The sequence below is a fragment of the Tumebacillus lipolyticus genome, assembly GCF_042682745.1.
Taxonomy (GTDB): domain Bacteria; phylum Bacillota; class Bacilli; order Tumebacillales; family Tumebacillaceae; genus Tumebacillus_A; species Tumebacillus_A lipolyticus.
Window position 1 is genome coordinate 889104 of sequence record NZ_JBHUIO010000005.1, and the last position, 56605, is coordinate 945708.

At 57.8% G+C, this 56605-nt stretch carries 57 protein-coding genes, 1 pseudogene and 1 riboswitch (1 of these 59 running past the window's edge); of the genes and pseudogenes, 10 read left to right on the plus strand and 48 right to left on the minus strand.

The genetic code is table 11. The annotated features are described in order from the left end of the window. Positions 1 to 4 precede the first annotated feature (4 nt). The 3 genes from ACFSOY_RS09355 to rpiB form a co-directional block, all read right to left on the minus strand. Positions 5 to 1255, minus strand: a complete 1251-nt coding sequence (locus ACFSOY_RS09355; protein WP_386045945.1) for a serine hydroxymethyltransferase — start codon at positions 1253 to 1255, stop codon at positions 5 to 7. Between the two features lie 82 nt (positions 1256 to 1337). Continuing rightward, positions 1338 to 1910 carry a TIGR01440 family protein gene (locus ACFSOY_RS09360; protein WP_386045947.1) on the minus strand — a complete coding sequence of 191 codons (573 nt, stop codon included), beginning with the start codon at positions 1908 to 1910 and terminating at the stop codon, positions 1338 to 1340. Next, positions 1904 to 2374, minus strand: a complete 471-nt coding sequence (gene rpiB, locus ACFSOY_RS09365) for a ribose 5-phosphate isomerase B (RefSeq protein WP_386045948.1) — start codon at positions 2372 to 2374, stop codon at positions 1904 to 1906. Before rpiB ends, ACFSOY_RS09360 begins: the two co-directional genes overlap by 7 nt. 151 nt (positions 2375 to 2525) lie before the next feature. On the opposite strand from rpiB, the gene ACFSOY_RS09370 reads away from it, so the two are divergent. Continuing rightward, the gene (locus tag ACFSOY_RS09370) at positions 2526 to 4325 is read left to right on the plus strand and encodes an ABC transporter ATP-binding protein (protein ID WP_386046796.1); all 1800 of its coding nucleotides are present in this window, start codon (positions 2526 to 2528) and stop codon (positions 4323 to 4325) included. A gap of 88 nt (positions 4326 to 4413) precedes the next feature. Here ACFSOY_RS09370 and ACFSOY_RS09375 read toward each other — a convergent pair whose 3' ends face one another. The 15 genes from ACFSOY_RS09375 to prfA form a co-directional block, all read right to left on the minus strand. Further along, positions 4414 to 5610, minus strand: coding sequence for an ornithine--oxo-acid transaminase (locus ACFSOY_RS09375; protein WP_386045949.1), 1197 nt, complete (start codon positions 5608 to 5610; stop codon positions 4414 to 4416). Positions 5611 to 5736: 126 nt separating this feature from the next. Further along, a complete protein-coding gene (locus tag ACFSOY_RS09380; protein ID WP_386045951.1) occupies positions 5737 to 6432 on the minus strand; it encodes a low molecular weight protein arginine phosphatase in 696 nt (231 codons plus the stop codon). A gap of 139 nt (positions 6433 to 6571) precedes the next feature. Then, positions 6572 to 7315: a ZIP family metal transporter gene (locus tag ACFSOY_RS09385; RefSeq protein WP_386045952.1), complete on the minus strand. Its 744-nt coding sequence runs from the start codon at positions 7313 to 7315 to the stop codon at positions 6572 to 6574. 12 nt (positions 7316 to 7327) lie between these two features. Next, positions 7328 to 7894, minus strand: a complete 567-nt coding sequence (locus ACFSOY_RS09390) for a manganese efflux pump MntP (RefSeq protein WP_386046797.1) — start codon at positions 7892 to 7894, stop codon at positions 7328 to 7330. A gap of 138 nt (positions 7895 to 8032) precedes the next feature. Further along, positions 8033 to 8428 (minus strand): hypothetical protein, encoded by a 396-nt coding sequence (locus tag ACFSOY_RS09395; RefSeq protein ID WP_386045954.1) that lies wholly within the window; start codon positions 8426 to 8428, stop codon positions 8033 to 8035. A 122-nt stretch (positions 8429 to 8550) separates the two neighbouring features. Next, on the minus strand, positions 8551 to 9834 hold the full coding sequence (locus tag ACFSOY_RS09400) for a helix-turn-helix domain-containing protein (protein WP_386045956.1): 1284 nt from the start codon (positions 9832 to 9834) through the stop codon (positions 8551 to 8553). 167 nt (positions 9835 to 10001) lie between these two features. Further along, the gene (locus ACFSOY_RS09405) at positions 10002 to 10130 is read right to left on the minus strand and encodes a hypothetical protein (protein WP_386045958.1); all 129 of its coding nucleotides are present in this window, start codon (positions 10128 to 10130) and stop codon (positions 10002 to 10004) included. Further along, entirely contained in the window at positions 10130 to 11317 is a 1188-nt protein-coding gene (locus ACFSOY_RS09410; protein WP_386045960.1) for a helix-turn-helix domain-containing protein, read from the minus strand. The genes ACFSOY_RS09405 and ACFSOY_RS09410 overlap by 1 nt, the downstream gene beginning before the upstream one ends. A gap of 339 nt (positions 11318 to 11656) precedes the next feature. Continuing rightward, positions 11657 to 12079, minus strand: coding sequence for an NAD-binding protein (locus ACFSOY_RS09415; protein ID WP_386045962.1), 423 nt, complete (start codon positions 12077 to 12079; stop codon positions 11657 to 11659). Positions 12080 to 12087: 8 nt separating this feature from the next. Then, a riboswitch (cyclic di-AMP (ydaO/yuaA leader) is annotated at positions 12088 to 12234 on the minus strand. A gap of 91 nt (positions 12235 to 12325) precedes the next feature. Next, positions 12326 to 13348, minus strand: coding sequence for an L-threonylcarbamoyladenylate synthase (locus tag ACFSOY_RS09420; protein WP_386045963.1), 1023 nt, complete (start codon positions 13346 to 13348; stop codon positions 12326 to 12328). Positions 13349 to 13446: 98 nt separating this feature from the next. Further along, positions 13447 to 13935, minus strand: a complete 489-nt coding sequence (locus tag ACFSOY_RS09425) for a GNAT family N-acetyltransferase (protein ID WP_386045965.1) — start codon at positions 13933 to 13935, stop codon at positions 13447 to 13449. A gap of 193 nt (positions 13936 to 14128) precedes the next feature. After that, positions 14129 to 14854 carry a stage II sporulation protein R gene (spoIIR, locus tag ACFSOY_RS09430; protein WP_386045967.1) on the minus strand — a complete coding sequence of 242 codons (726 nt, stop codon included), beginning with the start codon at positions 14852 to 14854 and terminating at the stop codon, positions 14129 to 14131. Between the two features lie 95 nt (positions 14855 to 14949). After that, a complete protein-coding gene (locus tag ACFSOY_RS09435; RefSeq protein ID WP_386045969.1) occupies positions 14950 to 15126 on the minus strand; it encodes a hypothetical protein in 177 nt (58 codons plus the stop codon). A gap of 6 nt (positions 15127 to 15132) precedes the next feature. After that, positions 15133 to 16014, minus strand: coding sequence for a peptide chain release factor N(5)-glutamine methyltransferase (gene prmC, locus ACFSOY_RS09440; protein WP_386045971.1), 882 nt, complete (start codon positions 16012 to 16014; stop codon positions 15133 to 15135). 1 nt (position 16015) lies between these two features. Next, positions 16016 to 17092, minus strand: coding sequence for a peptide chain release factor 1 (gene prfA / locus ACFSOY_RS09445; protein ID WP_386045973.1), 1077 nt, complete (start codon positions 17090 to 17092; stop codon positions 16016 to 16018). A gap of 254 nt (positions 17093 to 17346) precedes the next feature. On the opposite strand from prfA, the gene ACFSOY_RS09450 reads away from it, so the two are divergent. The 3 genes from ACFSOY_RS09450 to ACFSOY_RS09460 are packed head-to-tail and all read left to right on the plus strand — an operon-like array spanning position 17347 to position 21214. Further along, entirely contained in the window at positions 17347 to 18948 is a 1602-nt protein-coding gene (locus tag ACFSOY_RS09450) for a spore germination protein (RefSeq protein WP_386045975.1), read from the plus strand. After that, a complete protein-coding gene (locus ACFSOY_RS09455; protein ID WP_386045976.1) occupies positions 18945 to 20093 on the plus strand; it encodes a GerAB/ArcD/ProY family transporter in 1149 nt (382 codons plus the stop codon). Before ACFSOY_RS09450 ends, ACFSOY_RS09455 begins: the two co-directional genes overlap by 4 nt. Further along, on the plus strand, positions 20090 to 21214 hold the full coding sequence (locus tag ACFSOY_RS09460) for a Ger(x)C family spore germination protein (protein WP_386045978.1): 1125 nt from the start codon (positions 20090 to 20092) through the stop codon (positions 21212 to 21214). Before ACFSOY_RS09455 ends, ACFSOY_RS09460 begins: the two co-directional genes overlap by 4 nt. 44 nt (positions 21215 to 21258) lie before the next feature. Here ACFSOY_RS09460 and ACFSOY_RS09465 read toward each other — a convergent pair whose 3' ends face one another. The 4 genes from ACFSOY_RS09465 to ACFSOY_RS09480 all read right to left on the minus strand — a co-directional run bounded on the left by ACFSOY_RS09465 (position 21259) and on the right by ACFSOY_RS09480 (position 23432). Next, entirely contained in the window at positions 21259 to 21918 is a 660-nt protein-coding gene (locus ACFSOY_RS09465; RefSeq protein ID WP_386045980.1) for a YhcN/YlaJ family sporulation lipoprotein, read from the minus strand. Positions 21919 to 22029: 111 nt separating this feature from the next. Beyond that, positions 22030 to 22593, minus strand: a complete 564-nt coding sequence (locus ACFSOY_RS09470; protein WP_386046799.1) for a thymidine kinase — start codon at positions 22591 to 22593, stop codon at positions 22030 to 22032. A 223-nt stretch (positions 22594 to 22816) separates the two neighbouring features. After that, positions 22817 to 23014, minus strand: a complete 198-nt coding sequence (rpmE, locus tag ACFSOY_RS09475; RefSeq protein ID WP_386045982.1) for a 50S ribosomal protein L31 — start codon at positions 23012 to 23014, stop codon at positions 22817 to 22819. 229 nt (positions 23015 to 23243) lie between these two features. Next, positions 23244 to 23432, minus strand: a complete 189-nt coding sequence (locus ACFSOY_RS09480) for a hypothetical protein (protein WP_386045984.1) — start codon at positions 23430 to 23432, stop codon at positions 23244 to 23246. 355 nt (positions 23433 to 23787) lie between these two features. Here ACFSOY_RS09480 and ACFSOY_RS09485 point away from each other — a divergent pair, with 355 nt between their 5' ends. Then, positions 23788 to 25077 (plus strand): tetratricopeptide repeat protein, encoded by a 1290-nt coding sequence (locus ACFSOY_RS09485; protein ID WP_386045986.1) that lies wholly within the window; start codon positions 23788 to 23790, stop codon positions 25075 to 25077. 280 nt (positions 25078 to 25357) lie between these two features. Next, complete coding sequence (locus tag ACFSOY_RS09490; RefSeq protein ID WP_386045988.1) at positions 25358 to 25651, plus strand: hypothetical protein; 294 nt, start codon at positions 25358 to 25360, stop codon at positions 25649 to 25651. A 43-nt stretch (positions 25652 to 25694) separates the two neighbouring features. On the opposite strand, the gene ACFSOY_RS09495 is transcribed toward ACFSOY_RS09490, so the two are convergent. From ACFSOY_RS09495 to glpX, 3 genes are all read right to left on the minus strand, one after another. Then, positions 25695 to 26966 carry a radical SAM family protein gene (locus ACFSOY_RS09495; protein WP_386045990.1) on the minus strand — a complete coding sequence of 424 codons (1272 nt, stop codon included), beginning with the start codon at positions 26964 to 26966 and terminating at the stop codon, positions 25695 to 25697. Positions 26967 to 27023: 57 nt separating this feature from the next. Then, complete coding sequence (gene rho / locus ACFSOY_RS09500; protein WP_386045992.1) at positions 27024 to 28316, minus strand: transcription termination factor Rho; 1293 nt, start codon at positions 28314 to 28316, stop codon at positions 27024 to 27026. Between the two features lie 126 nt (positions 28317 to 28442). After that, complete coding sequence (glpX, locus tag ACFSOY_RS09505) at positions 28443 to 29411, minus strand: class II fructose-bisphosphatase (RefSeq protein ID WP_386045994.1); 969 nt, start codon at positions 29409 to 29411, stop codon at positions 28443 to 28445. A gap of 226 nt (positions 29412 to 29637) precedes the next feature. On the opposite strand from glpX, the gene ACFSOY_RS09510 reads away from it, so the two are divergent. Both ACFSOY_RS09510 and ACFSOY_RS09515 read left to right on the plus strand, forming a co-directional pair. Beyond that, positions 29638 to 31140, plus strand: a complete 1503-nt coding sequence (locus ACFSOY_RS09510; protein ID WP_386045996.1) for a M1 family aminopeptidase — start codon at positions 29638 to 29640, stop codon at positions 31138 to 31140. Positions 31141 to 31222: 82 nt separating this feature from the next. Continuing rightward, positions 31223 to 31870, plus strand: a complete 648-nt coding sequence (locus tag ACFSOY_RS09515) for an ankyrin repeat domain-containing protein (protein WP_386045997.1) — start codon at positions 31223 to 31225, stop codon at positions 31868 to 31870. Positions 31871 to 32093: 223 nt separating this feature from the next. On the opposite strand, the gene ACFSOY_RS09520 is transcribed toward ACFSOY_RS09515, so the two are convergent. The 22 genes from ACFSOY_RS09520 to spoIIE form a co-directional block, all read right to left on the minus strand. Continuing rightward, positions 32094 to 33218: an N-acetyldiaminopimelate deacetylase gene (locus ACFSOY_RS09520; protein WP_386045999.1), complete on the minus strand. Its 1125-nt coding sequence runs from the start codon at positions 33216 to 33218 to the stop codon at positions 32094 to 32096. Continuing rightward, the gene (gene dapD, locus ACFSOY_RS09525) at positions 33218 to 33928 is read right to left on the minus strand and encodes a 2,3,4,5-tetrahydropyridine-2,6-dicarboxylate N-acetyltransferase (RefSeq protein WP_386046001.1); all 711 of its coding nucleotides are present in this window, start codon (positions 33926 to 33928) and stop codon (positions 33218 to 33220) included. The genes ACFSOY_RS09520 and dapD overlap by 1 nt, the downstream gene beginning before the upstream one ends. A 75-nt stretch (positions 33929 to 34003) precedes the next feature. Beyond that, positions 34004 to 34648 (minus strand): fructose-6-phosphate aldolase, encoded by a 645-nt coding sequence (gene fsa, locus ACFSOY_RS09530; protein ID WP_386046003.1) that lies wholly within the window; start codon positions 34646 to 34648, stop codon positions 34004 to 34006. Positions 34649 to 34673: 25 nt separating this feature from the next. Beyond that, positions 34674 to 35531 carry a class II fructose-1,6-bisphosphate aldolase gene (fba, locus tag ACFSOY_RS09535; protein ID WP_386046005.1) on the minus strand — a complete coding sequence of 286 codons (858 nt, stop codon included), beginning with the start codon at positions 35529 to 35531 and terminating at the stop codon, positions 34674 to 34676. A 63-nt stretch (positions 35532 to 35594) separates the two neighbouring features. Next, complete coding sequence (kce, locus tag ACFSOY_RS09540; protein WP_386046007.1) at positions 35595 to 36410, minus strand: 3-keto-5-aminohexanoate cleavage enzyme; 816 nt, start codon at positions 36408 to 36410, stop codon at positions 35595 to 35597. Positions 36411 to 36429: 19 nt separating this feature from the next. After that, a complete protein-coding gene (kal, locus tag ACFSOY_RS09545; protein WP_386046009.1) occupies positions 36430 to 36834 on the minus strand; it encodes a 3-aminobutyryl-CoA ammonia lyase in 405 nt (134 codons plus the stop codon). Between the two features lie 5 nt (positions 36835 to 36839). Then, positions 36840 to 37220 carry a response regulator gene (locus ACFSOY_RS09550; RefSeq protein ID WP_386046011.1) on the minus strand — a complete coding sequence of 127 codons (381 nt, stop codon included), beginning with the start codon at positions 37218 to 37220 and terminating at the stop codon, positions 36840 to 36842. 311 nt (positions 37221 to 37531) lie between these two features. Continuing rightward, positions 37532 to 38017, minus strand: a complete 486-nt coding sequence (gene def, locus ACFSOY_RS09555) for a peptide deformylase (RefSeq protein WP_386046013.1) — start codon at positions 38015 to 38017, stop codon at positions 37532 to 37534. A gap of 15 nt (positions 38018 to 38032) precedes the next feature. After that, positions 38033 to 38797, minus strand: coding sequence for a type III pantothenate kinase (locus ACFSOY_RS09560; protein WP_386046801.1), 765 nt, complete (start codon positions 38795 to 38797; stop codon positions 38033 to 38035). 21 nt (positions 38798 to 38818) lie between these two features. Next, complete coding sequence (gene nadC / locus ACFSOY_RS09565; RefSeq protein ID WP_386046015.1) at positions 38819 to 39661, minus strand: carboxylating nicotinate-nucleotide diphosphorylase; 843 nt, start codon at positions 39659 to 39661, stop codon at positions 38819 to 38821. 1 nt (position 39662) lies between these two features. After that, a complete protein-coding gene (gene nadB / locus ACFSOY_RS09570; RefSeq protein ID WP_386046017.1) occupies positions 39663 to 41273 on the minus strand; it encodes an L-aspartate oxidase in 1611 nt (536 codons plus the stop codon). Positions 41274 to 41317: 44 nt separating this feature from the next. After that, positions 41318 to 42262 (minus strand): quinolinate synthase NadA, encoded by a 945-nt coding sequence (gene nadA / locus ACFSOY_RS09575; RefSeq protein WP_386046019.1) that lies wholly within the window; start codon positions 42260 to 42262, stop codon positions 41318 to 41320. Positions 42263 to 42452: 190 nt separating this feature from the next. Next, positions 42453 to 44153, minus strand: coding sequence for a formate--tetrahydrofolate ligase (locus tag ACFSOY_RS09580; protein ID WP_386046022.1), 1701 nt, complete (start codon positions 44151 to 44153; stop codon positions 42453 to 42455). 13 nt (positions 44154 to 44166) lie between these two features. Beyond that, positions 44167 to 45249: an HD-GYP domain-containing protein gene (locus ACFSOY_RS09585; RefSeq protein WP_386046024.1), complete on the minus strand. Its 1083-nt coding sequence runs from the start codon at positions 45247 to 45249 to the stop codon at positions 44167 to 44169. Positions 45250 to 45316: 67 nt separating this feature from the next. Then, positions 45317 to 47251: an ATP-dependent zinc metalloprotease FtsH gene (gene ftsH, locus ACFSOY_RS09590; protein WP_386046026.1), complete on the minus strand. Its 1935-nt coding sequence runs from the start codon at positions 47249 to 47251 to the stop codon at positions 45317 to 45319. A 49-nt stretch (positions 47252 to 47300) separates the two neighbouring features. Next, the gene (hpt, locus tag ACFSOY_RS09595; RefSeq protein ID WP_386046028.1) at positions 47301 to 47840 is read right to left on the minus strand and encodes a hypoxanthine phosphoribosyltransferase; all 540 of its coding nucleotides are present in this window, start codon (positions 47838 to 47840) and stop codon (positions 47301 to 47303) included. Positions 47841 to 47865: 25 nt separating this feature from the next. Beyond that, positions 47866 to 49299 (minus strand): tRNA lysidine(34) synthetase TilS, encoded by a 1434-nt coding sequence (gene tilS, locus ACFSOY_RS09600; RefSeq protein ID WP_386046030.1) that lies wholly within the window; start codon positions 49297 to 49299, stop codon positions 47866 to 47868. Further along, the gene (locus ACFSOY_RS09605) at positions 49280 to 49738 is read right to left on the minus strand and encodes a threonine/serine exporter family protein (protein WP_386046032.1); all 459 of its coding nucleotides are present in this window, start codon (positions 49736 to 49738) and stop codon (positions 49280 to 49282) included. The genes tilS and ACFSOY_RS09605 overlap by 20 nt, the downstream gene beginning before the upstream one ends. A 1-nt stretch (position 49739) precedes the next feature. Continuing rightward, complete coding sequence (locus ACFSOY_RS09610) at positions 49740 to 50513, minus strand: threonine/serine exporter family protein (RefSeq protein ID WP_386046034.1); 774 nt, start codon at positions 50511 to 50513, stop codon at positions 49740 to 49742. 72 nt (positions 50514 to 50585) lie between these two features. Continuing rightward, positions 50586 to 51524, minus strand: a complete 939-nt coding sequence (locus ACFSOY_RS09615) for a protein kinase domain-containing protein (RefSeq protein WP_386046036.1) — start codon at positions 51522 to 51524, stop codon at positions 50586 to 50588. Next, the gene (locus ACFSOY_RS09620) at positions 51496 to 52239 is read right to left on the minus strand and encodes a vWA domain-containing protein (protein ID WP_386046038.1); all 744 of its coding nucleotides are present in this window, start codon (positions 52237 to 52239) and stop codon (positions 51496 to 51498) included. Before ACFSOY_RS09620 ends, ACFSOY_RS09615 begins: the two co-directional genes overlap by 29 nt. Before the next feature lie 139 nt (positions 52240 to 52378). Beyond that, a complete protein-coding gene (gene spoIIE / locus ACFSOY_RS09625; RefSeq protein WP_386046041.1) occupies positions 52379 to 54910 on the minus strand; it encodes a stage II sporulation protein E in 2532 nt (843 codons plus the stop codon). A gap of 324 nt (positions 54911 to 55234) precedes the next feature. Here spoIIE and ACFSOY_RS09630 point away from each other — a divergent pair. Together ACFSOY_RS09630 and cmpA are read left to right on the plus strand one after the other, a co-directional pair. After that, positions 55235 to 55684 (plus strand): annotated as a pseudogene (locus tag ACFSOY_RS09630) (ComE operon protein 2); the annotation flags it as partial. A gap of 180 nt (positions 55685 to 55864) precedes the next feature. Then, positions 55865 to 56008 (plus strand): cortex morphogenetic protein CmpA, encoded by a 144-nt coding sequence (gene cmpA, locus ACFSOY_RS09635; protein WP_386046043.1) that lies wholly within the window; start codon positions 55865 to 55867, stop codon positions 56006 to 56008. Positions 56009 to 56133: 125 nt separating this feature from the next. Here the strand turns inward: cmpA and meaB are convergent, their stop codons facing one another. Further along, positions 56134 to 56605, minus strand: partial view of a methylmalonyl Co-A mutase-associated GTPase MeaB gene (gene meaB, locus ACFSOY_RS09640; protein WP_386046046.1) — the 3' portion only. Its footprint extends 470 nt past the window's final position; only the last 472 of its 942 coding nucleotides appear in the window; its start codon lies beyond the right edge, outside the window; the stop codon is at positions 56134 to 56136.

A 56605-nucleotide genomic window follows, 5' to 3' on the forward strand; every position in this document is an offset into this window, starting at 1 on the left:
TTTCTTACAGATAGGTCAAGCCTTCGTACATCGGGAACTTTTTGCAGAGCTCCTGCACTCTGTGCATCGCCTCGTTGATCTTGGTCTGATCGTCCTTGTGCTTCAGCGTCAACTCGATGATGTCGGCGATCTCGACCATCTCTGCGACTCCGAAGCCGCGCGAGGTGACAGCCGGCGTACCGATCCGCACGCCCGACGTGACAAACGGGGAAGCCGGGTCGAACGGGATGGTGTTTTTGTTGGTGGTAACGCCCACTTCGTCGAGCAGATGCTCCGCCTCTTTGCCGGTCAGACCGAGGTTGCGCACGTCGATCAGCAGCAGGTGGTTGTCGGTGCCGCCGGAGACGATGGTCAGGCCGCGCTCGATCAGCGCGCTCGCCAGCGCCTGTGCGTTGTCGACCACCTGTTGGATATATCCTTTAAACTCATCGCTCAGCGCTTCGCCAAACGCGACCGCCTTCGAAGCGATCACATGCATCAGCGGGCCGCCTTGAATGCCGGGGAAGATCGCTTTGTCGATCGCCTTCGCATACTGCTCTTTGCAGAGGATCAGACCACCGCGCGGGCCGCGAAGCGTCTTGTGCGTGGTGGAGGTCACAAAGTCTGCATACGGCACGGGGGACGGATGATGACCGGTCGCGACCAGACCTGCGATGTGCGCCATGTCGACCATCAGGTATGCGCCCACTTCGTCTGCGATCTCGCGGAGCTTTTGGAAATCGATCTTGCGCGGGTAAGCGGATGCGCCCGCGACGATCATCTTCGGCTTGTGTTCGAGCGCCAGAGCGCGCACTTTGTCATAGTTGATCAGGTGCGTATCCTCTTCGACCCCGTAGTCGACAAAATTATAATATTGGCCGGAGATGTTGACCGGGCTGCCGTGGGTGAGATGTCCACCATGCGACAGGTTCATCCCGAGCACCGTGTCGCCCGGCTTCAAGAAAGCAAAATAGACCGCAGTGTTCGCCTGTGCGCCAGAGTGCGGCTGCACGTTTGCATGCTCCGCGCCGAACAGCTGCTTCAGACGATCGCGCGCGATGTTTTCCACGATGTCCACATACTCGCAACCACCGTAGTAACGCTTGCCCGGATAGCCTTCCGCATACTTGTTGGTCAGCACCGTTCCCATCGTTTCCATCACAGCGCGGGACACGAAGTTCTCCGACGCGATCAGCTCGATCTTTGTACGCTGACGCCCAAGCTCTTGCTCGATCGCTTCTGCGACCGCACGGTCTACCAATCTCAAATGACTCATCTCAATCTCCCCTTTTTCAGAACTAAACGGCCTTAATGCCGAACATTATAGCATAATATCAAAAAAAAGTTCGTGTTTTTCGCTATTCTCTTCCGTTTTCTGCGAGCGAATAGTGCGCTCGCGCCCCGCCGATCAGCTTCGGGCGGGTGCGCGCCATCGTCAGGTGCGCTTCCCCGATCTCGCGCAAGCTGCCGCGCACCGGCACGGCGACCTGCCGCAAGTGCATGCCGATCAGCGTATCGCCGATATCGAGGCCGGCGTGCGCGCTGATGCGCTCGACCATCACCGGCTGTGCGAGCTGGCGAAATGCGGTGGAGGCGACCGCTCCGCCCGCCTTGGGCACGGGCACGACCATCACTTCCTCCAAGTCGAAACGGCGCAGTGTGGAGCGCTCGACGACCAGCGCGCGATTCAAATGCTCACAGCACTGAAAGGCGACATGAAATCCGAATCGTTCCCGCGCTTCGAGCACCGCCTCGACGATCAGGGCTGCCGCTTCCATCGAGCCGCCTGAGCCGATCTTCTTCCCGACGACCTCGCTGGAAGATGCGCCGATCACCAGGATCTGATCCTGATCGAGTTGCGCCGCAGCTTGCAGCTCTTCGATCGCTCGCAAAGTCTGCGCTTTGACTTCGGTGAGCTCGGGCGTCAGCATCCGCCGATCCCTGCATCGCGTCCGAAGCGCTTCTCGATGTCGGCGATCTTGCCGACGCGAGCTGCGTGGCGCCCGCCGCTAAACTCGGTGGTCAGCCAGAGCTCGACAATATCGTCTGCCAGGCCCGGGCCGATGACGCGCGCGCCCATCGCCATCACGTTCGTATCGTTGTGCTCGCGGGTCGCTTTGGCCGAAAACGTATCGTGCAGCAAGGCGCAGCGAATGCCCGGCACCTTGTTGGCGACGATCGACATGCCAAGCCCGGTTCCGCAGATCAGGATGCCGCGATCATATTCACCGCGCGCGACCGCCTCCGCCACCAAAATTCCGTAGTCCGGATAGTCGACCGACTCTTCCGAGTATGTACCAAAATCATGGTAGGAAAGCCCCAAGCTCTCCAACTTCTTCTTGACCGACTCTTTGAGCGTATAGCCGCCGTGGTCGGCTGCGATTGCAACTTTCATTGAGTTGACCTCCGTCACATGAGTTCGATTCCATTCTAGTATAGCGTACCCCGTCTGAAAAATCGTACCCGAAGTTTCCGAAAAGTGCTACTCTGTTAGATAGGAGAATTTAACTCTGTTAGATGGGAGTGGAAATTACGTGGAATCTGAGATGAACCAGGAGTCGCCACCGATACAAAAAGAGCAATGGCGCAACTTTTGGCGCTTGCTCGCCTCAACCAACCCGCCTAAACTGCTTCTGCTCGGCGTCTTGATCTTGAGCTTGGTCAACACGGGCGCTTCGTTGATCGTGCCGTGGTTTACGAAAAACTTGGTCGATGTCGTGACCGTGTCCACGCTCAACACCTCTGTGATCCTGCTCTTGATCGGCGCGTTTTTACTCCAAGGACTTTCATCAGGCTTTTCGCACTACATGCTCTCCTTCGCCGGAGAGAAGGTGGTTTCCAACCTGCGACGCCGCCTGTGGGAAAAGCTGCTCAAATTGCCGATCCCCTATTTTGATGCGCATCGCTCCGGCGAGACGATCTCGCGGATGACCAGCGATACGGGGATCATCAAAGACATCATCGTCACGCATCTGATCTCCTTTTTCACCAGCATCATCTCGGTGATTGGCTCGATCGTCATCCTGCTCTACCTCGACTGGCAGATGACGCTGGTGATGCTGACAGCCGTTCCGATCACCTTCCTGATCATCCTCCCGCTCGGGCGGAAGATCTACAAGATCTCCAAAGGGCTGCAGGACGAGATGGCCGGCTTCACCGGCTTGCTGTCGCAAGTGCTGTCTGAGATTCGCCTGGTCAAGTCGTTCAACGCGGAGAGCCATGAGGGCGAAAAGGGCGATCAGCGCATCCAACACCTGTTCAAGTTCGGGTTGCGAGAAGCGAAGATCCAAGCGCTGTTAGCCCCGATGATGACCTTCTTGATGATGGCGATCCTGGTCGTGATCATCGGCTTCGGCGGCGTGCGGGTGGCGACAGGTGCGCTCTCCGCCGGCGAATTGGTCGCCTTCATCCTCTATCTGTTTCAGATCATCATTCCGTTCGGACAGCTCGCACAGTTTTTCACCTCCCTGCAAAAGGCGATGGGAGCGACCGAGCGCGTGGTGAACATCTTGGAGCACGAAGAGGAAGATCATGTGGTGCAAAAAGCGGTGGAAGACCCCGCCCAGCCGATCTTGCTCGACGACCTGTCCTTCTCCTATCAGACGGGCGATCAGGTGTTGCACAACGTCAGCCTGACCATTCCCTCAGGCAAGGTGACCGCCGTCGTCGGACCGAGCGGGTCCGGCAAGACGACTTTGTTCTCGCTCTTGGAGCGCTTTTACCGCCCGTCGAGCGGAAGCATCCTGCTCGGCGACACACCGATCGACACGTACAACCTGAAATCGTGGCGGACGCAGCTCGGCTATGTCTCCCAAGAAAGCCCGCTGATGGCAGGCTCGATCCGGGACAACATCTGCTATGGCGTCGAGCGCGAAGTATCGGAAGCGGAGATGGTGCTTGCAGCCGAGATGGCCTATGCGCATCACTTCATCTTGGAGATGCCAAACGGGTATGACACCGAAGTGGGCGAGCGTGGGATCAAAGTATCGGGCGGCCAGCGCCAGCGGATCGCGATCGCCCGCGCGCTGCTGCGCAACCCGAACATCCTGATGCTCGACGAAGCGACTTCCGCCTTGGACAGCACCTCCGAAAAAGTGGTGCAAGACGCGCTGAACAACCTGATGCATGGGCGCACCACCTTGGTCATCGCTCATCGCCTCTCCACCGTCATCGACGCCGATCAGATCGTCGTCCTCGAAGCGGGGCGCGTCACAGGTGTCGGCACGCACGAAGAGCTGTTCGCCTCGCACGACCTGTATCGGGAGCTGGCGACCCAGCAGTTCCAACTGGACGAGAGCGACTCGAATCAAGTCGACTCGAACGAAGGCGACAAAACCGAATCTTGACGCGACAAAAGCCACAGTGCTCAACTGTGGCTTTCGCTTCGTCTTCGGAGGGCATCCGGTCGATCGCCGTATGCCCTCTTTCAGCAGATCAGTTCGCTTGAAACACTTGCTCGATGCGCTCAAGCGCCCAATCGAGCTCTTCCTTCGTGATGACGAGCGGCGGTGCAAAGCGGATCGTCGTCTCATGCGTCTCCTTGCAGAGCAGCCCGAGCTCCTTCAGCTGCTCGCAGTACGGACGAGCTGCTGTGGTCAGCTCGATGCCGATGAACAGACCGCGGCCGCGAACTTCCTTAATCGCCTCGTTTTGAATCGCCTGCAAACGCTCCAAGAAGTAAGCGCCCAGCTCAAGCGAGCGCTCGGAGAGCTTCTCCTCTTCCACCACCTGCAGCGATGCGAGCCCGACAGCTGCAGCCAGCGGGTTCCCGCCGAACGTGGAGCCATGCGAACCCGGCTCGAACACGCCGAGCACTTCCCGATCTGCCGCGACAGCCGAGACGGGGAACACGCCGCCGCCGAGCGCCTTGCCCATGATGTACACGTCTGGCGTCACATCTTCCCAGTCGGAGGCAAACCGCTTGCCCGTGCGGCCAAAACCGGTCTGGATCTCATCTGCCATCAGCAGCACGTTCTGCTCGCGGCACAGCTCCTGCGCCTGCTTCAAGAACCCGTCCTGCGGGATGATGATGCCCGCCTCCCCTTGGATCGGCTCGACGAGGAAGGCGACCGTGTTCGGCGTGATCGCCGCTCTCAGCGCTTCGATATCGCCGTAGGGGATGATGCGGAAGCCCGGAGTGAAGGGGCCGAAGCCGCGCTTGTACTCCTCCGCCGAAGAGAACGAGGTGATCGTGATCGTCCGGCCGTGGAAATTTCCTTCGCAGACGATGATCTCCGCCTGGTCCTCCGGCACCTGCTTCACCGAATAGCCCCAGCGGCGCGCCGCTTTCAGCGCCGTCTCCACCGCTTCTGCCCCCGTGTTCATCGGCAGGATCATCTCCTTGCCGGTCGCTTCGGCCAACGCCTCGTAAAAGACGCCGAGCTGGTCGTTGTAAAACGCGCGCGAGGTGAGCGTCACGCGATCCGCTTGCTCTTTTAACGCTTGGATGATCTTCGGATGGCGATGACCCTGATTGAGCGCAGAGTAGGCGCTCAACATGTCCATGTAGCGCTGCCCCTCCGCATCTTCTACCCAAACCCCTTCCGCCTTGGCGATGACGATCGGAAGCGGGTGATAGTTTTTCGCACCAAACTTTTCGGTCGTATCCATCACTTGACTCGATTGATTCATCGATGATTCCTCCTTTTCACTGTCCTCTGCACAGATTGTGCGGTGGACGCATTCGCAGGATTCCTGCTCAATCTCTTAATCTAGTATATCCTACCAAATGGTTGCACAACCACCAAAAAACCACAGCTATGCACTGTGGTTTTCTGCGCTCAACTTTTGAATCAGCTTTGCCAGCAGTGTGTCGATCTCCACCGCACACGCATCGTACACCTGTTGGGAACCGCCAAACGGGTCGGCGATCTCATAGTCGGGCAGCTGTCCCATCAGCTCCATCATCCGGCTGCTCTCCGCCTCGACGGTCGCTTCCAACTGCTGCTGCAGCCGCATCAGCTCTTGCTCTGCGCCCTGCGCGCCCCGCTGATAGCGCTCCTGAATCGACTGCACCTCGTCTGCCCGCTCCATCAAAAACAGGCTCTGCTTCATCTGCGCTTCCGCTTGCAGAGCGCCCATCTCATCGAGGATCGCAAGGTTCTGCGGATCGTCGTCCACAAACTCTTTGAGCGTGCAGGTCTTGTCGAGCGCCTCGATGTAGCGCTCTAAGATCGCGCGCTTGTGCGACTGGCCCATCGTCAAGATCAGATCGGCCCAGTCCACCAGCTCGCGATCTAAAGGCGATGCTGCGTGGGCAGCGCCATCCAGCCCTTTTGCCTTCAGCACGTTGATCGCTCCCTGCGATGCGGGCGAGCCTGACATCGCCGCCACGCCCGCCGAGCGCACCTCCACTCGACCTCCGAGGCCCGCCTGCTGGAGGCGCTTGCGCATCAGAGGCTCAGCCATCGCGCTGCGACAGGTGTTCCCGGTACATACAAACAACAGTTTCATCCGCTTCTCCCTCATTCCGTTCGCTTTTTTCTCCTTATCAGTATAGCCTCGGGGTGATCTGCCATGCAAATGAAAGTGAGCAGACCTGAGCTGCTCAAGCTATAACTTGTACACTCTTTCGACGATCGAGGCCTTCCCATCACCCGCCGTGCAGATGAAAATATTCGGCGACCAGCATCACCAGCGCGCCGATGATCGAGCCTCCCACCGTGATCACCTTGGACGAATGCCATGCTTCCGGCCACAGATCGCGAGCGACCAGATACCCCATCGCACCCGCCGCAAACGACATCGACAGCCCGATCAGCGAGGGGGACAGATCGAACAGCAAGAGCCCGACCAGCGTTCCCAGCGGTGTGAACAGCGCCGCCAGCGTAATGATGCTGATCACCCGCTTCCCGGAGATCCCCGCCAACCGCAGCGGCACCGCGATCGCCATCCCCTCGGGCAAGTTGTGCATCCCGATCGCAAGCGACAGCAGCACGCCGAGCTCCGCGTGAAGCGCGTTGCCCGCCCCGATCGCCATGCCTTCTGGGATGTCGTGCAAGGCGGTCACCACCGCCACATACCACCCGAGGCGCAGATAGCGAAAGGAGTCCTCCTCATAGAGCGGCGACCTTCGCAACACGAACGTCACACACCTCCGCAACAGCATCATGAACAGCCACCCGGCAGCCCCGCCGTACAGCACCGCCTCATTTCCGCCGCTCGCATGGGAGGCGGGAATCAGGTCGACCACGACCACCGCCAGCATGATGCCCGCTGCGAGCGCGAGGAAAAAAGCGAGCACATGTCGCGTCAGCTTGCCGATCCGAATCACCATCAGCCCGCCGAGCGTCGTTGCGAGCCCCGCCAGCAGGCTTAAAACCAAAATTGGCGCCACGCCTTCCCCTCCTCACAGCAAGAACTTGATCCCAAACGCGATCAGCACCGCACCGCCGACCGCCTCCCCATACTCGCCGAACAGATGGGAGGTCTTGCTGCCGAGCGAAAGCCCAGTCGCCGCCATCAGCGCGCCGCAGATGCCGAACAACGAGATGGCGATCGGCACGTTCACACCAAATGTGCCAAGCGAAAAGCCGACCGACAGCGAATCGATGCTGACCGACAGCGCGAACAGGATCAACCCGAGCCCCGACGTGCGAGACCCCCCGCGCATGTTCGCCTGCTCCTCATCTCCACGGAGTGAACTCCACACCATGTGCGCGCCAAGCCCAAGCAACAGCAACGCTCCGATCCACCGCGTCACCTCACCGACCGCTTGGGCCAAATACTGGCCGGCCACCATTCCGATCAAGGGCATCATGACATGGAAGAGGCCGATCATCAGCGAGATTTTCGCGATCTCCCGCCATGTCAGCCTCAACATCCCCATGCCTAGCCCGAGGGAGAACGCATCCATGCCAAGTGCGATCGCCATGATCAACAGGGAGGTAAACTCTCCCCACATTACACCTGTCACCAAGCGACGGTTCCTCCCTTCCTCGTCCTCTCCGTTCATGTGTATGCACCTTGTCCCTCGAAATGAACCAACCTTCCGCACACAAAAAAGCCTCGGCTCTTGCCCAGCCAAGGCTTATGAACGATCATTCGCTTGTGATCACCAGAAGAGCCTACGAGGCCCAAAGCCGAGCCCACCGCCATATCCCAAGCCGTAGCCTCCACCAACGCCGGCGGCGATGCCAGCGCCATATCCAAGACCGCCACCGAAGCCACCGCCCAAACCGCCGCCAATGCCTACGCCCGCCGCCGCACCGGCGAACGCGCCTACGCCAACCCCCAGGCCCGCACCGCCCAGCCCAAACATGCCGCCATAGGGGAGAAATCCACCACCAAAGAACACGTGCTCAGCATCGAGGCGATCGTCGCTTCGCATCGGAATCTGTCGCAGCACGACTCCCTTTGCGCTCGCTTTTTCCACGATACCTACATGAATGCCTTTGTTCGTCCGAATCGCCACCGCTTGGCCCACCAATTTTTTAAACTTGCGCTGCATACTATCACCTCCAACCATGCTTCACTGTGTTGATGATCTACCCTATCATATGTCCCAGCCTCCTCGAATGTGTGGACAAACACCATCGGCACCCGTCTAATCTGTTCGCAGCGCTCGAATGATCACAGCACCATGCCGCGCTGTTCCAACCGCTTGATCATCTGCTTGTGCAACCGTTCCATCCGCTCCAGCGCTTCTTGAAACCTCCCCTGCGCCTTCAGCTGCTGGCACAGGAACTGCGTGCTCTCCTCCAGCTCTGCGGCCTTGCCATGCAACTCGAAGATCGAGATCGCGTTTTGCAGATGCTTGTTCCCGTTCTCCTCTTCCTGACGTGAGTAACAGACGCTAGCGAGCACTAGATGCGCCTTGCCGTTCGCCGGATGATGAGGAGGCAGCAACTCACGCGCTTGCTCCGCATATCCCCACGATTCGGCGTACGAGCGATGATCCAAACAGACCTGCGCGATGTCTGCGTAGACGCTCCCCGCTTTCTCACCGCTCGCGTTCGCCTCATACTTCCTCGCGATCTGCATCAGCTCATCGACCGCTTGCCGCCAATCGCCTTCCCTGCGCTTGAGCAGAAGCAGCTGCCGCTTCCAGTCCTGCTTGCGCTCCAGATGATCCTGTTCATCCAACAGCGAGAAAGCGATCGTCGCATATTCGTCCGCCTTCTTAAAATTGCCCTGTCGATAGTGCACGTCTGCCAGCCGGAGGAACATGCTGCCTCGCTCCTCTTTGTTCGCCTGTTCGACCTGCAACGCTTGCTCATAATAGCAGGTCGCCTCCTCCACCTTGCCGACCTCTTCTGCCAGCGAAGCCAGCTGAATCAGCGCGCTCGCGTGCAAGCTAGGATCGATCGCTTGCTCCTTTTTTAGCTCGCGCAACGCCTTTTCTGAGTGGTACATAGCGACTGAAAATTCTTTCTTTTTACGAAACACCGTTCCGATCTGCAGCAGCGTCATCGCGAGCCGTTCATGATGCTGGTGGGAGTAGGCCCATTCGTACAGCTCTTCCAGATGGATCATCGCCTCCGCCTCATTCCCCAGCTCGATCTGACAGACGGCCAACTCGTAGAGCACGTCCATCCTTGGCACCGGATGATGTTGATGATGGAGCAGTTCGAGCAACAGGGGCTGTGCCGTCCTGTACTCTCGTGCTCGCACCATGCTCTTCGCCATCTTAAATTTGCTCGTGTACTCCAGATGGAGCGCAACATCTTCGAGCAGATGATCTAACGATACGTCGAGCCGCTCGGCGATCGCATACAAAATTTTGTACGATGGCCGTGCGCGATCGCTCTCAATCTGCGAGATCATGCTCGGAGTGCAAAGTCCTTGCGCCACTTCAATCTGCGTGATCCCTTTTTGCATGCGCAAATATTTGATGCGTTGACCTAGGGATTTCATAAGATCCTCCTCCAGTTTCCAACCTCCATTGTAAATAGAATAATAGAAGAGTTTCTTTTTGTAACATTTTAAAAAGAATTGGATTGTCAGAGCGAATCGTATGCATATGTCACGCAGGTGATCTGACATAAAAAACCCTCGTCCCGAATCGACGAGGGCTGTCTTTATCACTTGATGGCGCTAAGTCCTACCGGTTCTGGCGGCTTCGTCTGCGCATTTTCGCTACCTGCTGTGCTGCCGATCACCAAACCCATCACCGCGACCAGCAACAGGGCGGATGCGATCCATTTTTTCATCAAAATTCCTCCTCGTATAAATACTCACTTTTTGTATTTGAAAAGATGCGCTTCATTTCGTAGAACTTCATCGAAGTTACAGCGTCACCTTTCAAATAATGATATTCCATCAAACACTTGCTCGCATAATGCCTGACCTTCATGCTCAAGCCAGTATCGTTGAGGACCGATTCTGCAAAAGAAGGATCATCCTTCGCAACTGTGTACATGATCTGCATTTTTGCCCTGTACTCCGGATATTCTTTTGCCAGCTCTGCATATTTGTCCACCATTTTTATCGCGTTCGGGTAGTCGCGCACTTGCATCAGCGACTTCACATACTCCTTGACTGCCAAGATCAGGGTGTCTTCGAACGGTTGGGCGATGTTGATCGCAGCGGTCAGCGCTCGAATCGCCGTCTTGTAATTCCGCAGGAAGTATTCATAGTGTGCGACGTTGATCAGCGCGGTGCCGATCTGCTTGCCATCCTTCGTCCGCTCAAACTCTTCCAGCGAACGGTAGGCATACTTTTTCGCCTGTTCCAGATTCCCGCGTTCCTCTTCCATCTTCATTCGCACATAGTAGGTGATGCCCAGCTTGTTCGGGTCCTGCGCGTACGCCGCTTCCACAAATTCGAGCAGCTCTTCAAAGTTGCTATACTCCTTGCGAATCGTGTGCGACTGCATCATGTTGATCGTCACCAGGTGCAACAGCTGCTTGTCACCATATTCGGCTTCGACGCTCTTCGCATACTCAAACGCGGACAGCCACGTTCGATGTGCTTCCTCATACTGCTCCTGCAGGAATTGCACCTTGCCCAGATTGTTCAGCGCCAGCCCTCGCTCCGTCTTCCCCATCGCAAGCTGAACCACTTCGGCGGCGATCGAACGCGCGCGCGTAAGCATCACTTTCGTCCTTCGCTTCCCCATGACCAGCGCGATCAGCTCTTGTTCTTTCGCAAGGAGATCCTCCTGCTTCAAGCGGCTTGCGGAGATGCCCAACCCGTTCGCAATCTGCTCCAGCTCGGAAGGTGCGATGCGCCTTTCCCCCAAGAGCATCAGTCGCAGCGACTCCCGATTCATCCCGATCCGCTCCGCAAACGAGCGGATGCTCAACCCCTCCCCCAACTCTTCCATCAGTTCGGCGATGCGTCTCCCTAACGGTATCTTGGAGAGCGTCGAGATTGGCACGTACTCAACCGTTGACATGGAATGCCCCCCTGTTTGAACTATATGTTCGAAGGTTAACAAAATGTCAGAAATAATAACTAGTATAAGTATAGTTGGGTATTAGTAGTTTGTACATCAAGTTTTTTGTCGATTTTAATAGTAAAAAATTATTCTTTTCCAGCCATTGCATGATCCGGCACCTGCGCCCTCGGCACTGGCACGATCGATCTGACATAAAAAAGAGCCACAGCGGGAAGGACCGCGTGCGACTCTGTTACCGACTCGGCGTGTTGCTGATGTACCTGCTCAGCCATTTCAAAAAGACCTGAGCTCACTGCGCTCAGGTCTTGTCAAGGTACGTTCAGGGCGACGTTCAACTTACGCCCCGCGCTGCTTGGATTCCCCGTTCAGCACGCGAAACGAATCGCGATTCCAACGGCGCACGCCGACAACTCGGTCGGCCCCAAGGGCGCGATAGGCGCGCATGAAACTTTGATTCTGCGCGACGACGACCACCTTGCTCACGCCAGCTTGCTTCAGCGCTTGCACGATCAGTGCGCTCTCCAGCCAAGCCCCCTCGAAGACGACCGCCGTATCGAACTGGCGAATCCCTTCATGGTTGACCACATCATGCTTGTGCGGCCCGACTTTGATCACCGGCGCGATCACGCTCTGCTCGCGTAAAAATAAGGTCGTTTGTGCACAGAAATCCAGATAGGCGCATTCTACACCCATGGTGTGCAGCGTTTGGACGAACGGAACGGCCGACTCGTCCATCGTGACGATCAGACAACGGTTCATACTTTTCACCCTCTTCTCGCATGGCTTACGAAGTTAGCTGTCGGGTTAGGGTGGCAAGAGAGTTCAAGTTCACCCTTTCTGCTGCAGCAGAATTCACCCCAGAAAAATTGGGTCCTCCGCTTCCGGCGTTCACCGGAACTCAGCCTTCATAATCGGTTGTCACACCTCTATTATACATGATTCACCGCAAAATGTTGAAGCGGAGAGACGCCCAACGTTCGGCTTCCTCTCCGCAAAAAAATGGCATTATGTGTGAATAACTCGATGGCTCGCCGCTTTGCGCAATCGGTTCATGATCGCAAGCCCCACTCCGCTCTCGGGGAACACCTCAGCATAGATCACATCCGCATGCTCATGGTCGAACTGGCGGATCGCATCGTACAGCCCAGCGGCCACCGTCGCAAGCTCGCGGCGGCGACCGCAGGCGATGACGATCGCTCCCGGATACTCGTTCGCTCGCTCCTCGGTGGTCAGCACACCGACGCGATGCCCCGCTCGCTTCGCCTGCTCGACGCGCTCGGCGATCACCTCTTGATCGCGCTCTCCTGCGACCAGCCACATCTCCCCGCGCGGCGCATAGTGCGTATATTTCACCCCGGGCGACTTCGGCGTGCCGACGCCGCTGGCAAGCACCGGGTCGATCTGCACCTCGCCGAGCACCTCTGCGAGCATCTCGCGGGTCACGCCGCCCGGGCGCAAGATCATCGGCACCGGGCCGGACAGGTCGAGCACCGTCGATTCGACGCCCACGCCTGCCGCTCCGCCATCGACCACGCCCGCGATGCGCCCGCTCAGATCTTCCAGCACATGGGCGGCTGTCGTCGGGCTCGGACGTCCCGATCGGTTGGCGCTCGGCGCGGCCAGCGGCATGCCCGCCGCATCGATCAACTGCAGCGCGATCAGATGGTCGGGCATGCGAACGCCGACCGTATCGAGCCCTGCCGTCACCTCGCTCGGCACGCGATCGCTCACCGGCAACACGAGCGTCAGCGGCCCTGGCCAGAATCGCTCCATGCACCGCTTCGCCGCATCCGGCACCGCGCGCACCACCTTGTCCACATCTTCTCGCCTCGCGATGTGGACGATCAGCGGGTTGTCTGACGGCCTGCCTTTCGCCTGAAAGATCTTGCTCACCGCCGCCGCATCGAACGCGTTCGCCCCCAGCCCGTAGACCGTCTCCGTCGGAAACCCGACCACATCACCGCCCGCGAGCAATGCTGCCGCCTCCGCAAGTTCACTCTCTGTCGTTCCAAATCGTTTCGTCTCCATGTTCAACCGTCCCTGTTCGTTTTCGTGTGTCCTTAGTATAGCAAAACGACAGGGAAAAACATGAACAATTTTCGCAGAAAACTGCGGAACGTTTGTTCTTATTTATTCACACTATCCACAGCGCTGTGTGGATAACTTGTGGATGCAATTTTCTTGACCATCGCCACCGCCTCCTGCTGACTATACGCCAGGAAGTGTTGGCATTGGGCTACAGCCTGCGGGAGCTGCTCCTTGTCGATTGTGGAAAACCCGATGTGGATAAACAGTGGAGCCGTTGTGGATTGTGTGAGTAAATACAGCTCTTCCACATCGGTCGTCTCCACATAGGCGATGAACAGAGCGATCATCTCCGCCCCGATCTGCGCGCTCGTCATCCCGCGCTTGACGACGAGCGAGCGCAACAGCCCGTATCTCCCTTCCAGCACTTCCATGCCCACCGTGCCGATCACTCCCGCTTCCGCCTCCTCGATCAGCAAAAAGCTACCCACATGTTCCTCGACGCCCTCCGCGCTGACCAGAGCTTCCCGCAACAGCCGTTTGATCGTCGCTACATCTTCATGTCCCGCCTGTCGAATCGCCAACCTCATCTTTTTTCATCCCCTCTCCCGTTGCTCTACTCTATGAGCGAGGCGCGACAAATATGCTAGACTCTGTACCTCTTGTGGATGAAAAACTGGATAAAAAAACCCCTGTGCGTCATACCGCACAGGGGTTTCGGTCGATCTGTCCGCTCCAAAGCACCGAGGGGGATGCATGAGCCGGACCTTGCTGTCTTGCTGATCAATCAAACCAGCTGGCGATGCTTTCAAACAGGCTCGCGAACCACTCGACGATCGCGTCCCAAAAGGCGGAGCGAACTTGGACTTCCTGCTCGTCGCCCGAGCTGTCCACCACCATCGCGGTGGCGATCGGCGCCGTTTCCATATCCTGCGCCTGCACCGCATCGCCGTTGGCCATGTCGACAAAGCAGAGCGGCGGAAACAGCACGCACCACCAGTTTTGCCCTTGCGCCTCCCCGATCTGGATGCGGAGCGCTTCATAGTCGCCTGCCGGATACACTTCGCTCCCGTACATCTTCGTCGGGAACGGCACGAGGCCGAAGTCGGTCTGCGCCGCATAGGAGAAGCCGTTCTCGGCGATGACGCGCTCTGCCGTCTCCTGAAACTTCGGCAGGGCGGCGGCGATCTTCGCCTGCGCTTCCTCCGGCGACTTCGCACCTTCCACGACGGCTGCGACCACCTGGATCACCTCGTCGCGAACGAGGCGCTTAAGCTGCTGATCTTCCGGCTTGTCGCTGTTGGCGATGATGCGCAGCCGAATCGCATCCCCTGGGATCGATTGTGCAAGCGCTGCTTCCGCCAACACCTCATTGGAAACGACCTGCCCCTGCACAGGGATTGCTGTCATCCCGTACCCGACCAACATCACAGCGAAGATCAACGCCACGACCACGCGTCTGTTCATCCGCTTCACAGCTTCTCGCATCAAGGCCACCCGGTTCATCATCTTTCCATCCCCCTCGTCTGCTCTCTGCTACGAGTATGGACAGAAGATGTGCCGTTTATACCAATCGCGAGCGAAATCTAGCAAAAAATAAGAGATTAGCGTCTGCGCCTGCCCGAGCGCGCGATCAACAGCGCGATCAGATAGCAGACGGCCGCCCCGCTCCAGCCGATCAGCGGAGCCTTTTCGACCCATTCCTGCCCAAAATTGATGAACAGCGAGAACAGGATGCCGATGAAGATCAGCACCAACACCCAGACCTTCTTGCGACCCATCTTCCCTCAACCTCCTCGCTTGCCCCAGATCACGCGACCGATGCCTTGCCAGTCGGGCACGATGCCCGTGTGGCATTGTGATAGGCTGTCGCGAATCATCTGTTCGACCATCCGATCCTGATGGATGCCGACCTCAAACGCCACAAAAGCTGGGCCGCTTACCGGCAGCAGCTTGGGCAGCTCCCGACAGATCGCGCGATAGGGGTTCAGCCCGTCTTCCCCTCCGTCTAACGCGAGCCGCGGCTCATGGTCGCGCACTTCCACATCGAGGTCTGCACAATCTGTTGTCGGGATGTACGGCGGATTGGACACGATCAGGTCGGGTCGCAAGCCGCGCTCCAAGATCGGGGCGACCAGATCGCCCTGCAGAAACTCCACCCGCTCCGCCCCGAGATCGGCAGCGTTTCGCCTGGCGACCGCAAGCGCCGCCTCGGAGATGTCCACCGCGATCACCCGCGCATCCGGCCATTCGAGCGCGAGCGTCACCGCGATCGCCCCGCTGCCCGTCCCGATGTCCACGATCAGCGGGCTCTCCGCAAACGCCTCCCGCTCTTGCAGCACCCGTTCGATCAGCAGCTCCGTCTCCGGGCGCGGGATCAGCACCGCCTCCGACACGCGATACGGCCGTCCGTAAAACTCCTGCACCCCGGTCAGATGTTGGAGCGGCACCTGCTCACCCCGCCGCTGTACCAGCTCGGCAAACAGGTTGCTGCGATCTGGCGGGAACGGTTCGGCAAACCGCACCAGCATCTGGGTGCGGTCGATGTGCAGCACATGTTGCAACAGCGTTTCCGCATTGAACTGAGCGGAGCGGATTCCCCGGCTTTCAAAGAAACGGGAAGCCCGAAAGAGGGCTTCCCGAATCGTCTCTTGCTGTGGAGCAAACATCTTACTCTTCCTCGTTTTGCGCTTTCAGCGCATCGGTGCGCTCGACGGTGATCAGCGTGTTGATGATCTCGTCGAGGTCGCCGGCGAGGATAAAGTCCAACTTGTGGAGCGTCAGCCCGATGCGGTGGTCGGTCACGCGGGATTGCGGGAAGTTGTACGTGCGGATCCGCTCGGAGCGATCGCCGGTGCCGACAGCCGATTTGCGCGCCGAAGCGGCCGCTTCCTGCTGTTTTTTCAGCTCGATCTCAAACAGGCGTGCGCGGAGAACTTTCATGGCGCGCTCCTTGTTTTTGATCTGCGATTTCTCATCCTGACAGGAGACGGACACACCGGTCGGCACGTGCGTGATGCGAACGGCAGACTGCGTGGTGTTGACAGACTGGCCGCCCGGGCCGGACGAGCAGAACGTATCGATGCGCAGGTCTTTATCGTGAATCTCCACCTCGACATCTTCCGCCTCTGGCAGCACAGCGACCGTCGCCGTCGACGTGTGGATCCGCCCGCCCGATTCGGTGGACGGAATCCGTTGCACGCGGTGTGCGCCCGACTCGAACTTCAGCTTGGAATAAGCGCCTTTACCGATGATCTGGAACACGACCTCGCGGAAGCCGCCAAGCTCCGTATAGTTCGCCTCCACCGTCTCCGTCTTCCAGCCCTGACGCTCCGCATAGGCGGTATACATCTTAAACAGGTCGCCTGCGAACAGCGCCGCTTCGTCCCCGCCGGCCGCCCCGCGGATCTCGACGATGACGTTCTTCTCATCGAGCGGGTCTTTCGGCAGCAGCAGAACGGTCAGGCGGTCTTTCAAGTCCTCTTCGCGCTCTGACAGCTCGTCGATCTCCATCTTGACCAGATCGCGCATCTCGTCATCGAGCTTCTCGCCGAGCATGCTCTTCGCGTCCGCTAAGCCGGTGACCACCTCTTTGTACTCGCGAAACACGTGAACCGTGTCCTCAAGATCGGACTGTTCTTTCCCATATTCGCGAAGCTTCTTCGGATCGCTTGCGATCTCTGGATCGCAAAGCAGATCGCTCAGTTTGTTATAACGATCTTCAAGCGCTTGTAAGCGGTCGATCATCTTCAGTTTCACCTCTGTTTAGATTCTGTTCTCATCTATTTCGTCAGCTGTCCGAGAGCCGGGATTTCGCTTCAGACTCATCGGCCGGATCAACCGGCCATTTCCCCATGATTGAGGGTCTAGTATAACAGTCCAATTATAATAGAGAACGCCAACTTCGTCAAAATGGCAGCCGCTCATAAAACAGCCAACATTTGCAAATTGTAATGGGGAGCTGTCTCAATCGTTTCAATCGGGGAGGAGGGAACCACAAGATGATTCGCTTTCTGCAAAAAATCATAAAAAAGATTCACCATCGCCCTTCCGATGACACCCCATCCCATGCGATGCCCAACTTTTCGAAGGGGTCACTCGATTCGTACGAACAGAACATTCAGACCTTCCACAGAACGTTTGACGACTCGATCGACATCGTGATGCGCGAGCTGCCGCCTGGCATGATCACCGATTCGAAAGTGTTCGTCTCCTACATCGAACCGCTCTGCCCTGTCGAGCTGATCGATAGCGCCTTCTCCGCCATCTCCGCCTTGACGACCACACCGTCCAACCTGCGCCCCGACGAAGTGTCGGGAGCGCTGGATATCAAGGTGCTGGACAGCATGGAAGAAGCATCCCTCCTGCTGCTCTCCGGCTGGACGATCTTCTTCATCAAACGGTCAAATAAAACGTATGCGGTCAACACCTACCGCCCTCCGGTGCGCGGGATCGATCGCTCGGAGACGGAGAGCGTGATCTTGGGCCCGCAGGAGTCGTTTACCGAGTCGCTGCAAACTTCGCTCTCCATTTTGCGCCGCCGAATCAAATCACCTCATCTGAAAGTGAAGTTGCAGCAGGTCGGCAAATACTCACAAGCGTTTGCAGCGATCGCCTATCTGGACAACCTCGCGCAGAAGGAGTATGTCGACTCGGTGGTCGAACGCATGAGCAACATTGAAGTTGACAGCGTGTTCGACGGGGGCAACCTCGCGCAGATGCTCGACGACAATCCGTTTTCGCCGTTTCCGCAGTTTCACATGACGGAGCGCCCCGAGCGGATCACCTCACACCTGCTCGACGGCAAAGTGGCGATCTTTCTCGAAGGGTCGCCTTTCGGTCTGACCGGCCCCGCCTCCTTTATCGAGTTTTTTCAGACCAGTGAAGACTATTCGAACCGCTGGGTCTCCGCCTCGGTCATCCGGACGCTGCGCATCGTCGGGGTGGTGATCTCGATCTCCCTGTCCGCACTGTATGTGGCGGTCGTCACCTATCATTATCAGATGATCCCGAACGACATGGTGGTCTCGCTCACCGAGTCGAGAGCTCGCGTTCCCTTTCCACCTCTTTATGAAACGCTGCTGATGGAGGTTACGATCGAGCTCTTGCGGGAAGCGGGCGCGCGCTTGCCGACCAAGGTCGGCCAGACGATTGGCATCGTCGGCGGTATCGTTTTGGGACAGGCGGCCGTCTCCGCAGGATTTGCTTCGAACATCCTGATCATCTCCGTCGCGCTCTCGACGATCGCCTCCTTCATCACGCCTTCTTATATCATGTCGGGGGCCTTGCGCGCCCTGCGGTTTTATCTGATCCTGCTGGCAGGCTTTTTCGGACTGTACGGGCTGTTTATCGGCATTCTGATGATCGCCATCCATTTCTTGCACCTCTCTTCGCTCGGCACGCCCTACTTGACGCCGATGGTGCCGATCCGTCTGAGCGATTGGAAGGACACGTTCGTTCGTGCACCTTCCCCCTTTATGATCTTCAGACCGACCAACACCAGGCCGCGCGACACGAAGCGCCAGTCGTTTCAGGACCCGGCAACGCCGCATGCGATTCCAACCGATCAATCGGTCGATTCGGGGAAAGGAGACGAATCGTGAAAAAGGAGCCCGTCACAAGCGCCAAATTTTATGCACTCAACTCGATCGACTTCACGCAGACGATGTTTTTTGTCCAATCTGTGCAGATCGGAATCGCTCTGTTCAGCCTCCCCCGTCTCGTCTCCGAGGAGGCGGGCCACAGCGGTTGGATCGCCATCCTGATCGCCGGGTCGATCACCCAGCTGTCCGTCCTGATCCTATTCGTGCTCGCGCGGCGCTTTCAGGATCAGGATGTGTATGGGATCATCAATCGTCTGTTCGGCAGGTGGGTTGGCAATCTGCTCGGCTTCTGCTTTGCGCTCTACTGCATTTTGATCGCCGCCGACGTCTCGCGCAGCTACATTGAGGTCGTGCAGCAGTGGCTGTTCCCCGTCAGTTCGAAAGCGCTGTTCTTTTTACTCCTGCTCATGCCGATCACCTACTGTGCACTCGGGGGAGCGCGAGTGCTCGGACGCTTTGCGGTGCTCACCTTTTTTGCCACCGCCTGGATGGTCTTGTTCCTGATCGTTCCGCTGCAAGAAATTCACACCGACTATTACCAGCCAGTCTTCGAGTTCGAGTGGAGTGGGCTGATGCGGGCGACCTATAAAGTGTCCGCCTCGATGGTCGGCTTCGAGCTGATGCTTGCGATCTACCCGTTCATTCAAAACAAGAAAAAAGCGTTGCTCGCCACCTCGATCGGCATCTGGTCGACCACGCTGTTATACCTGGTCGTCGTGCTGATCGCCGTCGGCTTCTATTCGCAGGATCAGATCAAGAATATCGTCTCGCCCACCCTGACCCTGTTTAAGATCATCACGCTTCCTCTGGCGGAGCGCATCGAGCATTTTGGGATCTCGACCTGGTCGTTTCTGATCGTCAGCACCGCAGCCACTTATCTGTGGGCGGCCGGGCGCTTTGTGACACAGCTGAAACGATGGAACCCTGCGTTTTCCACGCTGATCTTCGTGCCCCTCCTGTTCTTGCTCGGCGTGTACCCGCGCGATATGCAGATGCTCACAAAATTTGAAGAGATCGGCGCGATGATCGGCTGTGTCGTCTCGCTGTTCTTTCCGCTCTTTTTGCTGCTGGTGGCGATTCTCTTTCGCAAGCGGGCGGAACGCCGTCAACAAGAGGAAGATTCGAAAGGGGTGGAAGCGTCATGAGGAATGCGACATCGCGACGATCTACACGGCTCTCCTTATTGCTCATCGCGTCTCTGCTGCTCACAGGCTGTGCCCAAAAAAACATCCTCGAAGACCTCGGGCTGATCACAGCAGCTGCGTACGATCTGGCAGAAGACAAGAAGCTGAAAGTCACGGTGACGATGCCCGAAACCTCGCAGGAGGCCACCGAGAAAGTGCAAGTCATCACGGCGAAGGGGGCCCTGTTCAAAGAGGCGACTAGCAACATTTCGCTCGCGACCGATCGCCAAGTCGTCTCCGGGCAGATGCGAACGGCGATCTTTTCGGAAAAGCTGGCGCGCGTCGGCCTCTGGCGCGCAGTCGACACGCTGCTGCGCGATGTGAACATCACCTCCTCGCTGATCCTCTGCATCTCCGACGGCGATGCGCGAGAAGTGCTCGCCACCAAATATCCGGAGCATCAGCGAGTGGGAAAATATATTTTCGAACTGCTGAGCAAAGAGGCAAAAACGTTTTCGATCCCCAAGACGACGCTGTACGGCTTCGCGCGCGAATACAACAGCAGCGGCACCGATCCGGTGATCCCCTACATCCGCCTGACTGGTGAACATTTGCTTGCCGCTGGCACGGCGCTCTTTCGCGATGATCGCTTCGTCGGGTCCTTGTCGCCTGAGGAGACCAAGATGTTCCTGATGCTCAAGGGATCTGGTAAAGGTGCCGATCTCAAGCAGACCTTGCACAACCTCGGCGGGGATGAGGGAGCGGCGCAAGTGCTCTTGACCTACGTGCTCTCCAAGCAATCGCATGAGGCGAGCATTCAGGATGGCAAACCGCAGATCGTCTTTGACATCAAGCTCTTCGGGCAAGTGATCGAGTACACGGGAACACAGTCGATCTCCAAGAAAGATGTGCTGGAGAAGATCGAACGAGAGGTTGAAAAAGGTCTCAAAAAGCGAATGGAAGACCTGATTCAGCAGTTGCAGCGAAAGTACAAATGCGATCCGATCGGCATCGGAGATCATCTCCGCGCGAAAGGACTGTACAAGCGGTGGAACCACGATATATGGCGCGAAGCCTACGCGCAGACGAAAATAAAAGTCAACCTCAAGCTCGACATCATCCGCACCGGCATCATCAAATAAAAGCGGAGCCGCATCGGGATGCGGCTCCGCTCCAACGTTTGCGATTACCGGCGAGGGATAGCCGGCATCGTGCTCGGACCGACTGGCGGAATCTGCTTTGCCAAGTCCATGAACTCCTCGTTGTACATCGAGAGCGAATGGCCGGCGCGAAGCTCATCTGCAATGCGCTGCACGCGGCGCGTCAACGCGCGGTCGGTGGTGATATGAACGCGCTCAAACACCGGAGCTTGCACGAGGATTCGCTGGCGAACCGTATCGACCAGATCTGCTTTTTGCGCCGGTCGAACGGTGCGCTCCAAGTTCATGCCCAGCACCACCGTCCGACCGACGACGATCGCACGGGAGTTGGCCACCCCATCGACAGAGGACGCCAGATCCTGAATGCGGTCGGCCGTCGATGTCGGATAGATGCCTTGCGACATGTCGGTGCTGCCTGGGTAGGTGAACGACCGCAGATCGACCGAAGGGTTGCTCACATCGTTGCGCCCGGAGAGGTGCTCTTTGTCACCATCGCCGTCCACGTCGATGTTTTTGTTATCGAAGCGCGGCATCTCCTGCTTCGCAGACTTCGGACCGATCTGAAGCGTGTTGGTTCCATAGCGCTGTTGATTTTGCGCTAGATCGTTGTTGGCCGAACATCCGGGGATCGTCACCGCAATCAGTGCGGCTGTGAGCCCGATGATCCACTTGCGCTGCATTTGCATCAAGGTCACCTCCTCGGGGTTGTGCTTATCTTGCCCGGAGCGGGCGACCCTGACACTGGAAACCAAAAGCAAACGACCCTTCGAAATGGAAGGGCCGCTCGCTGGTACGTATTAAGAGTGCGCGATGGCACGAAGCTTCATGGACTGACCTTTTGGCACCTGATGGCAATGGCGGCAACGAGCTTCATACGACTCGCACGCCCCGACCAGAATCACCGGGTCGTCATAGTGGGCAGGCTGACCGTCGATCAAGCGCTGGTTGCGCGTCGCAGGATCTGCACAGACGGAGCAGATCGCCTGAAGCTTGGTCACATACTCTGCGACCGCCATCAGAGTGGGCGTCGGGCCAAACGGCTCGCCGCGAAAATCGGTGTCGAGTCCGGCGACGATCACGCGCACGCCGCGATCGGCCATCTCTTGACAAAATGAGACCACATCATGGGATAAAAACTGCACTTCGTCGATCGCAATCACGGTGGTCGTCGCTTCGATCTTTGCTGCGATCTCCGCCACATCGGCAACCGCGACCGCGTCTACCTTGTTGCCTCCATGCGAGGCAACAGCTGTCAGATGATACCGATCATCGATCTTCGGCTTGAACACTTGGACCTGCTGACGAGCGATCTTCGCCCGCTTGATCCGCCGAATCAACTCTTCGCTCTTGCCAGAGAACATGCTGCCACAGATCACTTCGATCCAACCCTGCTGCTTCGAAAAATACAACACGATCTCTCCCTAACCTGTTGTTCGTTCCAAACTTGCCGCTTTCATGCTATCGATTCTATAGACTACTGCTTCTACAAAAACTGCCCGCTTCCTGTTCGCAGCAGCGATGATTTTAGACAATAAAAAAGACAGGGCCCTACGCCCTGCCTTTTCATACATTTCAGATCGCGGCTTACAGGTTGTATTTCTTCTTGAACTTGTCGACGCGACCGCCGGCATCTACGAACTTTTGCTTACCAGTATAGAACGGGTGGCACTGCGAGCAAACGTCGACCTTCAGGTTTTCCTTGGTGGAACCCAGCTCGAACTTGTTGCCGCAAGCGCAGGAAGCGGTAGTAACGTAGTACTTCGGATGAAGATTAGCTTTCATTTCTTGTCACCTCTTTCCTGGCCATAGATTTTGCCATGGCCCTTTGTTCATACACACTGAAAGCTAGTATACCACAGACCGTTTTTTGATCGCAAGAATTTCATCCCCGCGACAAAAGACTGACAATTTACCAAAACGACCATCTCTCCGCTGCCGTCCCCCATCTGCAGCTTGCACCCTCTGCGTGAGAAAAAACGGGTAGACGCCTGCCGCTCTGGCGCATCATGCCTCAACGATTCTGCTTTTCTCTATCTCTCGCCTCGATGAGTTTATGAAGCGCATCCGTTATCGAATCTACGCGCTGAGCAGAAGCTCTTGTCGCCTTCCTGATTTGCATGATCGCAGCCACCACCAGAACGACCAGCGCCAAAGCGATCAAAATGGGCAGCAGGCCCGCCCACCCGATGTTTTCGATCATATCACCCCTCCTCGCTCAACACCGCCTTACAAACGTAAAATTCAGCAGAATATTACTGAAAAGTATAAGATAGGAAGTTCATTTCTGCAATACCACCTTACATTTTTATTATCCTGATCAAGAATTTTGAAAATACTTTTGAACTGTGAAGAGGTAAACCATCCGCCGCGCGAAACTACGCAAAATTGTCTATTGTTTGAAATATCCAACTAAAATCCACATAGATAATGTTAGAACACTTTACAAACTTCAAAATACGGTGTACTTTAAACATGAGGGTAACATCCGTAATTATTGACTTAATTATAGCGCGGGGTAAATCATAACTAAAATTAATCGTTTAGGAGGGTTGAATTTGATTTCTTTAGGCCAGAAAATACGTGAGCTTCGCATGCAGAAAGGACTCACTCAACAAGAGCTGGGCTCAGGAATTGTCACCATCTCGATGATCTCACAGATCGAATCGGATAAGGCGTACCCTTCCCACAAAGTCCTTGAACAGATCGCCGAACGCTTGGAGACCCCGATCGAATATTTTATTGCTGACATGCAGACACAGATGGAGCAGTCGAGCACCTATAAGCTGGCAAAAGCTTATCTCGCTGCGAATAACTTTTCACAGGCGATCCCGCTGTTTCGCGAGCTGATCGGCAACCCTGCACCACACCTGCCCGTACACGAAGTGCAGTTTGACCTCGCCGAAGCATTTCTGATCTGTGGCGACATCGAGAAGTCGATCGAGATGTTTGAACAGGTGCTCGACACGGTGATTCGCAAAAATGATGACCACACCGCCTTGCTCTGCTTAAACAAGCTCGGCGAGGCGAGGTATTCGCAAGAGAACTTCCCGCTCGCCCTCTACCACTGGCGCAAAGCGTATGAAACGTTTTCCCGGCTCAAGGAGATCGACCCCTACACGCGAGCCAAGATCGTCACCAACCTCGCACACGCGCATCATCAGCTCGGCGAGTTTGAAGATTCGATTCGCTTTTATCGCGAGGCGTACAACCTGCTGCGCGGCTCGACCAACCTGCGCCAATTGGCGGACGTCTATCTCGGCTTGGGCGTCTCCTACAAAAAGCTGCGCGACTTCTCCCGGGCGATCGACTACTGTCACGACGCGCTGACCATCTATGAAAGCTTGCAAAACATCAGACAGGCGATCGACGTCAAGGCGAACTTCGCGCTGGTCGAGGCGGAACAGGGCAAGGTCGAAAAGGCGATCGGGCTCCTGCATGAGTGCCTCGCCGAATACCGCAAGCTGGAGATCCCAAGCGACGATGCCAAAATTCATGGCGAGATCGCCAAGCTGTATGTCAGAGAGGGCAAACTGCAACAGGCGGAAGCTTTCTGCCAAGAATCGCTGTTCCTGCTCCCTGACGGCGTGAGCAACCTCTCGACGATCTACCATGCGCTCGCTGTCGTCAAGCGTGAACAGGGTGACAACCAGACGGCGATCATGTGGTTTGAAAAGACGATCGAGATCTTGCTAGATACGGAAAACCTGCGCGAGCTTCGCTTCGTCTACCAGGAGCTGGCCGACCTGTATGAAGCGATGGGCGACTATGTGAGCGCGACCGAAACGCTGCGCCGCATGCAGCTGGTCCTCGATGAAACGCTGCGCAAGATCGGCATCATGGTTTGATCGTTTGATTGACTTAAAACACCCTTATCTAATTGGATAAGGGTGTTTTATTTCTGTAATTTAATGATATCAATTATTGTGTAGTATTTTGTTACAAATTGTAGATAATTATATATCCAATTTCACCGGGAATCGGTTGTATTTGTAACTTTTTTCTGTATAATAGTTTATAGCGCAGATAGCAACACGATTACCAGCACTTAACTAATCAAAAAGCCCCAACAACCGATTTAACTAACTTCGCTGCACCATGAATCCACTTTCTCGGGAGGCACAGCACATGAAAAAGAAGATCGGCATGTTATTACTTTCCGCATTTGCGGTCGTCACAGTTCTCACAGCACCGCAAGGGAAGGCAGAAGCTTGGTGGACCGACCACGGTCCGAACCATCGCACAGCACCTCAATCGATGGAGCTCTTGGATTGGTGGACCGATTTTGGTCCGAACATCTCCCAGCCTGACGTTGAACCGGGCACTGAGATCATCGAAGAGCCCACCCCCGTTGCAGACATCCTTGAACCAGCTCCAGATAATACTCTCGCTTGGTGGACCGATCACGGACCCAACCACTAAGATCCTGTAGATGCTGCAAACAAACAAAGCCCTGACCGGATGGTCAGGGCTTTTTGATCTGCTTGCGGAATTCGGATGGCGGAACGTGCGTGTAGGAGCCGATCACCGTGTCGGGGCACTCGCTCTTGAAGATCTCAAGCATCGTCTTCATGCCGAGCAGCTCGCCTTTCGCCTTGGGAATCGTGCTCAAATACAGCTCTGGGTCGATGTTCAAGTTGCGCATCTGAATCAGTTTGACCTGGTTCCGGTTGATAAAATCGACCATCGCCTCGATCTCCTCTTCACGGTCGGTGACGCCCGGGAAGATCAGGTAGTTGATCGAGGTGTAGACGCCATGATCTGCCGCATATTTTAGCGAGCGTCCCACATCCTCCACCCCGTACAGGCGCGGGCGATAATAAGCGTTGTAGTGATCGTCGAGCGCCGAGATCGTCGAGACGCGCATCAGGTCGAGGCCCGCATCGGTGATCTTCTCGATCATCTGGGTCAGTCCCGCGTTGGTGTTGATGTTGATAAAGCCGCGATCTGTCTTCTCCCGCACGCGGCGGATCGCCTCGGCGATGTCCACACCGCGGGTCGAGGGTTCCCCTTCACAGCCTTGGCCGAACGAGATGATGCTGTCCGCCGATGCTTCCAGATGGTGCAGCATCAGCTCCACCATCTCCTCCACCGTCGGCTTGAAGTTCATCCGCACCTGCGGGGAGGGAAACGGCGAGTCATCCGGCTGTTCGGAGATGCAGCCGACACAGCCCGCATTGCAGGTGGAGGAGACGGGCAGCGCCCCTTCCCACCGCTCAAGAAAGGTGTTCCGCGAGGTCAGGCACCCGTAGACGAGCGCACAGTTGCTCAGGTGTTGCCAGATGCGGTTGTCCGGATAGAGCCCGGTGATCTCCCGCACTTTCGATTCGACCTGCTCATCTGGGAAGATCGTCGGGTTCCAGCGGTACGGATCGTCTGTCGCGTCTGCCGCCACATAGAAGCCGTCCTCTTTCCAGACGACCGCCGTGTATCCGAACAGCGGAAACGGCTCCGCGTCCTCTCGCTTGCCATAGCCTGGCAGCAGCAGTCGAGTAAAGCCTTGCGGAAGCAGCGCGCCGACCGCGCTGTACTCGCCTGGCAAGGAGATCGTCTTGCCCGTCTCAGGATCGAAGCCGAGCGCCCGGGTGCCTGGCAGCGAGACGAGCGTTGCCCCCTCTGGCAGCCGAATCAGCTCTTCTTCGTAAATATCTGTTAAAAACTCCCCGTTGCGGCCGAGCGCCAGCAGATCGGGGTGATCGTAGATCTGTCCTTTATTATCGGCGTACACGAGATGCATGCTCTTCTTCTTCCTCCCTACGAGTATCTGTCTTATGATAACACAAAAAGGGACGGATTAACGTCCATCCGTCCCTTTTGCATCCTCTTTGTTCAACTGCTTCGCCTCTTTGGCACCTTCGATCGTGGCGAGGAATTCGTCGTTCGACTTGGTCTTCTTCAGCGTCTTCAAGAAGAGGTCGGTAAAGTCCGGATTGTCGCTCATCGACTTGCGCATCGACCAGATTTTGTCCAGATGCTCTTGCGCGACCAGCAACTCTTCTCTTCGCGTGCCCGACTTGCGAATGTCGATCGCCGGGAAGATGCGCTTCTCCGCAAGGCGGCGGTCAAGCTGCAGTTCCATGTTGCCCGTGCCTTTAAACTCCTCATAGATCACATCATCCATCCGCGAGCCCGTATCGACGAGCGCAGTTGCCAAGATCGTCAGCGAACCGCCCTCTTCAATGTTCCGCGCCGCTCCGAAGAACCGCTTCGGACGGTGCAGAGCTGCCGGATCGATCCCGCCGGACAGCGTGCGGCCAGAAGGTGGAATCACCAGGTTATAGGCGCGGGCGAGTCGGGTGATCGAATCCATCAGGATGACCACATCCTTGCCGTGCTCCACCAGTCGCATCGCCCGCTCCAACACCAGCTCCGACACTTTGATGTGGTTCTCTGGCAACTCGTCAAACGTCGAAGCGATCACTTCCGCATTGACGGAGCGCTGCATGTCGGTGACCTCTTCCGGTCGCTCGTCGATCAGGAGGACGAGCAGTTCCACATCTGGATGGTTGGCGGTGATGCTGTTGGCGATCTCTTTGAGCAACAGGGTCTTCCCAGCCTTCGGAGGAGCGACGATCAGTCCGCGCTGACCAAAGCCAACCGGGGTGAGCAGGTCGATGATGCGGGTGGAGTAGTTTGTGGAGGAAGTTTCCATCGTGAACTTGCGAACAGGAAACAGCGGCGTAAGCGCAGGAAAGTGGATGCGTTCCGCCGCCACATCTGGCGAAACGCCGTTGACCGCTTCGACTTGCAACAGGCCGAAGTATCGCTCGTTCTCCTTCGGCTTGCGCACTTTTCCGGAGACGCGATCGCCTGTGCGCAGATCGAAACGGCGAATTTGCGAGGCGGCCACATAGATGTCTTCCGAAGATGGGCTGTAGCCGACAGGGCGCAGGAACCCGTACCCGTCCTGCATGATGTCCAACACGCCCTCCGCAAACATAAAGCCTTCAACTTCCGCTTGCGCTCGCAGAAGCGAGAAGATCAGTTCTCGCTTCTTGAGCGTTCCATAATAAGGGATCTCAAACTGTTTGGCCAATTTATACAGTTCGGTAAGCTTCATCAGTTCCAATTCTGCGATAGTATGCAAGGAACGTTCACCTACAATCGATATGATGATTGCAACACATTAAAGCATTATACCATACTAACCGCCTTCTTCCCACTTTATGCAGGACTAGGGCGGAAGCACTAGCAATGCTTCGATGTGCGCCGTTTACACCATGACGAGATGCGGCTTTTGATCGAGCTTGTGCCTCGCTTCGACAAAGCGGACGGTGCCGGTGCGCGCGCGCATGACCAGCGAGTGCGAGGTGGCGAGGTTGTGGCCGAGGAAGCGCACCCCTTTGAGCAGTTCGCCGTCGGTGACGCCGGTAGCAGCGAAGATCGCATCATCCCCTCTGACCAGATCTTCGAGCATCAGAATCCGGCTGTGATCGGTGATGCCCATCCCGGCGCAGCGTTCGATCTCCGCATCAGACTCTGGCTTCAGGCGGCCTTGCATCTCCCCGCCCATGCACTTGAGCGCCGCTGCGGCGAGCACGCCTTCCGGAGCGCCGCCCGTTCCGAACATGATGTCCACGCCCGTCTCTTCAAAACAGGTGTTGATCGCAGCAGCCACATCGCCATCGGAGATCAGCTTGATGCGCGCGCCAGCTGAGCGGATCTGCTCGATCAGCTCTTGGTGGCGCGGGCGGTCGAGCAGGATCGCCACGACGTCGGAGATGTGCTTGCCAGACGCCTTTGCCACCGCCTCCAAGTTCTCCTTGACGGTCGCATCGAGGTGCACCTTGCCTTTGGCGCGCGGCCCTACGGCGAGCTTTTCCATGTACATGTCCGGCGCGTGCAGCAGCGAGCCGTGCGGCGCGACGGCGACGACGGTCAGACCGTTCCAGAGCCCCTTGGCGACGATGTTGGTCCCCTCCAGCGGATCGACCGCCACGTCGAGCTTCTGGCCATCGCCAGTGCCGAGCTTCTCCCCGATGTACAGCATCGGCGCTTCATCCATCTCACCTTCGCCGATGACGACAGTGCCCTCCATGTTGACCGAGTCGAACATCGCCCGCATCGCCGTGGTGGCTGCGTTGTCCGCCTCGTTTTTCTTGCCGGTGCCCATCCAGCGCGCCGATGCCAAAGCTGCAACTTCGGTGACGCGCACAATCTCCATCGCTAATTCGCGTTCCATGTTGATAGTAACCCCTTCCGTCCTAAAACTCGCTTATATTATATCACAATGGCTGGATTGTGTTATACTGCTTTCTTTTGAAGGAACCTTGCTATCTTTGTCGAATTTTGTACCATTCATGCACTGACAGACCGGATTGTTAGAAAATCGCCCGCATTCTCCCGCTCGCTCCATCGTTTTGTCTGTTGCGGTCGACATCGGTCCGATCGGAAAGGAGGTCGCATCCATGCGACGACGCACACGTTTTCTGAAGCTGTACTCGGCGATGCTCACGCTGCTCGCCACCTTGATCGTGCTCGCCGTGGTGATGCGCCCCCAGGATGGCTGGCTCCCGCAGATCGCGCAGCAGTACACGCTCTACTTTGGCGAGCGGTCGCTCAACCTCCATCCGCTCGCCCCGCCGACGCCGACCGAGCCGACCTATCGGATCAAAGCGACCTATGAGGAAGAGAGCGGCACGATCACCGGGGAGATGAGTCTGACCGTGCCCGCGCTTCGCTTGGACGGGCTTCCGCTCTACCTCTATGTTCCGATGCAAATTCGCGATGTCAAATTGAACGGACAGGATGTTGCTGTCGAGATGACCGAGCAGGAGCTTTGGATCAAAGCTGCCAAAAGTGAATCGCCACAGACGGTGACGCTTTCGTTTGTGACCAAGCTGCCGCAATCGCCCGCCCGCACCGGCACGTGGCAAGGGGTGGCGACCGTCTCCTACTGGTACCCGATCGTCGGCGTGGAGCGCGACGGGGAGTGGATGCACCGCCCCGATTCGCTCGGCTTTGGCGATCCCTATCTGATGGATCTGGGCAACTATCAGGTCGAATGGCAAAGCACTGCTGCGAGCAGATGGTACTCCTCTGGCGTACTGGTCGAAGAGAAGAAGTTGGAGAACGGCAAGAAGCTGATGAAATATACGGCTGAGAAGGTGCGCAATTTTGCCCTGGTCGGCGGCGCTGGCTTCCATGAGACATCCTACAAGACGGAAAAAGGGATGAAGGTGACCGTCGCGACGGTGGCGGAGAGCGACCTGCCGCGGACGCTCGCGCTCACCCGCTCCGCTGTCCAGACCTATTCGGAGAAGATCGGCACCAACCCCTACCCGACGCTCAGCGTGCTGGAGCTCCCCAAGGGGACGATCTACGCCCATGAGCTGCCCAACCTCGCCCTGTTTGCCCAGGATCTGTGGAGCTATGACGATCCTGAGCATTGGGTGGTGCACGAGATCGCCCACGCGTGGTTCTATAACGCGGTCGGCAACTATGAGGTGGAGACTCCGTGGCTTGACGAGGGGCTGGCCGACTATGCCGCCTTGCTCGACAAAGAGCGGCGCGTCGGGGTGTCCGCCTATCAGGAACACATTCAGGATGCGTGGTCGCGATTCGCTCAAAACTACACGTACTCCCCCTATCGCTTCGGCACATCCAACCGGGTGAAGACGGGCAAGTCTGCTGTGCCGTACGGAACGTATCACACCTCACAGGCGCATTACTACTACACCTACCAGCGCCTCGTGCTGATGTATCACGACCTGCGGCGTCAGATGGGAGACGATCGCTTCTTCAAGTTCCTGCAACAGTATTACCTGAAGAACGCGGGCACCACGGCGACGCGAGCCGATCTGGAGCAAGCGCTGGCCGACATCGACCCGCAGGCGGTCGAGCTGTTGAAGCTGTGGCTGGACACGCCAAACGACGAGCTGATCCCGCAGGTGTCGGGCAGGTTTTCCTAGCGGGCGCGTCGAACTTGCGATCAGGATCTATTTTCCAATTCCTTGCCATCCACCACACCTTTTCTCTGGGGAGGACACTTCTTTGAACACACAAGCTTTTTTACAAGCGAGCGCTGCGGGCGATCTCGATGCTTTGCAGCAACTGCTGGCAGCCGAGCCTGCGCTGCTAGAGGTGCGCGTTGCGACTGGGCAGTCGCCCGTCTTGGCCGCCATCTATCATGGCAAACCACAGGTGGTCGCCTATCTGCTGGAACAGGGGATCGAGCTCGACGTGTTCGAAGCGTCAGCAGTCGGTAAGCTGGAACGGGTGCAGGAGCTCGTCGCAAGCGATTTGCAACTGGCGTCCGCCTTTGGCAGCGACGGCTTCACCCCGCTCGGGCTGGCCGCTTTTCTCGGCCATCACGCGGTCGTCGCCTATCTGCTGGAACAGGGTGCCGATGCGAATGTCGCCTCGAAAAATGCATTTCGCGTCATGCCACTCCACTCGGCGGTCGCCAACCGTCACCTCGCGATCGCTAAGCTGCTGCTCGCCCGCGGGGCGGAGGTGAACGCCAAGCAGGAAGGTGGCTTTACACCGCTCCACGAAGCGGCGCTGCAAGGCAACGTCGAGATGATCCAGCTCTTGCTCGCCCACGGGGCCGACGTGACCGCGCAGAAAGAGGATGGCGAAACGCCGCTCGATACGGCGAAGAGCAAACAGCAGGAGCACGTTTTGCACCTGCTCGGTTGATCGTGGCAGATTGTCACGGCGATGATCGAACAGGTTGCATCAAGTGAACATGCAGGCATAGAAAAGGGGCACTCAGGCCGATCCTGAGTGCCCCTTTGTTCGATATTCTCCTTCTGCACATCGATCAGCATCCAATGTGCGAAATAGCATCCAATACGAAGGGACTGAGCGATTCGCTCAGTCCCTTTCATACTGCATGGAGAGAAAATCTACCGCCTCTCCCCTACGCCTGTTTTGATTTCCACGTCAGGTAGTCGGCCATCAGTTCGACCGCCACCTCGATCGCCGTTTCGCTCGGCTCGATCTTGGCATGGTGCAGCCCGTACGAAGTCTCTGCGCCGAGCCAGAACAGGAAGCCGGGAATCTCTTCGAGGAAGTAACCGAAGTCCTCACCTGTCATCGCCGGCGGACACTCGATCAGCTCGACCTTGCCCGCCTCGCGCACCCAGCGCATAAACTCGACGGTCAACTGCTCATCGTTGAACACTTGGCAGTAGTTCGACCCATAGTCGATCTTCGCCTGACATTCGAACCCTGCCTCGATCCCCTTTACCAGCGCTTCGATGCGCGACTTGACCTTTTGCATCGAGTCGAGCGACATCGTGCGGATCGTGCCTTCCAGCCTTGCCGTCTCCGCAATGATGTTCTGGCGCGTGCCGCCGGCGATGCAGCCGATCGTCACCACTGCCGAATCGAGCGGATCGACGTTCCGCGCGACGACGCTCTGCAGCTGGGTCGTCAGATGCGCTGCCGCCACCACCATGTCGTTGGCGGTGTGCGGGAACGCCGCGTGCCCCCCTTTGCCCTTCAGGTCGATAAACAGCTCCGACGTGTTGGCAAACAGGATGCCCGGACGCAGCGCGATCGTCCCCACCGGGTATTCGGGCGCGATGTGCAGCGCGAAGATCAGGTCTGGCTTCCACGCTTGCAACTCCTCGCTGGCCAACATCGGCTCGGCACCGCCCGGCCCCTCTTCGGCCGGCTGAAAGATGAAGATCAGATCGTCCTCGATCACCTGCTCGACAAAATGGGTCAGCAGGCCGAGCCCGATCGTCATGTGCACATCGTGCCCGCAAGCATGCATGTAACCCTCATGCTGAGAGCGGAACGGGTACGACGTTTCCTCCTCGATCGGCAGACCATCCATGTCCGCCCGGTAGCCGATGCGACGCTTCGGGTTGCTGCCTTTCACCTTGACCAAGATCCCGGTGCGCCAGGTGCGAATCTCCAAGCGATCCGCCGGCAACTTGCTCAGCTGATCGAGCAGAAACGCCTGTGTCTTGAACTCGTGAAAGCCCGGCTCTGGAATCTGATGCAGCGCTCTGCGGATGTCGACCAAGCGGCTCATTACAGTTGGCGCAGCTCCTGCATGATCTCCGTTTTCGACTTGGTCTTCGCATCGATCTCCTTGATGATGCGCGCAGGTGCGCCCGCGACGACCACGCCTTCCGGAACGTCCTTGGTCACGATCGCGCCCGCCGCGACGACCGCTCCTTTGCCGACGCGCACGCCTTCCAAGATGACCGCGTTCGCCCCGACCACAACATCATCTTCGATGACGACTGGCGTTGCGGACGGCGGCTCGATCACGCCTGCGACCACAGTGCCCGCCCCGATGTGGCAGTTCTTGCCGATCGTGCCACGACCGCCGACGACGACGTTCATGTCGATCATCGTGCCTTCGCCGATCACAGCGCCGATGTTGATCGAAGCGCCCATCATGATCACCGCGTTGTCACCGATCGTCACCTGATCGCGAATCACCGCACCTGGCTCGATGCGCGCTTTGATGTTCTTCATATCGAGCAGCGGAATCGCCGAGTTGCGACGGTCGTTTTCCACCACGTAGTCTTCAATCTTGTCCCCGTTTGCAGCGAGCACCGGTTCGACATCTTTCCAATCGCCAAAGATCACGCCGACGTTGCCCGTCAGAAACGTTTTGATGTTCGCGCCAAAGTCGATGGCGTCAAGCTGGCCTTTAAGATGTACTTTGACCGGAGTTTTCTTTTCGCTCTTCCCAATAAACTCGATAATCTGTTTCGCATCCATCATTTCCATCAAAACCAGTCCCCTTTCCTGCATTACCAATTATCATAGCGCACAGCTTGAAAAAAAGCACCCGGTTACAGGTGCTTATTTCTTCGCTTGATTCCAGTCGGCCAAAAAGCGTTCGATGCCTTGGTCGGTCAGCGGATGCTTGACGAGCGACTCCAACACTTTGAGCGGCAGGGTGCCGATATGAGCGCCTGCCAGCGCCGCCTGATGAACGTGCATCGGGTGGCGAATCGACGCGGCGATGATCTCCGTGTCGATGCTGTGGATCGCAAAGATCTCCGCGATGTCGCGGATCAGCCCGATCCCCTCCACCGAGATGTCATCCAAGCGCCCTAAAAATGGCGAGACGAACGTGGCGCCCGCACGGGCGGCGAGCAGCGCTTGGTTGGCCGAGAAGATCAGCGTGACGTTCGTCTTGATCCCCTGCTTGTGAAAGGCGTGTACCGCCTTCAGCCCTTCTAATGTCATCGGGACTTTGATCACGATGTTTTTGTGGAGTTTGGCCAGCTTCTCGCCCTCCTCCACCATCCCTTTCGCGTCGAGCGAAATCACCTCTGCGGAGATCGGGCCGTCGACGATCTGGACGATCTCTTGAAGCATCTCCAGAAAGTCGCCGCCCTCTTTCGCCACCAGTGACGGGTTGGTGGTGACTCCGGCGATCACGCCGAGCTCTGCTGCACTTTTGATCTCCGCTACATTTGCCGTGTCAAGAAAAAATTTCAAAGCGCTTCCTCCTTTGAAAGACAGCTTACGCGCGGCCGGACGAACCGAACAGGCGCATCTTTTGCTTCACCGTCTCCTTGATCGCTTCACGAGCAGGCTTCAAATATTTGCGCGGGTCGTACGCGTTCGCATCGTTGCCCAGCACTTCGCGGATCACCTTCGTCATCGCGATCTGGTTCTCCGTGTTCACGTTGATCTTCGCCACGCCGAGCGAGATCGCTTTCCTGATATCTTCATCCGGAATCCCAGAGCCGCCGTGCAGGACGAGCGGAGTGGTCGGCAACAGGTCGCGAATCTCTTGCAGGCGACCAAATGCCAGCTCCGGCTTGCCTTTGTAGGGGCCGTGCGCCGAACCGATCGCAGGCGCCAGCGCATCGATGCCCGACTCTTCGACCAGGCGCTTCGCTTCCGCCGGAATCGCCAGCGTCGCATCGCGCTCATCGACCGTCAGATCATCTTCGGTGCCGCCGATGCGGCCGAGCTCACCTTCCACCTCGATGCCGACCGCATGGCACAGGTCGACGATCTCGCGGGAGAGGCGAATGTTCTCTTCCAGCGGGTAGTGAGACGCATCGATCATGATCGAGGAGAAGCCAGCCTTGATGCACTTCATCACCAGGTCGCGGTTCGGACCGTGGTCGAGGTGCAGGATGACCGGAACTTTTGCCGATTCCATCGCGACGCGCGCCATCGCGACGGTGTATTCCAGCCCCATGTACTTGATCGCGCCTTCCGACACGCCGAAGATGACCGGCGATTTTTCCTCGTTGGCAGCTTCGATGATCGCTTGGGTGAACTCCAAGTTGTTCATGTTGAATTGACCGACCGCATACCCGTTTTTGTAGCCGTCGAGCAATACTTCTTTAAAAGATGCAAATGCCATTATGTACCCTCCGTCCTCGAATCGAAATCCAATCTGGTTCTATCCATTACTCATGATACCAAATTACAGAGGGAGTCCCAACATTTTTCTTGCCTCGTCAGGAGTTGCTACCTCGCGTCCCAACTCTTTGGCAAGGCGAACGACGCGCTCGACAAACTGAGCGTTGCTCTCCGCCAGCACGCCTTTCTCATAGTAAATATTATCTTCGAACCCGACTCGAACATGACCCCCGAGCAAGATCGCCATCGTGGAGAGCGGCAGTTGCGAGCGCCCCACGCCTGCGACCGACCAGCTGGCTCCGTCTGGCAGCTGCTTGATCAGATGCATCAGGTTTTCAGGCGTGCCGGGGATCGCGCCGGGCACTCCCATCACAAAGTCGAAGTGCAGAGGCTCGCTGACCAGTCCTTTTTTCAAAAGCCGCAGCGCATTCGTTATCATGCCCACTTCGAAAACTTCAAATTCGGGGCGCACGCCATGCTCCTGCATGACCTGCGCAAAGCGCTCAATATCCTTCGGCGTGTTCATGAACACATCGTCGCCAAAGTTGACGGTGCCGACCGTCAGCGTCGCCATCTCCGGCTTCAAGGTGACCGGCTGCAAGCGCTCTTCTGGCGTCATGCCGACAGCGCCGCCGGTGGAGACCTGGACGATAACCGGACATTTTGCTGCCACCTTCTCGATGATCTGGCGGTAGATCTCCTTGTCCTGCGTCGGCGTGCCGTCGCTCTCCCGCGCATGGACGTGAACGATCGAAGCGCCCGCCTGCCAGCAGCGGTAGGCGCTCTCGGCGATCTCATCAGGCGTGATCGGCAGGTAGGGCGTGTGCTCCCGCGTGACTTCCGCCCCTGTCAGCGCACAGGTGATGATCAATTTCTGCATAGCGAACTGCCCCCTTCCTCTACTCGCTCTTCGCGGTCAACCGCTGCTTGTCTTTCGGCGTGACACAGGTGCCGCGCGCATAGCAGACGAGGATCGGCTCAGCCAGCACGTCGGCTGCCGAAGGGTTGGCCGGGTCGATGTTGCCTTGGATCACCTTATAGGCGTGAAATTCCATCTGACGCGACGTGTTGCCGATCTTGGTGATCTTGCCGTGCGCCTCAATATAATCACCTGCGAAGACAGGCGCTTTAAACTCCACACAATCATAGGCGACAAACAGCCCTTCATCCCCATCCAAGCGAATCAACAGCTCGGTGGCAACATCGCCAAATAGACCGAGCATTCGCGCTCCATCGACAAGATCACCTCCGTAGTGAGCGTCATGTGCGCTCATGCGCAGGCGAATCATAGATGTGTGTTCCATCTTGCTTATTCCCCTCTCTCCATCAACTGCTGGTTGACCGCTTCTCGCAATTCATCGATGTCGAACGGTTTGGTGAAATGAGTGAGCGCACCAAGCACGGTCGCTTCTTTGATCAGATCGAGCTCTCCGTAGGCGGTCATCATGATCACTTTCGTATCAGGTTCGATGTTGCGGATATGTCGAAGAATCTCAAGACCGTCCATGCCCGGGATTTTCATGTCGAGCAATACGAGGTCAGGCTGCTCCTCCTTGACGATCTGCAAAGCGGTCATGCCGTTTGGCGCTTGAAAAATCGAATAGCCTTCTTTGTCCAATACTTCATGCAATAGTACGCGAATCCCATACTGATCATCGACGATCAATACTTTTTTATCCTTGCTGCCCATCGAGTGAGTCCCCTCTCTTCAAATCGTTTCCATGTCAGTTTGATTTCGATTCCCGCATTGAAAATCCTTTTCTTCATTCACTAATAAATGGCTGTTCGTTTAATTTCGACTTTATTCGACAGAAAAATTTTTACAACATTCTGCAAGTTCTGCGCCTTTCGAATGATATGGCGAAAAAGGGAAATTCAGACCGGGCTTGAGAAATAGATAATCACTGACAGACAGCTTGTTGAAGGTCGCTTGTACCTTTTCCACTTTCTTTCATTATGAGAAAACCCTTGCCAGTTCGCAAGGGTTTTGTGCGCTAACGATTATGCTTCTTCCGTCTCTGTTTCCTCGATCGGGTAGGTTTCGATCGCCTTGTCGGTGTACAAGATGCCATCGAGATGGTCGATCTCGTGTTGGAAGACGCGAGCGAAATATCCTTCCGGCTTCATCTCATACGCCTTGCCATCGCGGGATTGGAAGCGCAGGGTGAGCTTTTCATAGCGCTCCACGTTGCCGCGCAAGCCGGGGATGGACAAGCAGCCTTCCACATCGACCACCGAACCTGACTTCTCCACGATCTCCGGGTTGATCATCTCGATCAAGCCGCCAAACTCATCGCCGTAATCGACCACGATCACGCGCAGGGAGATTCCGACTTGTGGGGCGGCCAACCCGATCCCGTTGTAGTCATACATCGTATCTGCCATATCGTCGAGCAATGTGAGGATCTCTTGGTCGATCTTGGTGACCGGCGCTGCGATCTGACGCAACACCGGATGCGGGTCGAGCACAACAGGTCTAACTGCCACTTTCTTTCCCTCCCTTTATTGGTTGCGATCCCAGATGATCCGCAACCCATCGAGCGTCAAATTGTCATCCTGAATCTCGATCTCAAACGACTCCGCAGAGATCAAGGTGGCCAGCCCGCCGGTCGCGATCACTTTAAACGGCAGGTTGAACTCCTTCTTGATTCGCGACACGATCCCGTCCACCTGCCCGGTGAAACCGTACAGGACGCCCGACTGCATCGACGTGATCGTGTTTCGTCCGACGACGCTCGCCGGGCGCGTGATCTCGATGCGTGGCAGCTTGGCCGCATGGCGAAACAGCGCTTCTGTCGAGATGTTGATGCCTGGCGCGACCACGCCGCCCATGTAGTCTCCTACCTCGTTGATCACACAGAAGGTGGTCGCCGTCCCGAAGTCGACGATGATCAGCGGATAGCCATACTTCTCGATCGCACCGACGGCGTTGACGATGCGGTCCGCACCGACTTCGCGCGGGTTTTCATACTTGATGTTCAGCCCGGTCTTCACGCCCGGTCCGATAACGATCGGCTTGTGGCCGAAATATTTGACCGACATCTTTTCCAGCGCAAACATCAAAGGCGGCACGACAGAGGAGATCGCGATGCCCTGAATCTCTCCGACGCTGATGCCCTTGTCTGCCAGCAAGCTCTTGACCAAAATGCCCAGCTCGTCTTCGGTGCGCTCGCGGATCGTCGCAATCCGCCAATGATAGAGCAGCTCTTCATCCTTGTAGACGCCAAGCGTGATATTCGTATTCCCTACATCCAGAACGAGGATCATCATATCTTCTCTTTCTCCCGATTATTTTGCGAGAATGTCTAGCGAGATGTCTAGTGCACGGATCGAGTGCGTCAGCGCACCGATCGAAATGTAGTCGACGCCCGTCTTGGCGATGTCGATGATCGTCTCCTCGGTCACGCCGCCTGACGCTTCGATCATCGCCCGCCCGGCGATCTTTTCCACCGCTTCGCGCATCGTGTCTGGCGTCATGTTGTCGAGCATGATGATGTCCGCCTTCACTTCCAGCGCCTCATCGATCTGCTCCAGCGACTCCACTTCCACCTCCACGCGCATCGTGTGCGGGATCTGATGGCGGGCTGCCATGATCGCCTGCTTCACACCGCCTGCGATCTCGATGTGGTTGTCTTTGATCAGCACCGCATCGAACAGGCCAAAGCGATGGTTGCGCCCTCCGCCGACGACCACCGCATATTTTTCCAAAGCGCGCAGGCCTGGGGTCGTCTTTCTGGTATCGACGATCTTGGCGTTGTAATAGCGCACCAGCTCGACAAACTTCGCCGTGCGGGTCGCGATGCCAGACAGGCGCTGGAGGAAGTTGAGCGCCACTCGCTCTGCGATCAGGATCGAGCGCGCCGAGCCGGCCACCTCCATCAGCGGAGTCCCTGTGGCGACGGCGTCACCATCTTTGACGAGCACGTTCACTTCCAAGGTCGGATCGATCTGATGAAACGCCCTCACCGCCACCTCAAGGCCGGCGATCACGCCCGGCTCTTTGGCGAGCAGCGTGGCGTGGCCCTCCTTATCCTTCGGCACGATCGAATTGGTGGTGACATCACCAGAACCGATATCTTCTTCCAACGCGGCACGCACCGCTCGTTCAATCACACGCTCATCAAGCAGCATGTTAGCACCTCTCTTCGATTACACCAACGTCGCGATGGAAGATGGTGTGTTTCAGCCAGGAGTCTCTTTTTTTCGGGAAATCGTTGCGATGATGCCCGCCGCGGCTCTCTTCGCGGAGCAAGGCGGCCTGCGTGGTCAGCAGGGCGGACGTCAGCAGGTTGATAAACTCCCAGTCGCTCTTCTTGCTGTATGTGTGGGAGAGCATCGGCACGTATTTGCCCAGCTCGGACAGGGCGCGCTCCAGCGATTCGCGGGTGCGCTTGACCCCGACGTAGCGAACCATCACCTTTTGCAGATGCAGGCGGCGGTTGTCGATCTTGTCGATCGGGCTCTTCATCACATGCGCCAATTGCGGCAGCGGCATCGGCTCCCCCGTCTCGCTGTCCAAAAACTCTTCGATGCGCTCGGCGATGCGCTTGCCGAAGACGATCGCCTCCGACAGCGAGTTGGACGCCAGCCGGTTGGCCCCGTGCACGCCGGTGCAGGATACTTCCCCGCAGGCGAACAACCTTCTCACATTGGTTTCGCCAAAAAGATCCGTTTTGACACCGCCCATCACATAATGGGCGGCCGGTGAGACGGGAATCCAATCGGATGTCAGATCGAGACCGTACTGCAGACAGAACTCATAGATCGTCGGGAACCGCGACTTGATCAGCTCGGGCGACTGGTGGGTGATGTCCAGGTAGACGAACGTCGCCTTGGTCTTCTCGATCTCCGAGACGATCGCCCGGGCCACGATGTCGCGCGGTGCGAGCTCGGCCATCTCATGATAGGCGGGCATGAAGCGCTCACCGGCGATGTTTCGCAACAGCGCCCCCTCGCCGCGCAGCGCCTCGGTGAGCAAGAAGCGCGGCGCGCCCGGATAGTTGAGCGTCGTCGGGTGAAACTGGATGAACTCCAAGTCTTGCAGTTGCGCACCGGCGCGATAGGCCATCGCAAACCCGTCTGCCGTCGTGACATCCGGGTTGGTCGTATAGCGATACATGTTGCCCGCGCCTCCGGTGGCAAGCACCGTCGCCCGCGCCTGCAGGTAGTAGAGGCGGTCATCCTTTTGGTAGAGAACCCCTTTGCAGGAGCCGTTCGCCGCGGTGACCAGATCGATGGCGAACGAGTCTTCCAACACGCGAATCCGGCTGTTGTTGCGCACCTGCACCGCGAGGGCGCGAACGATCTCCGCGCCTGTCGCATCTCCGTTCGCGTGCAGGATGCGGCGCCTGCTGTGCGCCGCCTCTCGGGTCAGGGCGAGATGCTCCCCATCCTCCGTGTCAAACTGCGTTCCGAGGCGGATCAGGTCGTTGACCAAGCTCGGACCTTCGTTGACGAGAACTTCCACCGCCTCAAGATCGTTCAGACCAGCTCCGGCCATCATCGTATCTTCTCGATGCAAGTCAGGGGAATCGCCTTCGGCGATGGCCGCGGCGATTCCCCCTTGTGCCCGGTTGGTATTGCTCTCGGTGAGACCCTTTTTGCAGAGGATCGTCACATCCGCATATCGACTGATCTTCAGCGCAGTGTATAGGCCTGCGATTCCGGTACCGATCACCACCACATCGGTATCATGTGTGACAACGTCTTCTGCCTTATAGTTAGCCAGGAATCGTGAGAACATCAGATGTGTAGCTCCTTCGCGATAGCTCGTGGTTCTATCGCTGCTTATTTCGGTACGATCTCAAGCATCCGATCGAGCGAACGGCGCGCTTTTTCGGCGACCATCGGGTCGACTTCGATCTGCGGCTGAAGGGTCTCCAGCGCGCGCACCATCTTTTTGACATTATGAACTTTCATGTTCGGGCAAACCATATAGCGGGATGCGAAATGGAACGTCTTCTCCGGCGATTCTTTCTCCAGCATATAGCGCACGCCCTCTTCGGTGGCGACGATATACTCTTTGAAGTTCGATTCGCGGCAATATTTCAAGATGCCGGTGGTCGAGCCCACATAGTCGGCCAACGCCACCACCTCTGGACGGCATTCCGGATGGACGACGATCGGCGCGCCCGGGTGCTCCGCCTTCAGCGCGTGCACATCTTCCGGCTGCAACAGGTCATGCGTGTTGCAGTACCCCTGCCAGATGATCATCTTCTTGTCGGTGAACTGGGACACGTAGTGCCCGAGGTTCTTGTCGGGAACCCAGATGATCTCATCCGACTCGACCGAGTTGATCACTTTCAACGCGTTGGAGGACGTGCAGCAGATATCGGTCTCCGCCTTCACGTCTGCCGAGGTGTTGACATAGGCGACCACCGTCGCATTCGGATATTCTGCCTTCAGCTTGCGCAGGCCGTCTCCCGTCACCATGTCGGCCATCGGGCAGCCGGAGCGATCGTCCGGCATCAGCACGATCTTCTCCGGGTTGAGAATTTTTGCACTTTCTGCCATGAAGTGAACCCCGCAGAACAGGATGACGTCTGCGTCTGTATCTTTCGCCTTTTGCGCGAGGCCAAACGAGTCGCCAATATAATCGGCTACTTCCTGAACCTCGGCACGCATGTAATAGTGCGCGAGAATGATCGCATTGCGCTCTTTTTTTAACTGAAGCAGCCGTTCTTTGTATTGATCGAGCTGTTCACGATTCGGTGCTGCTTGTAAGGTAGCCATCGCGGACAGTGCCCCCTCCTATAGAAAATGGGCTGATTATGCCTATTTTCTGTCATTCTAACCCTGATCATCTAACGTGTCAATTTGACAAAAATTTGTCACAAAAATTAGAAAGCGCGATCCCAGAGCACCGTTCTTCTACACAGTGTTCCCTGGGATCGCTTTGCAATCTCTAACAAGTCTTGGTCGCTTAGAAGAGCCCGATGATCTTTCCTTCTTCCAGCAGATCCATGTTCATCGCAGCCGGCACTTTCGGCAAGCCGGGCATCGTCATGATATCGCCGGTGATCGCGACGATAAACCCGGCGCCCGCCGAGATGCGCAGTTCGCGAATCGTGATCGTGAACCCTTCCGGGCGCCCCCGCAGGTTCGGATTGTCGGAGAAGGAGTATTGCGTCTTCGCCATGCAGATCGGCAGATGGCTGAGCCCCATCTCCTCGATGCGCTTGAGCATCGTCTGCGCTTTCGAAGTGAACTGCACCCCTTCGCCGCCGTACACATCGCGGACGATCGCTTCGATCTTCTCCTGCACCGTATCCTCTTCGTTGTACAGATACATCAAGGAGCCCGGCCGTTCGTTGACCACTCGCAACACCTGCTCGGCGAGCGCCAGACCGCCATCTCCCCCTCTGGTGAACACGTCGGAGAGGGCGACCGGGATGCCGTTGTCGCGGCACCAGTCGGTGACGATGCGAATCTCTTCCTCGCTGTCTGTCGGAAACTTGTTGATCGCGACGACCGCCGGGATGTTGAACATCTGCACGTTTTCAATGTGCTTGGACAGGTTGGACAACCCGAGGCGAACCGCCTCTTCGTTCGGCGCGCCAAGCGATGCTTTGTCCACTCCGCCGTGCATCTTCAGCGCGCGGATGGTCGCGACGACCACCGTCGCGGTCGGCTGAAGCCCCGCTTGGCGGCACTTGATGTGGAAAAACTTCTCCGCGCCGAGGTCGGCGCCAAACCCCGCCTCTGTCACCACATAGTCGGCCAGCTTCAGCGCCATCTTCGTCGCGATCACCGAGTTGCAGCCGTGCGCGATGTTGGCAAACGGCCCTCCGTGCACCAGCGCCGGCGTGTGTTCGAGCGTCTGCACCAGGTTGGGCTTGATCGCCTCTTTGAGCAGGACGGCCATCGCGCCTTCTGCGCCGAGGTCGGCGACGGTGATCGGCGCTTTGTCGAGGTTGTAGCCGATCACCATCCGCTTCAGCCGCTCTTTCAGGTCTTGCTCATCTTGCGCCAAGCAGAGCACCGCCATCACTTCGCTGGCGACGGTGATGTCAAATCCGCTCTCCCGCGGCACGCCGTTCGCAGGTCCCCCCAGCCCGACGACGATCTGGCGCAGCGCCCGATCGTTCATGTCGAGCACGCGGTTCCACGAGACGCGGCGGACGTCGAAGCGCAACAGGTTGCCTTGGTGGATGTGGTTGTCGATCAGGGCGGCGAGCAGGTTGTGCGCCGACGTGATCGCGTGAAAGTCGCCGGTGAAGTGCAGGTTGATGTCCTCCATCGGCACGATCTGCGAATAACCGCCGCCGGCGGCACCGCCCTTCATCCCAAACGAGGGCCCGAGCGACGGTTCGCGCAGGCAGATCATCGCCGTCTGTTCGGTGTCGGCCAGCAGTTTCCCGAGCGCTTGCCCGAGGCCGACCGTCGTGGTCGACTTGCCCTCGCCAGCCGGCGTCGGCGAGATCGCCGTGACGAGGATCAGCTTGCCATCCTGCTTGTCGGCGAGGCGACGGTAGACGTCCAAGGAGATCTTCGCTTTGTATTTGCCGTACTGCTCGATGTCATCAGCGGACAGCCCCACCGTGGCTGCGATCTCGTGGATCGGTTTCAGCGTGGCTTCCTGTGCGATCTCGATATCTGTTTTCATGCGTTGTTCGGTTGACATAGTATCCACTCTCCTAACTTTCACATGAGGTGATCAGAACGGTCAGATGCTCCAAGAGATTGATCTCAAACGGGGTTGCGTTGCGCCCCTGCGCATCCTTCAGCACGCGCACGACCGGCCGCTGCGGATGGTTGGGGTTTTGGCGGACGATCACGCCCGTCTCGCCAGTGTTCAGCTTGACGGTCAACCCGGTCGGGTAGATCGCCACCGCCTTTAAGAACAGCTCGACGATCTTGCCGTCAAAATGGCCGCCGCATCCCCCGAGCAGGAGCTCAAGCGCGTGATGCGGCAGATGGCCGCTCCGGTAGACCCGGTTGGCGGTCAGCGCTTCATACACGTCTGCCACCGCGGTGATCTTGCCGAAGATGTGCATCTCTTCGCCGCTCAAGCCCCGCGGATAGCCTGTCCCATCGACTCGCTCGTGGTGCTGCAAGGCGACATGTGCGGACAGCGAAGAGATATCATCCTGCTGCCGAAGCATCTCGTAGCCGATCATCGAATGCTGCTTGACCAGCTCGTACTCTTCGTTCGTCAGCTTGCCCGGCTTGTTTAAGATCTCCTGTGGCAGGCGCAATTTCCCAATATCGTGAAGCAGCGTCCCGACGCCTAAGTCGAGCAACTGCTTTTCGGTCAGTCCATACTCCATGCCGATCGCAAGCGAGATCAAGGAGACGTTCACAGAGTGATGATAGAGAAACCCGTCGTTCGTATAGATGCTCGACAGGTTGAGCAGTGCATCCGGCTTGCCTCTCATCTCCTGAAGGATCGTGTCGAACAGGCGGCGGATGCTGCGTCCGCTCACATCCTGTTGAAAATGGCGCGGGTGCTTGCCCGCGCTCATCACGCTTTGCAAGGTTGTGTAGACCAGCTGCAACGCTTCTTGGCGCGTCTGCGGGGAGATCACATCTTCGACGACCACATCTTCGGTCCGCCTGTCCTCGATGAAGACGGAGGTGATCCCTAAGCCTAGCAACCGCTTGATCAGCGCGTCTGACAGCGGCACTCCTTTGGCCAACAGCACAAGTCCTTTTTCATCGAAGAGTGGCTGTGCCAGTCTCGTTTCCGGTGTGATGGTTTGCAATGATGCGAGTCTCATGTTGAAGTCCACCCTTCAAAAAAACACCTGTCGAACAAGCGACAGGTGTTTTCTAACGTCTCCAGTTTTACTGCCCGTTATTCTCGTCGTCCTTTTGCTCTGCTTCCCCATCTTTTTCAAGGTTCGGCGTGGACTCGGAGGTGATGTTGACCGTCATGCCCGGCACCGAGCCGTCCGGCAGCACGCCCTTCTCCATCAGGGAATCGATCGTCTCTTTGTCGATCGTCTCCTTTTCGAGAAGAACGTTGGCCAAAAGCTCCAGTTGGTCGCGGTGGATGGTCAACACTTCTTTGGTCTTGTTGTAGCACTGGTCGACGATGCGGCGCATCTCCTTGTCGATCTCCAGCGCTACGGCGTCAGAGTAGTTCTGATCGGACGCGATGTCGCGACCGAGGAACACGTTGCCGCCCTGACGGTGACCGTACTGCAGATTGCCGAGCTGGTCGCTCATCCCATACTCGGTGATCATGCGGCGGGCAATATCGGTGACGCGCTCCAAGTCGTTGTGAGCGCCGGTGGAAATCTCGTTCAACACGATCTCCTCAGCGACACGGCCGCCGAGCAGTCCGGAGATCTTGTCGTACATCTCCGAGCGAGTCATGAAGAAGCGGTCTTCGCGCGGGATCATCACCGTGTAGCCACCCGCCATACCGCGCGGTACGATGGTGACCTTGTGCACTTCATCCGCATGCTCAAGGTGGTAGCCGACGACAGCATGGCCCGCCTCGTGGTAGGCGACCAGCTTGCGCTCATGCTCGGACATCACGCGGCTCTTCTTCTCCGGCCCCGCGATGACGCGGTCGATCGCTTCGTCCACCTCTTGCGTATCGATCAGCTTCTTGTCTTTGCGGGCTGCGAGCAGCGCCGCTTCGTTCAGCACGTTCTCCAGATCGGCACCGGTGAAGCCAGGGGTGCGTTTCGCGATCGCCCCGAGCGGGATGTCGTCGGAGATCGGCTTGTTGCGAGCGTGCACTTTCAGGATCGCTTCCCGGCCCTTCACGTCCGGGCGGTTGACCGTGATCTGACGGTCGAAGCGGCCTGGGCGGAGCAGTGCCGGGTCGAGGATGTCAGGTCGGTTGGTCGCCGCGATGATGATGATGCCTTCGTTCGCACCGAAGCCGTCCATCTCGACGAGCAATTGGTTGAGCGTCTGCTCGCGCTCATCATGTCCGCCGCCGAGCCCTGCGCCGCGGTGACGACCCACCGCGTCGATCTCGTCGATGAAGATGATGCACGGCGCGTTTTTCTTCGCCGTCTCGAACAGATCGCGCACGCGGGAAGCCCCGACGCCGACAAACATCTCCACAAAGTCGGAGCCTGAGATCGAGAAGAACGGAACGCCCGCCTCGCCTGCGACGGCGCGCGCGAGAAGCGTTTTCCCCGTTCCGGGCGGCCCGTTGAGCAGGACGCCTTTCGGGATGCGAGCGCCGAGGGCTGCGAACTTGCGCGGGTCCTTCAGGAAGTCGACAACTTCGACCAGCTCGTTTTTCTCCTCGTCCGCACCTGCGACATCTTCGAAGGTGACCTTTTTCTTCTCCTCGTTGTAGAGCTTCGCGCGGCTCTTGCCAAAGTTCATCACTTTGGAGCCGCCGCCCTGCGCTTGGTTCATCATAAAGAAGAACAGAACGAAGATGACGATGAACGGGACGATCGTGGTGAGGAAGGAGAACCAGATCGACTCTTTCTGCGGCTCGTTGATCTTGACGTTGGCAGCCTTCAGCTCATCGTTCAACTGCTTGGAGAACTCCTCGCTGAACAGCGCGCGGGTGATGAAATCCTCCGCCTGGCCGCTGTCGCCCGTCATCTTGCCTGTGAGCTTCAAGGTGAGACCTTCGCTCGTCACGCTCAGATCCTTGATCTCGCCCTTCTCTACCTTTTGAATGAACTTGTCATACGTGATCTCCAGCCGCTCTTGCTTCTCACCTGTGATGAAGTTGACAATCCCCACGGTGATCAGGAAGATCAGCAAATAAAAACCGGCATTGCGGAAAAATCTGTTCATTCCTTACCTCCTCTCGGCACCCCTGGTACCACATTCGCCCGATTCGCGTTTAGGATTGATACACTTCAGGTTTCAAAACCCCAACATAGGGAAGGTTGCGATATCGTTCCGCAAAATCAAGCCCGTAACCTACGATGAAGTGATCAGGCACGGAGAATCCGAGATAGTCGGGAAGAATCTCAACTTTGCGGCGCTCCGGCTTGTCGAGCAAGGCTGCGACTTTGACCGAAGCGGCGTTGCGCTGCAACAACAGGTTTTTCAAATAATGCAAGGTCAGACCCGAGTCGATGATGTCTTCCACGATCAACACGTGCCGCCCTTCGATGCTCTTGTCTAGGTCTTTGATGATCCGAACGACCCCGGTGGACTCGGAGGACTTCCCATAGCTTGAAACGGCCATGAAATCGAACTCCACCACCCTGTCGATTCGCTTGACCAGATCGCTCATGAACATCGCAGCACCCTTGAGGATGCCGATGACGAGCAAATCCTGTCCCTCAGTATCGCGGGTGATCTGCTCTCCGAGCTCGCGCACCTTGGCGGAAACCTCGTCTTCGGTGAAGAGGATCTCTTGCACGTCTGTATGCATTGGTTCACGTACCCCCAAAGAAAGTTTAAGAGAGTCGCTCCGCCCGGAGGATGAGCGTCTTTTGCGTCTTGTTGGTGACTTGCGCCTGCTGTCCCCGCCGAACCCCGATCACCCATTCGACCTTGTCATCAATGCAAAGAAGCGGCCAAGCGCTGCGCTTCATTTTGGGCACTTTGGCGTCAACAAATACATCGCTGATCAGCTTGCTACCTTGCAGACCGAGCGGTTGAATTCGATCACCCTTTTCCCATGTGCGTATGTATATGCAAGAGCCGGACAATTGATCAGCGTCGAATTGGGCTTCCCATGCATCGGTCGGACGAGGCGGCACACCGCGTGTCACTTCGACCTGCACCCGAAGATCAAAACCAGAAGGTTCCACCTGTAGGTTCAACGTGCCTTCCAATAATTCCTTGTCAAACACAAAACGCGCAGGCGGGATGCTCGCTTCAACCGCTGAGCTCGGTTCGATGACGCTCACCGAGGCGATCGCATATTCTCGCCTCAACTGCACGCCGCCGGGCAGGTACAACCTAGCACTTGGCGAGCTGCCAGTCAACAGCGCACGGATGTTTTCGATATGTACTTGCTCCCACTGTATGGTATGTCCGCACAGATAATATAATATTAGTGTAATTACTCGTCGTTGTAAAGGAAGCGCGCTCCCGACAAAATGTTCACAATTGACTTGAACAGATCTGCTTCCGCGCGTCGTCACACACTCCGCAAATCGCTCCGCCGCCAAACGCTCCAAAAACTGCTCATCTTCGCGCGCCAGATCGGACAGCTGAAGCAGCGCTGCCTTCACGCCCCCGTTGTATTCGCGCATCAGTTCGGGAAACAGCCGCAATCGTATCTTATTGCGCAAGTATTTCACTGTTGAATTGGACGCATCCTCTCGGTGGTCGATCTGATGCGCTCCGGCGTATGTTTCGATCTCTTCCCGCCAGATTTTGAGCAGCGGGCGCACATACTCGACGCCCTGCTGGCTGCGCTTGACCGCGATGCCCCCCAAGCCCCGCGTGGAGGTGCCGCGCAGGATGCGCATCATCACCGTCTCCGCCTGATCGTCCGCATGGTGCGCGGTGACGATCTTGCCGTATCCGCCTCGCTCAGCCGTCTCCCGCAGGAATGCGTAGCGCGCCTCCCTCGCCGCCGCTTGGATCGAGAGCTTCTGCGCCTCTGCCAGCGCCCGCACATCGACCTCGCCGAGATGAAAGGGCAGCCGATGTCGCCTCGCGAGCGCTTCGACGAAGCGGGCGTCCGCCTGCGACGCCTCGCCGCGCAATCGATGATCGACATGGGCGACGCCCAGCTCGTAGCCCCACTCTGCGCGCAGCCTGATCAGCGCGTCGAGCAGGGCGCAGGAGTCCAAGCCGCCGGAGACGGCGACCAGCAGTCGATCTCCGCTTGCGAACAGCGAGTTGCGCCTGATCCCCTCACCGATTTTTGCGAGCAAGGATACCCCTCCAGTCCGTCCGAAGCACCGAGCCTGCGAGCACCAGCCCCGCCGAGATCGCCGAGGCGATCAGCATCGTCTGCGTCCCGCGGGACAGGCCTTCCAGATAATCGCCCATCACAAACTCCCGCATCGTCGCCATCGCCGACGACCCGGGCACGAGCGGCACGATGCCGCCGACGACAAACACGGTGACCGGCATCAGCACCTTGCGGGCCAGCTTCTCGCTGAGCGCGCCGACGAGCACACCGCCAAAAAAGGCCGCATAGACGGGCGAGCTCCACAGCTGCAGCGCCAAATATTGCGTCAGCCACGCCCCGAGCCCGACCAGACCGACGAGCAGCAGCGCCTTTTTCGGCACATGGTAGAGGATCGCATAGCAGACGGTCGCCGAAAAGGCAAATCCCAGCTTGATCAACAACATCCAGTCGATGCTCATCTCAGCTCACCACCCCATGCACGCGAATGGCCAGCACGACGGCGACCGCCGCTGCGATCGCAAAGGCGATCAGAAACGCCTCCGCCGCTCGGGCGAGACCGGCGAGCAGTTCCCCCGCCATCAGGTCGCGCACCGCGTTGGTCACCGCCACCCCGGGCACGAGCGGAATCACCGCACCGATGATCGCCGCTTCAAAATTGGTCGCGACCGACACGACCACCCCGAGGACGGCGACCGAGACGCCGACAAACGCGGCGAAGAAGATCCCGAGAAAATAGGGCACCCGCTCCGCCAGGATCCCGAGCACAAAGTGGGAGATCCAGCCGCAGAACGCCCCGACGACAAACTCCGCCCAGCCCCCGTTGAACAGCACGGCAAACGCGCCCGAGGCGAACGCAGACGCCAAGTGCTGATAGCGCAGGCGATAGGTCTGCTTCGTCTGCTCGATCTTGTCCAGCGCCGAAAACACTTCCTCAACACTCACCTGCCCCCGCGCATAGCGGCGGGAGAGATCGTTTACCATGTGCACTTTCGACAGGTTGATCCCCGACGATCCGGTGACGCGGCTCATCCCCGTCCGGGTCGCCTCCCCCTCGCGCTCGACCGAGATGAAAATCCCCGTCGGCGTCACAAAGCTCTGCACCTGATCGACACCGTAAGCGACTCCAAGCCGCGTGATCGTATCCTCAACTCGCGAAGTCTCCGCTCCGCACCTCTGCATGATCATGCCCGCTCGCAGGCACAGATCTAGCGCTTCTTCCAAACTTTTGCTCATCGACGCTCATCCTGTCTCTTAAAAAATCGTTTTCACAGAGTTCGCGCTCAGCGTCTGGTTTCCTTCCGCCGCCTACAAAAAGATCAAACAGAAGACCCCGACCAGCGTGGCGGCCGAGCAGATGAGCAGCCAGTCGCTAAAATCGCGCGGCGCATCGGCTGCCTTTTCCTGTCGCTCCTTGTTCAGGCTCGCCTCCACCAGCAGCATCAGCCGCTCCCGAAAGCGTCCCACCGTCGTCACGCGTCCGCTCCACACCGCCCGCAGCAACTCCTGCCACGGGGCGAGGCGCGGGTCGGACATCGCGCTCTGCAGGAGCAAGGAGAAGTTGGGCGTCGACATCGCCGACAGCTTTTGGCACAGGTCGGGCGCGAGCAGGGCGACCACCATCATCGTCAGGGCGAACAGATCGTACGACGCTTCCGCTCGGCGGCTGCCCTGCCCCCACCACGCCCGGTCATACCACTCGGTGTACTCCTTGACACCCCGCCCAAACGGGGTCACACCGCCAAAGTCGACCAGCCGCACGCGACCGCTCTGCTCATCGACGAGGCAGTTTTCCACCTTCAGATCGCCAAAGCAGTAGCCGAGCTGATGCAGCCGCTCCAAAAACGTGCACACCTGCAGCATCAGCACCGCCGCCCAGTGCCGGCCACGCCGTTGCAAAAAAGGGGCGAGCGAGCTGCCGCGCACCTGCTCCATCACATAAAAAAACGCCTTGCCGCGCTTCGTGTCCACATCGTCCAAGTCAAAGACGAGCGGCCCGAGATCGAAGCCCCGAGCCACCCCCTGCAAGTTTTGCAATATCTTGTGTTCCAGCGCGATGTCGCTCGACGCGGAAGATACTTTCAGCGCGAGTCGATCGCCGCTTCCCGCCTTCACCGCGTAGACCTCTCCGTTGGCGCCGCGCCCGAGCAGACCTTCCACAACATAGCGCTGCCCGTTCCACTTTCCGCAGATCGGCACGCCAGCGCGAAAGAGCGGTTCAGACGACATAGGCTGCCATGTCGCCATCGCGCTCATCCTCGCCACGTTGGTTGTTCGTCGCCAGCCTGTCGCCGGCGAACAGCTCCAGCGCCCGCTCGATGGCAGGTCCTGTCGGGGTGCCGCCCTGCGCGCGCAAAGCGTCAGACAGCCGGCTCAGCTCGGGCGTTCCGCTAAAGCTGGTGACCAGGCGGACATCCTCTGTCGCAGAGCCGGGAAAGGTGAAGATCGCCACCTGATGCGACCCTTTGCGCACATCGAGCCCGATCTGCAAATCGCGAATCGCCTCCCGCACCGCCGGCAGCTTTTCGTGCATCGACGCCGATGTGTCGATCAGCAGGACGAGCTTGAGCATCGCCTCATCGCTCAGGCGATCGACCATCTCCGCCACCTCGGTGCGCCGCTCGGGCGGCAGACCTTCCGCGTCGGTGCCGATCAGCTGCTTCAGCTCTTGGCTCACCACCTGTTGAATCGTCATCTGCATCGTGTGCTTTGTCATCATATGCATCGTCATCGCCAGCTGCTTCGCCTCCACGATTCGCGACAGCCCACCGCCCGCTTCGGCGATCGCCTCCGCTTCTCGCCGCCCGGCCGACCCGAGGTCTCCGCCGTCCACAATGCCGATCACATTGATCGCGACGCCCGCCGTGCGCGCCATCCGCGCCACCTGAACCGGATCGCTCCCCTTGTTGGAGCAACCGTCTGTGATCAACAGAATCTGCTTCATCTTCATCGACTTCCACATGATCTCAACCCCTCACCTCTGCATGTTACTTTCCATCCTTGCCCGATTTGATACGTCCTAATCAACATTTCAGCCCGCTCGCACGCGCGAAAAAAGGGCTTCTCTTCTGAGAGCCCTTTCCGGTCGTATGCGAGTCGCTTCAGTTCAGCGGCACCAGCTTCTCCCCACCGTCTGGCGGCTGTGCCGATTTTTTGCGCTGAATCTTCTTCACCCCCGGTAGGCGGATCGTCGCCCACTCCGGCTTGAACCGCTCCACCTTGGCGACCAGCACCGTCATGTCGTCGATGATCTTCCCGTGGTTGATCCTGACCGCAAGCTCGACCAACAGGTCGGCGATCTCCTGCGGCTCCTCCGATTGAAACTCCTCGATGCGCTTCTTCAACCAGCCCGCCTTGTCGTCCGTATGCTTGGGCGCATCGAAGATCCCGTCAGACATCAGGATCAGCAGATCGCCCTCTTTCAGCTCCTCCTCGACCGCTTGGATGTCGATGTCCTGCAAGATGCCGATCGGCACGTTCTCCCCTTCGACCGACAGCACCTGCCGCCCGCGCTTGATGAACGATGGGGCGGACCCGATCTTTAAAAACTCAGTTTTGGCGGTGAACATGTCGATCAGCGCCAGATCCATCGTCGTGAAGATCTCGTCTTTCGAGCGCAAGAGCAGCACCGAATTGACCGTCTTGATCGCCATCTGCTCCTCAAACCCAGCTTTCAGCAGCTGTTGCAACAGCCGAATCGCCGCGCTCGACTCCTGCATCGCCCGCTCCCCGTTGCCCATTCCGTCGCTGACCGCCACCGCAAACTTCCCATTCCCCACATCGAGGGCGGTAAACGAGTCTCCGCAGTGCAGGCGACCCGCTTTGGCAGCGCTTGCCACACCGGTCGAAATGGTGAAGATCTTCGCTGACGACAAGGTCATCGTCAAGCTGTTCTCATCCTCCCAGTGCCGTTTGCGGGACACGACGATGTTTTCGCCGAGGATTTCGGTCAACAGCGGGGCGATCAGCTTCTCGCCTTCGTCTGCTGTCGTCGCACCTGCCGACGTCACCTCGATCTCCACCTTGCCTTCGTCGAGCGAGATCAGATCGACCGACCTCACCGACAGGCCCAGGTGTTCAAGCGCCGCCACGATGTGCTCCTCATGATCGACAGACGCATGGTTCTCCTTGCGTATCTCCTGCGCCAGATCGCCCATGATCCGCGAGATGCCCGACAGCTGTGCCGCCACCATGTTCCGGCTGTCTGCCAGCTGGCTCTGCCACTGCATGTCCCGCTTGGACATCTCCACCGCCCGATGCAACGCCTGCACCATCTGCTCGGTGCGCACGCAAAACTTTTTTAGCGCCTGAGGCTGGCTCGACTTTTTGCCCTGTTTCGCTTCGTCTGCCAGCTCCGCCGCGTCGTAGAGGGCGCGATAGGTGTTGTAAAAATTTTTCTCCCAGCACTGCGCGCGCTTGAAACAGCTGGCGCAGACCTCTTGGGCGACCATGTCGAACGCCTTGCTCATCACCTCTTCTTGCGACTTGCTCCCCGTCCCAGAAATCTGCGAAAACGTGTGTGACAACTCATCGAACACGCTCGACACCTCGCGAATCCGCACCGCCATCAGATCGCGGACCCGCCTGGCGTAATCCTGTTGCGACAGCGAGTGCTGATGCGTTCCGGGCACATAGCGCGACACCTGATCGACAAAGCTCTTCGGCGTGATCAGCAGGAGGAAAAACGCTACCAGCGACTCCTGCAAGGCGATCATCACCGAGGTTGCCTCGCTCACATACACGGTCAAGATCGCCGTCCCGAGCACAAAACCGATCCCCACCCCGACCTTCCGCATGTCGCGCAGCAGCCCCGCCAGCAGGCCGGAGAATGCTAACAGCCCGATCTGTGTGGCGGCGAGCAGGCTGGCCATCGTCAGGATGATCCCCGTCACCACGCCGACACCGGCGGCCACCCCCGCCCCGCCGATCAGCGCAAACAGCATGATCAGATAGCGAGCGAACACATTTTCCAAGGAGACGCCGGCGATCACCATCTGCTGAAATCCGGTCAGCACCGAGGCGAGCAGGATGACCAGACAGACGATCTCTTCGCTGCGCAGCTCTTTGACTCCCCGCTGAAAGGTGAACAGCGGTAGCGACTGGATGAAGATCAGCGTCAGCACCATCGCGAGAAAGCCATCGACCAGCGACATGATCAGCGAGTAGGCGGTCATGTCGCCGACCGCCATGTTGCCCGCCATCCGCACCCCGCTGTCGACCAGGAAGACGACAAACGGCACCATGTTCAGTGTCAGCGCTTTCTTCTTGGTCAGCATCCCGTAGGTCAGGCGGTAGAGCAGCAGCGCTCCGACCAGCATCGGCCAGATCGAGAAGATGCCGTGGACGGTCAGCGAGCCGGCGATCAACCCGATCAGCACCGCTCTGGCTGCCGACCGCTTCAAGCGCAAGATCACCGCATAAAAGGCGATCGAAAAGGGGGCCAGCTCGCCCAAGATCAGCGCGCGCCCGAGAAAAAAGGCCATGATCATCAGCACGAACGTCCCTCTGCCCGCCAGCCCCTGTGACCACAGTTGGAACCGTTGCCACAGAGCATTGGCGCCGCCGAGCGCCCCCTCGTTCACCTGACTGCCCGCACCGTAGGCGACGCGCCCCTCCCAAAACCGTTTCCACATGCTCTTCCACCATCCCGTCTCTCGATTTGAATGGTCTCAGGATAGCATGGATGCAAAGAGATGTTTGTCAAAACGAAGCGCACGATCGGAAGAAAATTCCGACAACTATCGGGAGATCTTTCGGCGAACGTACGTCCGCAAAACGGCGCTCATCCCCCGCCCGCAAGTCATGCGCCGTTCGGGAGGGGAACGCGCATTCCCCGTCCAAAATCGCTTCAATCGTCGAAGCGCCCATCCAATTGTCGGAAACTCTCTTTCTGTTCGACACCTATTTTCAAGCAGGGTAGAATAGAGTGAGAACGATGACTTTAGGGAGGTCTCCCGATGCGCAAACCGTGGAACGAATATTTTATGGATCAAGCGAAGATGGTCGCCACGCGCGCCACCTGTGACCGCCTGCATGTTGGCGCCGTGATCGTGCGCGACAAGCGGATCATCTCGACCGGGTACAACGGCAGCGTAGCTGGCGACCTGCACTGTCAGGATGTCGGCTGCTACGTGGTGAACGGCCACTGCATCCGCACCATCCATGCGGAGTCGAACGCCATCTTGCAGTGTGCAAAATTTGGCGTCTCCACCGATGGAGCGTCCATCTATGTCACGCACTACCCCTGCCTGCTCTGCTCCAAGCAGATCATCCAAGCGGGGATCAAGCAGATCTACTATGCGGAAGGCTACCGCATCGACCCCTACGCCGCCGAGCTGCTGAAGCAGGCGAACGTCGAGGTGGTGCAGATCGCTTCTGCTGAAGAGTTGATCCAGGTGGAGTCGGAGATCTGATCAAACGACAAAAGACGCCCGCACAAGAGCTAGCGTCTTCTCTTTTGCTCGCTGAGCGGGCGATCTCCGTTGGTCAAACGCGGAGAACCTGACTGCAGCCCCGACATCTAAGCACCATTTCCCCTCCTGCTCGCATAGCCTAGGAGCAAACTGTTCGACAAGGGGGAGGGCAGGATGCCAAGTTGGCTGCGCAACCAGCTGTTCAGAGCGTATCGCAACCAAGATAAGCGATCGATCGTGATGCTCAACCGCGTCTTTTATAAATATCGCAAGACGCTTCAGCAAAATATCGAGTCGGTCGTCACCGAGGCAGAATGATCGAGCTGGCGACGAACCGATCAAAAAAAGCACCTCGCGCTTTCACGCGAAGTGCTTTTTCCGTTGCTGAGCGATCATCAGTCCCACGTTCTCCAGCCAGAAGAGTCGTGCGACCTGCCGATCGGTCATCTCAATAGCTTGCCGACAAGTTCCTCGGCGATCGAATACGGGTCGAGCTTGCCCTGCTCGACTTGGGCGATCTTGCCACCCCACGAGCTGTCCTGTTGTGTCAGCTCTTTCACCCGCCGGGTCAACTGACCCTCGACGATCGCCAGCACCTCATCCTGCCGACGCTTCAGCCGGCGCTTGTCCCATTCGCCCGAGTCTTGCAGATAGGCGAAATGGTCTTGCACCTTGGCCCAAAACTCAGGAATGCCCTTGTTGTCCCGCGAGATGGTGCGCGTGACCGGCGGACGCCACGGGACATGACCCATCAGATCGAGCATGTTGCTCACCTCTCGATCGGTCTTGTCAGCGCCGGGCAGGTCCGCCTTGTTGATCACAAACAGATCGGCGATCTCCATGATCCCCGCCTTCATCGTCTGGATGTGGTCGCCCGCCGACGGGTTGAGCACGACCACCGTCGAGTCGGCCACA

Excerpts from the sequence above, each read along its gene's own strand:
- ACFSOY_RS09355 (WP_386045945.1), bottom strand. The coding sequence starts at position 1,255 with ATGAGTCATTTGAGATTGGTAGACCGTGCGGTCGCAGAAGCGATCGAG.
- ACFSOY_RS09360 (WP_386045947.1), bottom strand. The coding sequence starts at position 1,910 with ATGCTGACGCCCGAGCTCACCGAAGTCAAAGCGCAGACTTTGCGAGCG.
- rpiB (WP_386045948.1), bottom strand. The coding sequence starts at position 2,374 with ATGAAAGTTGCAATCGCAGCCGACCACGGCGGCTATACGCTCAAAGAG.
- ACFSOY_RS09370 (WP_386046796.1), top strand. The coding sequence starts at position 2,526 with ATGAACCAGGAGTCGCCACCGATACAAAAAGAGCAATGGCGCAACTTT.
- ACFSOY_RS09375 (WP_386045949.1), bottom strand. The coding sequence starts at position 5,610 with ATGAATCAATCGAGTCAAGTGATGGATACGACCGAAAAGTTTGGTGCG.
- ACFSOY_RS09380 (WP_386045951.1), bottom strand. The coding sequence starts at position 6,432 with ATGAAACTGTTGTTTGTATGTACCGGGAACACCTGTCGCAGCGCGATG.
- ACFSOY_RS09395 (WP_386045954.1), bottom strand. The coding sequence starts at position 8,428 with ATGCAGCGCAAGTTTAAAAAATTGGTGGGCCAAGCGGTGGCGATTCGG.
- ACFSOY_RS09400 (WP_386045956.1), bottom strand. The coding sequence starts at position 9,834 with ATGAAATCCCTAGGTCAACGCATCAAATATTTGCGCATGCAAAAAGGG.
- ACFSOY_RS09405 (WP_386045958.1), bottom strand. The coding sequence starts at position 10,130 with ATGAAAAAATGGATCGCATCCGCCCTGTTGCTGGTCGCGGTGATGGGT.
- ACFSOY_RS09410 (WP_386045960.1), bottom strand. The coding sequence starts at position 11,317 with ATGTCAACGGTTGAGTACGTGCCAATCTCGACGCTCTCCAAGATACCG.
- ACFSOY_RS09415 (WP_386045962.1), bottom strand. The coding sequence starts at position 12,079 with ATGAACCGTTGTCTGATCGTCACGATGGACGAGTCGGCCGTTCCGTTC.
- ACFSOY_RS09420 (WP_386045963.1), bottom strand. The coding sequence starts at position 13,348 with ATGGAGACGAAACGATTTGGAACGACAGAGAGTGAACTTGCGGAGGCG.
- ACFSOY_RS09425 (WP_386045965.1), bottom strand. The coding sequence starts at position 13,935 with ATGAGGTTGGCGATTCGACAGGCGGGACATGAAGATGTAGCGACGATC.
- spoIIR (WP_386045967.1), bottom strand. The coding sequence starts at position 14,854 with ATGATGAACCGGGTGGCCTTGATGCGAGAAGCTGTGAAGCGGATGAAC.
- ACFSOY_RS09435 (WP_386045969.1), bottom strand. The coding sequence starts at position 15,126 with ATGGGTCGCAAGAAGGTCTGGGTGTTGGTGCTGATCTTCATCGGCATC.
- prmC (WP_386045971.1), bottom strand. The coding sequence starts at position 16,014 with ATGTTTGCTCCACAGCAAGAGACGATTCGGGAAGCCCTCTTTCGGGCT.
- prfA (WP_386045973.1), bottom strand. The coding sequence starts at position 17,092 with ATGATCGACCGCTTACAAGCGCTTGAAGATCGTTATAACAAACTGAGC.
- ACFSOY_RS09450 (WP_386045975.1), top strand. The coding sequence starts at position 17,347 with ATGATTCGCTTTCTGCAAAAAATCATAAAAAAGATTCACCATCGCCCT.
- ACFSOY_RS09460 (WP_386045978.1), top strand. The coding sequence starts at position 20,090 with ATGAGGAATGCGACATCGCGACGATCTACACGGCTCTCCTTATTGCTC.
- ACFSOY_RS09465 (WP_386045980.1), bottom strand. The coding sequence starts at position 21,918 with ATGCAAATGCAGCGCAAGTGGATCATCGGGCTCACAGCCGCACTGATT.
- ACFSOY_RS09470 (WP_386046799.1), bottom strand. The coding sequence starts at position 22,593 with ATGTTCTCTGGCAAGAGCGAAGAGTTGATTCGGCGGATCAAGCGGGCG.
- rpmE (WP_386045982.1), bottom strand. The coding sequence starts at position 23,014 with ATGAAAGCTAATCTTCATCCGAAGTACTACGTTACTACCGCTTCCTGC.
- ACFSOY_RS09480 (WP_386045984.1), bottom strand. The coding sequence starts at position 23,432 with ATGATCGAAAACATCGGGTGGGCGGGCCTGCTGCCCATTTTGATCGCT.
- ACFSOY_RS09490 (WP_386045988.1), top strand. The coding sequence starts at position 25,358 with ATGAAAAAGAAGATCGGCATGTTATTACTTTCCGCATTTGCGGTCGTC.
- ACFSOY_RS09495 (WP_386045990.1), bottom strand. The coding sequence starts at position 26,966 with ATGCATCTCGTGTACGCCGATAATAAAGGACAGATCTACGATCACCCC.
- glpX (WP_386045994.1), bottom strand. The coding sequence starts at position 29,411 with ATGGAACGCGAATTAGCGATGGAGATTGTGCGCGTCACCGAAGTTGCA.
- ACFSOY_RS09510 (WP_386045996.1), top strand. The coding sequence starts at position 29,638 with ATGCGACGACGCACACGTTTTCTGAAGCTGTACTCGGCGATGCTCACG.
- ACFSOY_RS09520 (WP_386045999.1), bottom strand. The coding sequence starts at position 33,218 with ATGAGCCGCTTGGTCGACATCCGCAGAGCGCTGCATCAGATTCCAGAG.
- dapD (WP_386046001.1), bottom strand. The coding sequence starts at position 33,928 with ATGGAAATGATGGATGCGAAACAGATTATCGAGTTTATTGGGAAGAGC.
- fba (WP_386046005.1), bottom strand. The coding sequence starts at position 35,531 with ATGGCATTTGCATCTTTTAAAGAAGTATTGCTCGACGGCTACAAAAAC.
- kce (WP_386046007.1), bottom strand. The coding sequence starts at position 36,410 with ATGCAGAAATTGATCATCACCTGTGCGCTGACAGGGGCGGAAGTCACG.
- kal (WP_386046009.1), bottom strand. The coding sequence starts at position 36,834 with ATGGAACACACATCTATGATTCGCCTGCGCATGAGCGCACATGACGCT.
- ACFSOY_RS09550 (WP_386046011.1), bottom strand. The coding sequence starts at position 37,220 with ATGGGCAGCAAGGATAAAAAAGTATTGATCGTCGATGATCAGTATGGG.
- ACFSOY_RS09560 (WP_386046801.1), bottom strand. The coding sequence starts at position 38,797 with ATGATCCTCGTTCTGGATGTAGGGAATACGAATATCACGCTTGGCGTC.
- nadC (WP_386046015.1), bottom strand. The coding sequence starts at position 39,661 with ATGCTGCTTGATGAGCGTGTGATTGAACGAGCGGTGCGTGCCGCGTTG.
- nadB (WP_386046017.1), bottom strand. The coding sequence starts at position 41,273 with ATGTTCTCACGATTCCTGGCTAACTATAAGGCAGAAGACGTTGTCACA.
- nadA (WP_386046019.1), bottom strand. The coding sequence starts at position 42,262 with ATGGCTACCTTACAAGCAGCACCGAATCGTGAACAGCTCGATCAATAC.
- ACFSOY_RS09580 (WP_386046022.1), bottom strand. The coding sequence starts at position 44,153 with ATGTCAACCGAACAACGCATGAAAACAGATATCGAGATCGCACAGGAA.
- ACFSOY_RS09585 (WP_386046024.1), bottom strand. The coding sequence starts at position 45,249 with ATGAGACTCGCATCATTGCAAACCATCACACCGGAAACGAGACTGGCA.
- ftsH (WP_386046026.1), bottom strand. The coding sequence starts at position 47,251 with ATGAACAGATTTTTCCGCAATGCCGGTTTTTATTTGCTGATCTTCCTG.
- hpt (WP_386046028.1), bottom strand. The coding sequence starts at position 47,840 with ATGCATACAGACGTGCAAGAGATCCTCTTCACCGAAGACGAGGTTTCC.
- ACFSOY_RS09605 (WP_386046032.1), bottom strand. The coding sequence starts at position 49,738 with ATGAGCATCGACTGGATGTTGTTGATCAAGCTGGGATTTGCCTTTTCG.
- ACFSOY_RS09610 (WP_386046034.1), bottom strand. The coding sequence starts at position 50,513 with ATGAGCAAAAGTTTGGAAGAAGCGCTAGATCTGTGCCTGCGAGCGGGC.
- ACFSOY_RS09615 (WP_386046036.1), bottom strand. The coding sequence starts at position 51,524 with ATGGCGACATGGCAGCCTATGTCGTCTGAACCGCTCTTTCGCGCTGGC.
- ACFSOY_RS09620 (WP_386046038.1), bottom strand. The coding sequence starts at position 52,239 with ATGTGGAAGTCGATGAAGATGAAGCAGATTCTGTTGATCACAGACGGT.
- spoIIE (WP_386046041.1), bottom strand. The coding sequence starts at position 54,910 with ATGTGGAAACGGTTTTGGGAGGGGCGCGTCGCCTACGGTGCGGGCAGT.
- cmpA (WP_386046043.1), top strand. The coding sequence starts at position 55,865 with ATGCCAAGTTGGCTGCGCAACCAGCTGTTCAGAGCGTATCGCAACCAA.